Annotated in this window: 55 protein-coding genes and 3 pseudogenes (1 of these 58 cut by a window edge); 36 read left to right on the top strand and 22 right to left on the bottom strand. The window is 56.3% G+C overall.

Annotated features, from left to right (window positions below; genetic code table 11):
- A protein-coding gene (locus tag ACR0EL_RS17450; RefSeq protein WP_480501342.1) for a sensor histidine kinase crosses the window boundary here: on the top strand, positions 1-1,176 show its 3' portion. It extends 96 nt beyond the left edge of the window; 1,176 of the gene's 1,272 nt are visible here — the last part of the coding sequence; its start codon lies off the left edge, out of view; it ends in the stop codon at positions 1,174-1,176.
- A 78-nt stretch (positions 1,177-1,254) separates the two neighbouring features.
- Positions 1,255-1,464, top strand: a complete 210-nt coding sequence (locus tag ACR0EL_RS17445; protein WP_480501341.1) for a hypothetical protein — start codon at positions 1,255-1,257, stop codon at positions 1,462-1,464.
- Positions 1,465-1,605: 141 nt separating this feature from the next.
- On the opposite strand, the gene ACR0EL_RS17440 is transcribed toward ACR0EL_RS17445, so the two are convergent.
- On the bottom strand, positions 1,606-2,076 hold the full coding sequence (locus tag ACR0EL_RS17440) for a Crp/Fnr family transcriptional regulator (protein ID WP_480501340.1): 471 nt from the start codon (positions 2,074-2,076) through the stop codon (positions 1,606-1,608).
- 169 nt (positions 2,077-2,245) lie between these two features.
- On the opposite strand from ACR0EL_RS17440, the gene ACR0EL_RS17435 reads away from it, so the two are divergent.
- The 5 genes from ACR0EL_RS17435 (at position 2,246) to ACR0EL_RS17415 (ending at position 5,464) form a co-directional block, all read left to right on the top strand.
- Positions 2,246-2,842 carry a Spy/CpxP family protein refolding chaperone gene (locus ACR0EL_RS17435; RefSeq protein WP_480501339.1) on the top strand — a complete coding sequence of 199 codons (597 nt, stop codon included), beginning with the start codon at positions 2,246-2,248 and terminating at the stop codon, positions 2,840-2,842.
- Positions 2,843-3,300: 458 nt separating this feature from the next.
- On the top strand, positions 3,301-3,768 hold the full coding sequence (locus tag ACR0EL_RS17430; protein WP_480501338.1) for a DUF411 domain-containing protein: 468 nt from the start codon (positions 3,301-3,303) through the stop codon (positions 3,766-3,768).
- Positions 3,768-4,232, top strand: coding sequence for a c-type cytochrome (locus ACR0EL_RS17425; RefSeq protein WP_480501337.1), 465 nt, complete (start codon positions 3,768-3,770; stop codon positions 4,230-4,232). The genes ACR0EL_RS17430 and ACR0EL_RS17425 overlap by 1 nt, the downstream gene beginning before the upstream one ends.
- A 12-nt stretch (positions 4,233-4,244) precedes the next feature.
- The gene (locus ACR0EL_RS17420; protein ID WP_480501336.1) at positions 4,245-4,589 is read left to right on the top strand and encodes a copper resistance CopC family protein; all 345 of its coding nucleotides are present in this window, start codon (positions 4,245-4,247) and stop codon (positions 4,587-4,589) included.
- Complete coding sequence (locus ACR0EL_RS17415) at positions 4,586-5,464, top strand: CopD family protein (protein ID WP_480501335.1); 879 nt, start codon at positions 4,586-4,588, stop codon at positions 5,462-5,464. Before ACR0EL_RS17420 ends, ACR0EL_RS17415 begins: the two co-directional genes overlap by 4 nt.
- A gap of 230 nt (positions 5,465-5,694) precedes the next feature.
- On the opposite strand, the gene ACR0EL_RS17410 is transcribed toward ACR0EL_RS17415, so the two are convergent.
- From ACR0EL_RS17410 to ACR0EL_RS17370, 9 genes are all read right to left on the bottom strand, one after another.
- Positions 5,695-6,213, bottom strand: a complete 519-nt coding sequence (locus tag ACR0EL_RS17410) for a hypothetical protein (protein WP_480501334.1) — start codon at positions 6,211-6,213, stop codon at positions 5,695-5,697.
- Between the two features lie 10 nt (positions 6,214-6,223).
- On the bottom strand, positions 6,224-6,670 hold the full coding sequence (locus ACR0EL_RS17405; protein WP_480501333.1) for a hypothetical protein: 447 nt from the start codon (positions 6,668-6,670) through the stop codon (positions 6,224-6,226).
- 448 nt (positions 6,671-7,118) lie between these two features.
- Entirely contained in the window at positions 7,119-8,315 is a 1,197-nt protein-coding gene (locus ACR0EL_RS17400) for an NnrS family protein (RefSeq protein WP_480501332.1), read from the bottom strand.
- A 70-nt stretch (positions 8,316-8,385) separates the two neighbouring features.
- On the bottom strand, positions 8,386-8,625 hold the full coding sequence (locus ACR0EL_RS17395; protein WP_353011078.1) for an NnrT protein: 240 nt from the start codon (positions 8,623-8,625) through the stop codon (positions 8,386-8,388).
- Positions 8,622-8,804 carry a protein NnrT gene (locus ACR0EL_RS17390; RefSeq protein WP_480501331.1) on the bottom strand — a complete coding sequence of 61 codons (183 nt, stop codon included), beginning with the start codon at positions 8,802-8,804 and terminating at the stop codon, positions 8,622-8,624. Before ACR0EL_RS17390 ends, ACR0EL_RS17395 begins: the two co-directional genes overlap by 4 nt.
- 1 nt (position 8,805) lies before the next feature.
- On the bottom strand, positions 8,806-10,695 hold the full coding sequence (locus ACR0EL_RS17385) for a nitric oxide reductase activation protein NorD (protein WP_480501330.1): 1,890 nt from the start codon (positions 10,693-10,695) through the stop codon (positions 8,806-8,808).
- 5 nt (positions 10,696-10,700) lie between these two features.
- Positions 10,701-11,495: an AAA family ATPase gene (locus ACR0EL_RS17380; RefSeq protein WP_480501329.1), complete on the bottom strand. Its 795-nt coding sequence runs from the start codon at positions 11,493-11,495 to the stop codon at positions 10,701-10,703.
- 3 nt (positions 11,496-11,498) lie between these two features.
- Positions 11,499-12,848, bottom strand: coding sequence for a cbb3-type cytochrome c oxidase subunit I (locus ACR0EL_RS17375; RefSeq protein WP_480501328.1), 1,350 nt, complete (start codon positions 12,846-12,848; stop codon positions 11,499-11,501).
- Between the two features lie 21 nt (positions 12,849-12,869).
- Positions 12,870-13,322 (bottom strand): c-type cytochrome, encoded by a 453-nt coding sequence (locus ACR0EL_RS17370; protein ID WP_155147961.1) that lies wholly within the window; start codon positions 13,320-13,322, stop codon positions 12,870-12,872.
- A gap of 23 nt (positions 13,323-13,345) precedes the next feature.
- Here ACR0EL_RS17370 and ACR0EL_RS17365 point away from each other — a divergent pair, with 23 nt between their 5' ends.
- Positions 13,346-13,657: a DUF1858 domain-containing protein gene (locus ACR0EL_RS17365; RefSeq protein WP_480501327.1), complete on the top strand. Its 312-nt coding sequence runs from the start codon at positions 13,346-13,348 to the stop codon at positions 13,655-13,657.
- A gap of 8 nt (positions 13,658-13,665) precedes the next feature.
- Here the strand turns inward: ACR0EL_RS17365 and ACR0EL_RS17360 are convergent, their stop codons facing one another.
- Positions 13,666-14,379 (bottom strand): Crp/Fnr family transcriptional regulator, encoded by a 714-nt coding sequence (locus ACR0EL_RS17360; protein ID WP_480501326.1) that lies wholly within the window; start codon positions 14,377-14,379, stop codon positions 13,666-13,668.
- A gap of 153 nt (positions 14,380-14,532) precedes the next feature.
- Between ACR0EL_RS17360 and ACR0EL_RS17355 the strand changes: the two genes are divergently transcribed.
- From ACR0EL_RS17355 to ACR0EL_RS17345, 3 genes are read left to right on the top strand one after another with little or no spacing between them, the layout of a single operon-like run.
- Positions 14,533-14,964: a pseudoazurin gene (locus ACR0EL_RS17355; protein WP_480501325.1), complete on the top strand. Its 432-nt coding sequence runs from the start codon at positions 14,533-14,535 to the stop codon at positions 14,962-14,964.
- 60 nt (positions 14,965-15,024) lie between these two features.
- Positions 15,025-16,242, top strand: coding sequence for a copper-containing nitrite reductase (gene nirK, locus ACR0EL_RS17350; protein ID WP_480501324.1), 1,218 nt, complete (start codon positions 15,025-15,027; stop codon positions 16,240-16,242).
- 16 nt (positions 16,243-16,258) lie between these two features.
- Positions 16,259-17,008: a formylglycine-generating enzyme family protein gene (locus tag ACR0EL_RS17345; protein ID WP_480501323.1), complete on the top strand. Its 750-nt coding sequence runs from the start codon at positions 16,259-16,261 to the stop codon at positions 17,006-17,008.
- Between the two features lie 284 nt (positions 17,009-17,292).
- Here the strand turns inward: ACR0EL_RS17345 and ACR0EL_RS17340 are convergent.
- A pseudogene (locus ACR0EL_RS17340) lies at positions 17,293-17,382 on the bottom strand (IS5/IS1182 family transposase); the annotation flags it as partial.
- A gap of 107 nt (positions 17,383-17,489) precedes the next feature.
- Between ACR0EL_RS17340 and ACR0EL_RS17335 the strand changes: the two are divergent.
- The 4 genes and pseudogenes from ACR0EL_RS17335 to ACR0EL_RS17320 form a co-directional block, all read left to right on the top strand.
- Positions 17,490-18,098, top strand: a complete 609-nt coding sequence (locus ACR0EL_RS17335) for a hypothetical protein (RefSeq protein WP_480501322.1) — start codon at positions 17,490-17,492, stop codon at positions 18,096-18,098.
- A gap of 5 nt (positions 18,099-18,103) precedes the next feature.
- A complete protein-coding gene (locus tag ACR0EL_RS17330; protein WP_480501321.1) occupies positions 18,104-18,616 on the top strand; it encodes an ABC transporter permease in 513 nt (170 codons plus the stop codon).
- A gap of 61 nt (positions 18,617-18,677) precedes the next feature.
- Positions 18,678-18,950, top strand: coding sequence for a hypothetical protein (locus ACR0EL_RS17325; protein ID WP_480501320.1), 273 nt, complete (start codon positions 18,678-18,680; stop codon positions 18,948-18,950).
- 10 nt (positions 18,951-18,960) lie between these two features.
- Positions 18,961-19,266: pseudogene (locus ACR0EL_RS17320) on the top strand (ATP-binding cassette domain-containing protein); the annotation flags it as partial.
- 529 nt (positions 19,267-19,795) lie between these two features.
- Here the strand turns inward: ACR0EL_RS17320 and ACR0EL_RS17315 are convergent.
- Positions 19,796-20,449, bottom strand: a complete 654-nt coding sequence (locus ACR0EL_RS17315; RefSeq protein ID WP_480501319.1) for a GntR family transcriptional regulator — start codon at positions 20,447-20,449, stop codon at positions 19,796-19,798.
- On the opposite strand from ACR0EL_RS17315, the gene ACR0EL_RS17310 reads away from it, so the two are divergent.
- From ACR0EL_RS17310 to ACR0EL_RS17255, 12 genes are all read left to right on the top strand, one after another.
- Entirely contained in the window at positions 20,448-21,758 is a 1,311-nt protein-coding gene (locus ACR0EL_RS17310) for a Gfo/Idh/MocA family protein (RefSeq protein ID WP_480501318.1), read from the top strand. The two genes, ACR0EL_RS17315 and ACR0EL_RS17310, sit on opposite strands and share 2 nt — an antisense overlap.
- Before the next feature lie 76 nt (positions 21,759-21,834).
- The gene (gene dctP / locus ACR0EL_RS17305; protein WP_480501317.1) at positions 21,835-22,845 is read left to right on the top strand and encodes a TRAP transporter substrate-binding protein DctP; all 1,011 of its coding nucleotides are present in this window, start codon (positions 21,835-21,837) and stop codon (positions 22,843-22,845) included.
- Positions 22,846-22,875: 30 nt separating this feature from the next.
- Positions 22,876-23,451, top strand: a complete 576-nt coding sequence (locus tag ACR0EL_RS17300; RefSeq protein WP_480501316.1) for a TRAP transporter small permease — start codon at positions 22,876-22,878, stop codon at positions 23,449-23,451.
- Positions 23,448-24,743, top strand: coding sequence for a TRAP transporter large permease (locus ACR0EL_RS17295; protein ID WP_480501315.1), 1,296 nt, complete (start codon positions 23,448-23,450; stop codon positions 24,741-24,743). Before ACR0EL_RS17300 ends, ACR0EL_RS17295 begins: the two co-directional genes overlap by 4 nt.
- Complete coding sequence (locus ACR0EL_RS17290) at positions 24,743-26,635, top strand: bifunctional sugar phosphate isomerase/epimerase/4-hydroxyphenylpyruvate dioxygenase family protein (protein ID WP_480501314.1); 1,893 nt, start codon at positions 24,743-24,745, stop codon at positions 26,633-26,635. Before ACR0EL_RS17295 ends, ACR0EL_RS17290 begins: the two co-directional genes overlap by 1 nt.
- Complete coding sequence (locus ACR0EL_RS17285; protein ID WP_480501313.1) at positions 26,632-27,459, top strand: citryl-CoA lyase; 828 nt, start codon at positions 26,632-26,634, stop codon at positions 27,457-27,459. Before ACR0EL_RS17290 ends, ACR0EL_RS17285 begins: the two co-directional genes overlap by 4 nt.
- Positions 27,449-28,636 carry a Gfo/Idh/MocA family protein gene (locus ACR0EL_RS17280; protein ID WP_480501312.1) on the top strand — a complete coding sequence of 396 codons (1,188 nt, stop codon included), beginning with the start codon at positions 27,449-27,451 and terminating at the stop codon, positions 28,634-28,636. The genes ACR0EL_RS17285 and ACR0EL_RS17280 overlap by 11 nt, the downstream gene beginning before the upstream one ends.
- Positions 28,626-29,300 carry a hypothetical protein gene (locus ACR0EL_RS17275; RefSeq protein WP_480501311.1) on the top strand — a complete coding sequence of 225 codons (675 nt, stop codon included), beginning with the start codon at positions 28,626-28,628 and terminating at the stop codon, positions 29,298-29,300. Before ACR0EL_RS17280 ends, ACR0EL_RS17275 begins: the two co-directional genes overlap by 11 nt.
- Positions 29,293-30,483 carry a Gfo/Idh/MocA family protein gene (locus ACR0EL_RS17270; RefSeq protein WP_480501310.1) on the top strand — a complete coding sequence of 397 codons (1,191 nt, stop codon included), beginning with the start codon at positions 29,293-29,295 and terminating at the stop codon, positions 30,481-30,483. The genes ACR0EL_RS17275 and ACR0EL_RS17270 overlap by 8 nt, the downstream gene beginning before the upstream one ends.
- Before the next feature lie 154 nt (positions 30,484-30,637).
- Positions 30,638-31,552 (top strand): sugar phosphate isomerase/epimerase family protein, encoded by a 915-nt coding sequence (locus ACR0EL_RS17265; protein ID WP_480501309.1) that lies wholly within the window; start codon positions 30,638-30,640, stop codon positions 31,550-31,552.
- Positions 31,533-32,942, top strand: a complete 1,410-nt coding sequence (locus tag ACR0EL_RS17260) for an aldehyde dehydrogenase family protein (RefSeq protein ID WP_480501308.1) — start codon at positions 31,533-31,535, stop codon at positions 32,940-32,942. Before ACR0EL_RS17265 ends, ACR0EL_RS17260 begins: the two co-directional genes overlap by 20 nt.
- The gene (locus tag ACR0EL_RS17255) at positions 32,942-34,723 is read left to right on the top strand and encodes a thiamine pyrophosphate-binding protein (RefSeq protein ID WP_480501307.1); all 1,782 of its coding nucleotides are present in this window, start codon (positions 32,942-32,944) and stop codon (positions 34,721-34,723) included. Before ACR0EL_RS17260 ends, ACR0EL_RS17255 begins: the two co-directional genes overlap by 1 nt.
- A 271-nt stretch (positions 34,724-34,994) precedes the next feature.
- On the opposite strand, the gene ACR0EL_RS17250 is transcribed toward ACR0EL_RS17255, so the two are convergent.
- The 8 genes from ACR0EL_RS17250 to ACR0EL_RS17215 all read right to left on the bottom strand — a co-directional run bounded on the left by ACR0EL_RS17250 (position 34,995) and on the right by ACR0EL_RS17215 (position 42,952).
- A complete protein-coding gene (locus ACR0EL_RS17250; protein ID WP_480501306.1) occupies positions 34,995-35,948 on the bottom strand; it encodes an ATP-grasp domain-containing protein in 954 nt (317 codons plus the stop codon).
- 38 nt (positions 35,949-35,986) lie between these two features.
- The gene (locus tag ACR0EL_RS17245) at positions 35,987-36,733 is read right to left on the bottom strand and encodes an SDR family oxidoreductase (protein ID WP_480501305.1); all 747 of its coding nucleotides are present in this window, start codon (positions 36,731-36,733) and stop codon (positions 35,987-35,989) included.
- Positions 36,730-37,953, bottom strand: a complete 1,224-nt coding sequence (metX, locus tag ACR0EL_RS17240; protein ID WP_480501304.1) for a homoserine O-acetyltransferase MetX — start codon at positions 37,951-37,953, stop codon at positions 36,730-36,732. Before metX ends, ACR0EL_RS17245 begins: the two co-directional genes overlap by 4 nt.
- A 51-nt stretch (positions 37,954-38,004) precedes the next feature.
- Positions 38,005-38,982: a cysteine synthase A gene (cysK, locus tag ACR0EL_RS17235; protein WP_480501303.1), complete on the bottom strand. Its 978-nt coding sequence runs from the start codon at positions 38,980-38,982 to the stop codon at positions 38,005-38,007.
- On the bottom strand, positions 38,969-39,826 hold the full coding sequence (gene dapF, locus ACR0EL_RS17230) for a diaminopimelate epimerase (protein ID WP_480501302.1): 858 nt from the start codon (positions 39,824-39,826) through the stop codon (positions 38,969-38,971). The genes cysK and dapF overlap by 14 nt, the downstream gene beginning before the upstream one ends.
- Positions 39,823-40,641 carry an arginase family protein gene (locus ACR0EL_RS17225; protein WP_480501301.1) on the bottom strand — a complete coding sequence of 273 codons (819 nt, stop codon included), beginning with the start codon at positions 40,639-40,641 and terminating at the stop codon, positions 39,823-39,825. The genes dapF and ACR0EL_RS17225 overlap by 4 nt, the downstream gene beginning before the upstream one ends.
- Before the next feature lie 60 nt (positions 40,642-40,701).
- Positions 40,702-41,571: a YqcI/YcgG family protein gene (locus ACR0EL_RS17220; protein WP_480501300.1), complete on the bottom strand. Its 870-nt coding sequence runs from the start codon at positions 41,569-41,571 to the stop codon at positions 40,702-40,704.
- Positions 41,572-41,638: 67 nt separating this feature from the next.
- A complete protein-coding gene (locus ACR0EL_RS17215; RefSeq protein WP_480501299.1) occupies positions 41,639-42,952 on the bottom strand; it encodes an MFS transporter in 1,314 nt (437 codons plus the stop codon).
- On the opposite strand from ACR0EL_RS17215, the gene ACR0EL_RS17210 reads away from it, so the two are divergent.
- Entirely contained in the window at positions 42,951-44,267 is a 1,317-nt protein-coding gene (locus tag ACR0EL_RS17210; protein ID WP_480501298.1) for an aminotransferase-like domain-containing protein, read from the top strand. The two genes, ACR0EL_RS17215 and ACR0EL_RS17210, sit on opposite strands and share 2 nt — an antisense overlap.
- Positions 44,268-44,529: 262 nt before the next feature.
- Here the strand turns inward: ACR0EL_RS17210 and ACR0EL_RS17205 are convergent.
- Positions 44,530-44,649 (bottom strand): annotated as a pseudogene (locus ACR0EL_RS17205) (AbrB family transcriptional regulator); the annotation flags it as partial.
- Between the two features lie 199 nt (positions 44,650-44,848).
- Here ACR0EL_RS17205 and ACR0EL_RS17200 point away from each other — a divergent pair.
- The 8 genes from ACR0EL_RS17200 (at position 44,849) to ACR0EL_RS17165 (ending at position 54,887) form a co-directional block, all read left to right on the top strand.
- Positions 44,849-45,202 carry a hypothetical protein gene (locus ACR0EL_RS17200; protein ID WP_480501297.1) on the top strand — a complete coding sequence of 118 codons (354 nt, stop codon included), beginning with the start codon at positions 44,849-44,851 and terminating at the stop codon, positions 45,200-45,202.
- Positions 45,203-45,580: 378 nt separating this feature from the next.
- On the top strand, positions 45,581-46,846 hold the full coding sequence (locus tag ACR0EL_RS17195) for a hydroxymethylglutaryl-CoA reductase (RefSeq protein ID WP_480501296.1): 1,266 nt from the start codon (positions 45,581-45,583) through the stop codon (positions 46,844-46,846).
- Positions 46,843-47,754, top strand: coding sequence for a UbiA family prenyltransferase (locus ACR0EL_RS17190; protein ID WP_480501295.1), 912 nt, complete (start codon positions 46,843-46,845; stop codon positions 47,752-47,754). Before ACR0EL_RS17195 ends, ACR0EL_RS17190 begins: the two co-directional genes overlap by 4 nt.
- Positions 47,751-50,216, top strand: a complete 2,466-nt coding sequence (locus tag ACR0EL_RS17185; RefSeq protein WP_480501294.1) for a PEP/pyruvate-binding domain-containing protein — start codon at positions 47,751-47,753, stop codon at positions 50,214-50,216. The genes ACR0EL_RS17190 and ACR0EL_RS17185 overlap by 4 nt, the downstream gene beginning before the upstream one ends.
- The gene (locus ACR0EL_RS17180) at positions 50,203-51,303 is read left to right on the top strand and encodes a BtaA family protein (RefSeq protein ID WP_480501293.1); all 1,101 of its coding nucleotides are present in this window, start codon (positions 50,203-50,205) and stop codon (positions 51,301-51,303) included. Before ACR0EL_RS17185 ends, ACR0EL_RS17180 begins: the two co-directional genes overlap by 14 nt.
- On the top strand, positions 51,300-52,631 hold the full coding sequence (locus ACR0EL_RS17175; RefSeq protein WP_480501292.1) for a hypothetical protein: 1,332 nt from the start codon (positions 51,300-51,302) through the stop codon (positions 52,629-52,631). The genes ACR0EL_RS17180 and ACR0EL_RS17175 overlap by 4 nt, the downstream gene beginning before the upstream one ends.
- Positions 52,628-53,473 carry a hypothetical protein gene (locus tag ACR0EL_RS17170; protein ID WP_480501291.1) on the top strand — a complete coding sequence of 282 codons (846 nt, stop codon included), beginning with the start codon at positions 52,628-52,630 and terminating at the stop codon, positions 53,471-53,473. Before ACR0EL_RS17175 ends, ACR0EL_RS17170 begins: the two co-directional genes overlap by 4 nt.
- On the top strand, positions 53,466-54,887 hold the full coding sequence (locus ACR0EL_RS17165) for an AMP-binding protein (RefSeq protein WP_480501290.1): 1,422 nt from the start codon (positions 53,466-53,468) through the stop codon (positions 54,885-54,887). The genes ACR0EL_RS17170 and ACR0EL_RS17165 overlap by 8 nt, the downstream gene beginning before the upstream one ends.
- Positions 54,888-55,516 lie beyond the last annotated feature (629 nt).

Raw genomic sequence — 55,516 nt, 5'->3', positions numbered from 1 at the left:
GCTGCCTACATCGCAATTGCGGTTGGGTCGGATATGTTCGAACGGCGTATCGACGCTACGCTGGATGCGCTGGCAAAGACCTCGGCCATTGAGGGTGCGCGGGGGGACGGGTTTGGCGTCATCTTGCGTCACCCAGATGATCTCGAAGGCCTGCCAATTGCTTTTGAGAATGTGGTTGCGCGCGGCGGCGGGACGGTGGAGCTGTCCGATGACTTTCGGGAATCCGAAGCTTGGCGCGTTCTTGTAGGTACTGACAGTCAAGGCGCGCCGGTCATGGCGGCTGTTCCGCTTGATGATGCTGAGGATGCGTTTGAACTCTTAGGCGGTGTTCTCTGGACCACGATGTTGACAATGATTGTTCTGACATTGGTGGTTGGGTTTGCCACCGGGATCATCGCCCAGCGACGTCTCAAGCGGATCAACAGCACGCTTTCGGCGTTGGCCTCTGGCGACCTCAGCGCGCGTACGGGGATCACGCGGAACAAGGATGACCTCGACGACATGGCACGTAGAGTGGATTTAACTGCCGCCGAGTTGGAGCGGCTTGTTGCCCAGACCCGCCATCTCAGCGCGAATTTGGCGCATGATCTGCGCACCCCACTGGCCCGCCTGCGGTCTCGACTCGAAAGCTTGCCCGAAGGACAGGAACGCGGTGCAGCCCTGGAAGAAGCAGAGCGTTTGTCCGGCATTTTCGATACGATCATGCGGGTCGCTCGGATTGAGGCCGCCCAAGGCACAGACGGTTTCGAAAAGGTTGATCTGACGGACTTGATGACCGACCTTTCGGTGACCTTTGGCCCAGTGATTGAGGACGCAGGCAAAGTGCTGCACTTCGATGCGAGTGACGCTGAAACGGTGTTTGCTGATCGTCAGATGCTTGTTCAGGCAGTTGCAAACCTCATACAAAACGCAATGCGCTATGGTGGGAACGAGATCAATCTGGCAGCCCGTGGTCGCACCATCAGTGTCGCCGACAACGGTCCCGGTGTGGCACCAAAGAAATACGCCGAGATCATCAAGCCCATGGTCCGTCTTGACGCAACACGGCAAAGTGAGGGTGCGGGCTTAGGCCTAGCCCTAGTCCGTGCGGTTGCAGATCGCCATGGTGCAGACTTGATCTTATCGCGAACCGATCCTCGCGGGCTGACGGTGACGCTGAAGTTTGCAGAATTGTAAGTTTTAACTCAGGTGGACGTAAAGCCCAAACCACAAATCAGTTTCAACAACACAACAAATGAAACTGGAGACAAAGACATGAAAACCTACATGAACAAAGTGACTTATGGTGCTGCTAGTGCGTGCCTCTTTCTTGTGGCCTGTATCGTAGCGAGCCTCGGACTGTTCTTGATGGTCTTTTTGGCGATGTTTGCGCTGGCTATTATGGGATTAGGCATCTTAGCTACGCCGCTTCTGACCTTGCTTAAATCCTCGGAGCGCAAAGAAGCCGAGGCGGTTGTCGCGTAGTCCAACTGCCTGTAAATGCGATTGCCTTGGAGTACAAGGCACCGTGCACTGTTCATTGTGGCCTTCAGGTTAGGCATGTCCGAATAGGGGGCGAGCGGTGACTTTGGCGCACCTCTGAGAAGGTCAGAACCGAACCGATAATTACGATTTTGCAGCGAGACGGCGACTGTCTTTTTTTGCTCGACGCTTCGCCAGCTCACGATATAGCGCGGGGGACGACACTCCGATCCAATCGGCAACACGCACCCAACCGCCTTCTTCCGGTGGACCGTACAGTTCGAGATAGGCATCCAGCCGATCTTTCACCTTTCGCAGGCGCATGATTTCAATGCGGGTCCGCAAAACCTGTAGTTCTCGCGCTGTTCTTTCAAACGCTCTGATCGAAAGATGGTTTGATGACGCTGCATCCTCTAAGTGCGTCATCAATTCGTCCCTCGGGAGGAATAAGACCGTCGTAGAAAGATCGGTCACAGCGTCGCAGTGGTAGCGGTCTGCGAACAGGGATGCTTCGGCGACCAGATCACCAGCATTGGCAGTGTGTAGCGTCAAAAGCCCGCCATCTTGCAGCGCTCGCCGAAGAAAGATCCGCCCCTTACGGACCAGAAAGCCCATTCCACTCTGTCATCCCGCCGAAACAGAGTTTCGCCTTCTACCAGCGTTCGCTTTGGTACGTTGTCAAAACAATGAAGCCAATGACCCGACATGATTTCTATCATGTTCTATATTGCGTCTTCCATGCAATCCCTTGGTGTCAACGCTATCTCAACCGAGGATTTCAAACATGGCGACCAAGCGTTTCGCAGTTCTTATGATAATCCTGCCCGCTGTGGCCTTTGGTCAGACCCACTCTGGGAGCCACAACACGACACCGTCGGTCTATGCGGGTGAAGAAACTCGGCTCATCAAATCACTGTCGGAACAAGACCTGGAAGAGATCGCGCGTGGTGGTGGATGGGGTCTCGCCCGAGTAGCGGAGCTCAACGGCGTTCCGGGGCCAACGCATCTTCTCGAACTTGCCGATCAAATTGGTCTGACTAAAGAGCAGCGCCACGAAATCGAATTAATCCGCGCCCAGATGCAGGCAGACGCGATACAGGCAGGCGAACACTTTATCGAAATGGAACAGGCGCTTGACTTGGCTTTTCAGCAAGGTGTTCCAACGGCAGAAACTCTTGAACGACTGGTTATGGAAGCGGGCGCGGCGCGAGCAGCCCTGCGCGTCGTCCATCTGAACGCTCACCTGCTGACTTTGACGTTGCTGACTGATGCGCAAGTCAGCCAGTATTCAGTCTTGCGCGGATATTCAGATGATCCATGTTCCACTGTTCCGGACGGACATGATCCAGAGATGTGGCGCACCCATAATGAGTGCAACTAGGATCGTTTGCGTCGACCCACCCTCGTAACTTGCCAAGACCACATACCCACAGTAGGTATTTGGTATGTTCCGCCTGGTCCTGACGATACTTCTAGTTGTTGCATTCTCTGGCGCAACCGTAGCGTCCGTGAAGCATGGCTTGAACCATGGATCGGATCATTCTGGTCATCATGCTCGAATGGCGGGCGATGATCCGTTGGCTGATGCCGAGAAAGCTGCTGCGGATTGTTGTGACGCCACTAGCGGCGTGGGTTCAACATCCTGTTTTGGTGATCTTGTCGCCACGGTGGGGATTTCGCCGATTGCTCCAATGATGATCTCAGTGGGTGGTGTGACGTACGCTAGAGCCGATTTTTCGGGCCTCGCACTGGGTGTCCCTACCGGTCCTCCGAAAGCTTGAACGGCGACGGGCTCTCGCCCGTAATCCGTTCAAATTTCACATCAAAGGACCGACAGACATGATCACACGTCGTCACTTCACCAAACTATCTGCAACTGCGCTCATCGCGACCGCTCTTCCCGTTCGTGCTGGCACCTCAATTCGCGTGTTCAGCTCACCAGGTTGCGGATGCTGTCACGCATGGGCCGACTTGGCTCGCGCGCGTGGCCACGCCGTCACCGTTGAGGAACTGACGGACCCCGAAGCACAGAAGTCAGCTCGGGGTATCCCGCTAAACCTCGCATCCTGTCATACCATTGAAGCCTATGGTTATGTCTTTGAAGGCCATGTGCCGTTTGAAGCACTGGAAGCCGTGTTGAAGGATCGGCCTGACATCACAGGGCTTGCCGTTCCTGGCATGCCAATGGGCTCCCCTGGTATGGGTGACGATCCATCCGCCCGTTACGACGTCATTGCATTTGGGGGAGAGGCTGGGTCCGGAACGGTATTTTACCGCGCGGGCACCGCGCAGCCGTTCGACACCTGATGGTAGGGCGTACAACATTCTTGATCACCGGTGGGCTTGCGCTCGCCGGTTTCGCCCTAGCGTTCGTTCTGGCCCAGCCCTCCGAAGCGGTCGGTCTTCTGGCACCGGATGACACGGAAGTGGTCGCCACTGGCCAGGATATCTATGCGGACCAATGTGCTGACTGCCACGGAGCAAGCTTGGAAGGACAGCCAAACTGGCGGATACGCGGCGAGGATGGTTTGCTACCGGCACCTCCGCACGACGCCACAGGGCATACGTGGCACCACGATGATGAAACACTCTTCACCTTGACCAAATTTGGCCTGGCCGGGCTGATGGAGAATGCGCCCGCAACTGGTATGCCTGCCTATGAAGATGTGCTCAGCGATGACGAAATCATTGCGGTGCTATCCTTTATCAAGTCAACCTGGCCCGATGACCTTCGTGAGTACCACGACGCACTGAATGCCCAATCCGGATAGAGGAAAACTCAGATGATCAAACAAACTCTTTTCGGTTTGACCGTAGCTATGGCGCCAGCGCTTGCGGCTGCGCATTCAAAGTCCGAAGAAACGACACCGGCTGACGGCGCGACTGTCACGGACGTGCCGGAGCTTACCATGCGGTTCGATGATCCGATGCGTATCATCTCGGTCACGCTGACCTCACCCGATGGCGACGTCGAAATTCAACACGAAACGGGTATGGACCCCGCTGTGGAGTTCCGGGCTATACCTTTGGAGGAGCTTGCACCCGGAAGCTATCGCTTCGACTGGCGAGGCATAGCTTCCGACGGTCACCCGATGCAGGGCAGCTTCTCTTTCACGGTCGCTGAGTGATCGGTCTGGCACCCATTGACGGTGTTGTTGTCTTGGCCATTTTGGCGAAGGCACTTGGCTACGGCTCGGCGCTGCTGGCGATGGGTAGCGTCCTGTTCACCGTCCTCTTTGCCACGCGCGCCGAAGCGTCTGTTTTGCGCCTTGCAAGGCACCTCGCGGTCGGTGCAGCGATTGTAGGTCTTGCCGTGCTTGCTCTACGTTTCAGCATCAGAGCGGCGCGGATATCCGGAATGGGCTTTGAGGGCGCAACGGACCCAATGATGCTTGGTTTTGTTTGGGACAGTCCACTTGGCACCGCCGCTATTTGGCGAGGAGTAGGAGAACTCGCGATATTGGCAATCCTGCTCCCCCGAGTAGGGCACTGGATCGCTTTGGCGGGCAGCCTTGCCGTAGCGCTGTCCTTCGCCCAGGTGGGACACTCGCTCGGAGAACCAAGGGTGCCTCTCGCAGTCTTACTGGTTCTTCATCTGCTGGCAGTCGCGTTTTGGGTTGGCGCTCTCCTGCCCTTGCGCAAAGCGGCGCTCACTCCAACCGGGGCCGATCTACTGCACCACTTTGGCAATGTCGCTGCTTACGGAGTTGCCGTTCTGATTTTAGTAGGCGCGGCACTCGCATGGCTGCTTTCGGGCTCAGTGGCCGCCTTATTCGGAACGGCCTATGGATTGGTACTTTTGGTCAAGGTCGTGATCGTTTCTGCCCTTCTTGGCCTCGCGGCATTGAATAAGTTGAGACTTGTTCCGGCTCTCAGGGCTGAGACGCGTGGCGCGGAAATTGCTCTCCGGCGGTCGATTTCGATAGAGATGTTGGCTGTTGTCTTGATCCTGTTTGCAACGGCGACGCTAACCAGTGTCACAACACCTCCCATCAATCTCTGACGGCTTATAGTCCAAGCCGGAATTACAAAGCCTTGTTACCAATGTCCGCTTAGGGCTGCGAGCGCGAGTAGGCCGCTGAAGGGCCAAAGTCAGATTTGTCCGCAGAATGTGAGTTCGCCCGCGTTCAGATTTTGCTCATGCAGCGAATGGCTGGTTCGACGGGCCGCGCCGCAGCATTGCTAGGCATCGGCCAACGGCAGCTAAGGGCCGTATCCGCCGAAAAATTGGTTCTACCCATCTCCGCCGGAGACAAGGGAGAGGCGCGTCGCCGCAACTCCGATTTCTTGGACCCGTATAACCTGACGCAACACCTCAGAGGTGAGATGAAACTGGCCCTCATCGGAGTCCGGAATCGGTTGCGCGGTCGCCGAGTTCGGACTCCTCGACGTATGCCGCGCCAGTAAAGCACGCAGTTGTTCAAGTTCGCTCATGAGTGTGTCTATGACTACGCGGTCGCCAGTCGGAGTAAAGCCTAGCTTGTCTGCCAGATTATCCAGCGCGTTGTCAAACACGGCTTCGTTCCGGATCGACCATCGATCTTTGACCCGTTCAAGAGATCTAAGTTCGGAAATTGCATCGCCCAACTTGCGTTCAGCGTCACCGATGCGCATCTGCGCGTCTGAATTCTCATTCTCTTCGATAAATGCGAACGCTTGGTAAAGGTCGGATAGCGCTCGCATAAAGCTGGCAGCAGGTTTTCTGGATTGGTTTGCAAATTCTCTATTCACGAAATTCAGTGGCAAAGGCATCGAAGTTCCCTCATGATGTTCGCTCAAGTTCACGTAAGAACTTACCAAATGGTGCGTTTAATTGATCCGCGAAAGCGATGTTAGTCTTGATGTATTGCATGCCGACGAAGCCCTTCATCTCCTCCACAGCGGCACTCCAATGTGGCTCGGGGTAATACCCCGCTCGATGATGGGTGTAGACCTCATCATAAAGGCTAAATACCCGGAGCATCAGACCGTGGGCGTCCGGAACTTCCTCAGGAGGTATTTTAAGCTCCCACACATCTGCAACGCCTTCGACCGCATTAATCTCATCGGAAAGGGCAATCGATTTCGCACGAAATTCCGAGACGATCTTAGCCGATTGAAGGCGTCTTCTCACTACAGGAAAAAGCCACGCGGCCAGTCCAACCAATACTGCAAGACAGGCGGCAATAGCGCTAACTGCAGTTCCGTTTGTTTCGAAGAATTCCATCATGCCGGAATGCCGACTACGCCTATCCAAATGCAACGCCAGATTGACTTGCTGACGTGACTATTTCAAGCCCGATGCCAGTATTGATCTCGCGTTGCCGATCTGTATGGGTTCGCGCTGAAGTCGGTTCGGTTGTCCAATTGCATTCTCAGAATAGCCAGGCTTCAGCGACCTTTCGTCATTGTCTCCTTTCGGAATGTTGCGCTGCGGCGATGCCCTGGTCATCAAAGTCTGGTTTGGGCCGGCTCTGAAGGTCGATCATGGGCTGTAGTCAAAGATGCTGCGCTGCCTCCGAGGTCGGCAGCGAGCCCAACCTGTGAATTCAGAATATGAGCGGCATGCGCGCGCAGCGAAGACAATTCTGCGCCAGCGTAAGTCTGAATGCTTCGGTGCAGCATACGATCCAGACATTGGCAAAATAGAGTGACGAGACCAGGTAGCCTTAGTTTCGCTAATTTCCCGATCTGCATGCCTTTGGCCGCAGAAGCATTGGACCATAAACTAGGACAAACCCTCCGAAGGCCAACAGCCAGAACACGCCGGAAAGGGTGCTCAAGCCCAGATTGAGCGGGGTCAGAAACCGCATCAGCGCCGCTGCAAAGGTGCATACAAAGATCGCAACGGTGGCCTTGCCCGCCGTCAATTCGTGGCCCGTGTGCCCCAGTGTGGCTCGGGTCATAACCGCCAGTGTCATCGCACCTATCGCACCTGCCATCCACAGATGCTGTGCCCCCGCCGTGTCCGGATTGCCCAGGATCTGATCCAGGCCAAGCGCGAAGGCACCCAGTGGAATAAACGCATAAGACGCATGCAGGAAAAACACCAAGGGCTCGCTCAGCGTGTGGTGCCCCTGCCACCTGGTCAGCCGCATCAGGTGCAATACTCCGAACACCAGCAGGCAGAGCCCTGTCGTGACTGTGAACGGGGCCAGCGTCCAGATCGCCAGGATCGGCAGGCTGAGCAACAGCGTGAGCTTGTCGAAGAACTGCATCGGTGGGACAGGACGTACGGCATGTTGTTCACTCACCAGCCAGTTGCGGGTAAAGGACGGGGTGATCCGCCCACCGATAACGGCGATCATCATCACAGCTGTCGCCAGGCCCAACCGCAGTCCATAACCCTGCGCCGCGTATTCGCCGACAAGTGCCTCAAAGTGAAACAGCCCATTGGCAAGCGTAAAGACGGCTAGCAGGGCCAGCACGATCAAATTGCGCCAATTCTTGCCTGCAAGGATCTCTCGCAGGATCAGACCGCCAAGCGCGACGGGAAATGAGAGGTCGATTGCGGGAGCGATCAGGGGCGGCAAAACCTGGGAGAATAGGATCGCCCCGCGCCCGGCGCACCATAGCGCAAAGAGCCCCGCCAAGGGCAAGCCGACGATTGGCAATCGTCCGGTCCAGTTGGGAACGGCTGTTAGCAGGAAGCCAGCGAGTACCGCGCCAAGATAGCCGAACAGAAACTCATGGGCGTGCCAAGATCCACGGTCAAGCTGCGTGGGCAGGTCCAGCATTCCCGCCAGTATAGCCAGCCAAAGACTCATGGCTACAATGACCCAGACAGCTCCAAAGAGGAAAAAGGGCCGAAACCCGAAGCTGAACAAAGCGGGCCCCTGCCAACGGCGCATTTGTTCTGCAGATGTCTGAGCCATCATAGAGCTCCCGCTTGCGGTCTGTTGTGCTTTGATACTCTGCCGTCCGCGAGGCGGGTCCGTTGCGGTCTCATACCTCTGCCCTTTTATCCGCGACATCCATCAGATGGCGGATGTGCCGCGCAAAGTACCATGTCGCAGGCACTCCGACGATTGCGCCAGTGAGGACCGACAAGCCGGTGGGCAGTACGGGTCCGCCTATCCAACTGAAGATCAGTGAAGCAAAGAACACATTGACCGCTGCCGCGCCCGCGCCGAACGGGTATAGCGCAACCGCGATTTTGGTTGTGGACCAGCCCTGCCGTGTCATCTGCGCGAGACCAACCATTGCACCGCCACCATGCTCAGAACAAGCGTGATGCAGGCCACGGCGTACCAGAATTCCGCCGTTGCGGATTGCGCCTGTGGAATCGGGCGGTCGAAGCCTTCCGCGATAAGGCGCGATCCTGCCAGAACGAAGATGCCTGTTAGGGAAAAAAAGAGGCGCATGTCAGGGCTCCTGTGTCAGTGTTCTGTAGATGTCGGGAAGCGCGCGCAGCAGGCGTTCCGGGTTCGGCAAAAGGGCAAACCCACCGCGCCCGAAAATGCGCGCGAACCAGTCCTGCCCATCTTCGTCGATCACAACGCCATGAAGGCTCTGGCCCGCCGCGCGGGCCTCGCGCACGGCCATGTGGCTGTCTTCTATACCGTGCTGGCCTTCGTAGTGGTCCAGATCGTTGGGTTTGCCATCGGTCAGCACGATCAGCAGTTTGCGGACGCTCGGTTCCTCGGCCAATTGCGCGCTGACATAGCGGATCGCGGCACCAAGCCGGGTGTAGTGGCCGGGCTTCAATGCGCCAATGTTGGCGGTGATCACCGGTGACATTGGATCTTCGAAGCCCTTGCAACGAGTCAGGAACACTCGATCACGGCGCAGCGATGAAAAGCCCCAGATACCGCAGCGGTCGCCCGCCGCGTCGATCCCGGCGGCCAATGCCGCCATTGTGTCACGGGCCACGTCGATGACGCAAGTATCGCCGATCGCCGCTTCTGTGGACCGCGACGTGTCGATCAGGAAAGCAACCGACACGTCGCGATCCATTTGCCGCGCGGCCAGCCAGATACGATCTGACCCGCGCCCGGTCGCCAAGATGTCGGCACGTGCTGTCAGGACCGCGTCAAGGTCCAGCTCGGCCCCGTCGATCTGGCGCGGCTGCAGTACACGGCGCGGGCGCAGGGCCTCAAATTGGCGGCGGACTTCGCGGACATAGCGCTCGTTTGGTGTATAGGTTTCTCCATCGGCCAAGGCCGGCGCATCCAGCACGCGGCAGTGATCTTCCATGTAACTGCGCGACCGGTGGTTCCATTCAGGGTATGTGTGTTTGACAGCCAGAGCCTCGTGATCAGCATCAGCAGGCGACAGGTCGAGATGCAGACGCAACCGCGTGGCGACCTTGCGATCCTGTTTCGATAGGGTGATCCGGTCCTGATCCTCAGCCGCCTTCTGAGCGTTTTCGTCATCGTCGTCATCGACGCTGCGGTTGATGTTCATGGATTCGACCCATGACAGGATCGATTCAAACCGGTGAATGATGAAGCTGTCCTTGCGGTTCTGCTGATCCTGGTCTTTGCGCTCGCCCAGCTTGCGGTAGCTGAGAGCGGCATTGGGTGTCGGTGCGGCGGGATCGGCTTCGGCAACGTCGGCTGCCTGCCCGCCCGTGCACCGGTGTTCAAAGCGCAGCCATATCGGGACAGGCGCGCATGGCATGTATCTGCGCGCGTCTGCACCTGTGGCATCAAGCTTGGGAGCCTCGCCACACAGCTGATTGCGGATCGCTTGTTCCATTACGGCCTCTTGGGCGGGGCGGTGCATGTCCGACCGGGAGTCCGCACAAAACGCAGACATCGCGAGGTAATGCTTCCGCAGTCCCGGGCAGGCCAGATAGGCCTTGTCCGCAGCCACTGCATTCGCGCGAATATGCGCACAATCCCGTGCGGGGCCGGGCGCGCCCGGATCGAATGCACCGGCCTCGCTCACAGCGGCAAGTGCCGTCAGCCAGAAAAAGGCAGCACGGTTCAGGTCCGGGTCGGGGAAGGCTTCCATGACGGGTGGCAATGCGAGCCGTTCGCCATCGAAACGCGCCACCCATTCGCGATCCCGCTCGGCCCCAAGCTTGCGGCGCATCACCTGCCGATGCTGCACGACACTTGGTGCGACTTCGGCCAGTTCGACCCCCGGTGCCCCGCCGAGCGCGCGGAAGAGAACGGCAAGGCTGGGTCGGACTGAGGCCAGCGTGACGCCCGCTTCGGGGTGTGTGATGCCAGCCCCGATCCCACTGGCCATGTCGTGCCAGAGGTTTCCGACCGTCTCTTCGGGTTCCATGAGGTCGCGCAAGTGCATTACCGTCACCCGTAGATTGTGCTGACCAGATCGCGCAGCGATTGCTGCACCTCCGGCTCGTCGCTCAATGGTTCGATGACTGCCGCCTCAAGCGCCTGGGTCACCCCCATACCTCCAGCCATCAGTGTGGCGGCGTATATCAGAAGGCGGGTTGAGACGCCTTCCTCAAGATCCATCCCGCTAAGGTTGCGGATATGGCCTGCCAGACGGACTAGCGGCGCAACACGTCCCGGCTCCAGCCTGCTTTCCGATGCGACCACTGCAATCTCGGTTTCCGTGTTGGGGAAATCGAAACTGATCGAAAGGAACCTTTGGCGTGTCGAGGGTTTGAGCCGCTTGAGCACGTTCTGGTAGCCGGGGTTGTAGCTGGCCACCAGCATGAACGCCGCAGGTGCCACCAGCTCTTCACCCGTGCGGTCGATCATCAGCGTGCGCCGCGTATCCGTCAGCGGGTGCAGCACCACGGTGACATCCTTGCGCGCCTCGACCACCTCGTCGAGGTAACAGATGCCACCCTCTCGCACCGCCCGGGTCAGGGGGCCATCCGCCCAGACGGTTTCGCCCCCTTTGAGCAGATAACGCCCGATCAGGTCCGCCGCCGACAGATCGTCATGACAGGCGACGGTATAAAGCGGTTTGCCCATTTTGGCCGCCATATGTTCGACAAAGCGCGTCTTGCCACAGCCGGTCGGCCCCTTCAGAAGAAGGGGCAAACCATTGTCATATGCCGTCTCGAACAGCTCGCATTCACGCGCGACGGGCTGATAGAACGGCAGGGTCCGAGGAGTTTGAATGTTCATGGCTTACTCTCCGGGAACCGAGCTGGCCGAGCCGGGCGTGATGATCTCTTGCTTGCGCACGACCAGCATCGAGTAGATGAACAGCAGCGCTCCGATCACCACGGCGGCACCCGCGCCGAACCGCATCAGATAGAAGACCGACAGAGCGTCCTGTACATCCATGTAATAGTCACCGACCACTCTCTGCATATGGGTCTGGATGGTGCCCGCGAAGGTCAGCACGAAGGTCATGAATGCCATACCGCCGGTCATCAGCCAGAACGAGGCCATGTTCAGCACCTGATTGTAGGGTGCGCGGCCCCGCAGCATCGGCATCGCATAGGTGAAGACCGCCAGGTTCAGCGCCACATAGGCGCCATAAAAAGCAAGGTGGCCATGGGCTGCGGTGATCTGCGTGCCGTGGCTGTAGAAGTTGACCCCGTGCAGTGTGTGCAGGAAGCCCCAGACACCGGCACCAAAGAAGGCCACGGTGGACGACCCGAGCGACCACAGAAGCGCAGCCTTGTTGGGGTGGTTCTTGCGGCCCTTCCAGACCATGACAAAAGCAAAGCTCATCATCAGGAAAAAGGGGATCACCTCGAAGGTGGAGAAGATCGAGCCGACCCACTGCCAGTAGCCCGGCAGACCGATCCAGTAGAAATGGTGCCCAGTGCCGAGAATGCCGGAAAACAGCGCAGTGGCGACGATGACATAGAGCCATTTTTCCACCACTTCACGGTCCACGCCTGTCAACTTGAGAAGCAGGAAGGCGAGGATGGCGGCCATTACTAGTTCCCAGGTCGCTTCGACCCACAGGTGCACGACGAACCACCAGTACATCTTGTCGAGGCTCAGGTTGTCTGGGTTGATGAACGCAAACACCCAGAGCAGCGACAGCAGCCACAGACCCATCAGCAGCACATTAGTGATCGCCGTTTTCTTGCCTGCCAGAACGGTCATTGAGACGTTGAACAGAAAGATCAGCGCCGCGACGAGGATGCCGAACTTGACCCACAGGGGTTGTTCAAGAAACTCACGCCCGCCATGGATGCCGACCAGATATGAGCCGACCGCACCCAGCGTCCCAACCAGAAGGATGATGAGTTGCAGATAGGCCAATTTGACCGAGTAGATCTCGCGCTCGGATTCCTCGGGGATGAGGAAGTACGCTGCCCCGAAGAAGCCCAGCAGCAGCCAGACGATCAGCGCATTGGTGTGGATCATGCGGATGATGTTGAACGGCAGAAGTTCGGACAGGAAGTTCGGCGATACATAGACCCAGCCAGCCAGAAGCCCGCCCAGCACCTGAATGCCAAACAGGGCTATTGCAGCCAGAAAATAGTAGTACGCCACTTTTTGAGATTGGTATTTCATGTGATTTCTCCTTCGTGCCGCTTAACCAGCGTCATTGGGCGGCCAGCCTTGTGTGTCGGTCTGATCGGCCCAGCGAAGGAACTCAGCAAGGCCGCGCATCTCTTCTTCGGTCAGATCGAAATAGGGCATCTGGCGGCGGCCCTCGACGCCCGAGGGCTGCGCCTTCATCCAGCCATCAAGGATTTCATAGGCGTCCTCGGGCGAATCCATGACGTCCCAGCGGGTCATCACATTGCCCAGCTCGGGGGCAAAATAAGCGCCTTCACCATGCAGGCTATGGCAGTTGATGCAGGAATGGCGTTCCCAGACATGTTTGCCCAGAACGACCTCTTCGCTGAGTTCCATGCCTGCGGTTGACGTATTAACCACGTAGCGGTGGCTGTGGACGGTCATCGCCACGAAGATCACGACGAAAAAGATCGAGCCCCCGTAGAAAATGTTTCGCGCCCGCGATTTGGTTAAGATTTCAGCCATGCGTCGGCCTCCTTCAGATCGGGATGCCTATTGCTAGCCCGAGCGAAGAAGGCACTGTTTGCGCCAGCGCAACGTTTGGAACTGTTCCAAGCCTAAAGTCGAGGGCGAGAGGAACCCCAATGCCTTGCCCGAACATTGACGATCCAGACCTGACGCTTGCGGATCTTATGACGCAATGGCCGCAGACAATTCGTGTTTTCCTAAAGCATGGAATGTTATGTGTCGGATGCCTAGTGAACCCGTTTCACACCATCTCAGACGCCTGTCTGGAATACGATCTGGATGAAACGGCCTTTTTGGAAGAGTTGAAGAGCGCAATTTCCAACTGTGCCTGACCGGACGGCTAGCCCTGGCCGAGTTCGACCAGCGCGTGGGGATCACATACTTTAATGCGCTTGCGTCTGCTTTCAACGAACCCCTGCTTTTCCCATGCGCTCAGCAATCGGCTAACCGTATGCAGGGTGGTCGCTGTAAGTTCCGAGAGATCCTGTCGGGTGATGGGGAAATCAATCTCAATCCCGTCCTCCACCTTGCGACCGGTCTGATTGATCAGACGCAAGAGCGCGTTAGCCACGCGCTGTTCTACCTGTTGTGTCGCAAGCTCCACAATACGGGTGTTCATTTCTCCTACACGGTGGCCAACCGTCTTGTAGGTTTCAGTGGCGAAGCCGTCATATTCGGTGACGAAAGTATCCCACAGTCTGGTGGGCCAGCTCAGCGCAATGGATTCCGTCGCCGTGACCGCCGTGGCCGGATAAGTCTTGCGCCCGATCGCCTTTGCAATTCCCAAAAGTTGACCTGCAGGGATATGCAATGCGGTGACCTGTTCACCGGTCTGCGTAACCCGCACCACTCGGACATAACCATCCAGCAACATGAAGAAACGATCGGCCGGGTTTTCCTCTTCAAAGATATGCGCGCCCGCTTCATAGCGGCGTGAACTGGCCTGATCCAGAATCGTGCGGATTTGCCGACGATCCAGTTTTGAGAATGGTGGCAAATGCGTCAGCAGGCTTTCATCAAGCCGCGGCAATATTTTCTTGGCTGCTTCCGTCATTGCTTACCTGACTTGGCACAATCACAGCCGCAAAACCAGATCGTAATGGTCAGTGTTTCCCGAAAACGCGGCAAACCTTGTGCCAGCGCAAATTGCAGATCGCGGAAATCGATAGAGTCAGGCCCAAGAGATCATTCAGGAAAGGACAATTCGATGATCCGCACGCTTACAACCGGCGTTGCACTGGCCACCCTGCTGGCTGGTGCCGCCTTCGCGGAAACCTTCGAGGTGCAAATGCTCAACAATGGCAGTGATGGCGAGCGCATGGTTTTCGAACCCACGTTCATCCAGGCTGCTCCGGGCGACACGATCAAATTCATTGCATCGGACAAGGGCCACAACGCCGAAACAGCCAAGGGCATGCTTCCAGATGGTGCCGAGCCCTTCAAGGGCAAGATCAACGAGGAAATCGAAGTCACGCTGGATACCGAAGGTGTCTATGGCGTGATCTGTAAACCCCACTACGCGATGGGCATGGTGATGACCATAGTGGTGGGTGACGTCGAGGTTCCCGAAGATTTTCTGGAAGGTCGCGTTCCCAAAAAAGCGAAGGAGCGTTTCACAGCCCAACTTGAAAATTTCTGATCCCCGATACGGCAGCGAAATGCTTACCCGCTGCACCCATCCGACCTCAAGGAGGATATTATGACCAAGTTCATCAACCCCGGCCTCATGAAAACCAGCCGCCGCAACGTCTTGCGCGGCAGCGTACTCGCCGGTGCCGCTGCAATGACGGGGGCCGGTGCAATGGCTGCATCGCGTACACCCAAACTGCATGGCATAAACACAGTCTCAAACAACATCTATCGGGTGGCGGGCAAAGAAAAGGCCGCAACAATTGCCAAGCCTGCTGATTTGTCGGGCTACACTCGGGTGAAGCAGGAACTCGTACCCCCACCTTTCGCACCAGCGCACGAGCAGGTCGCGACTGGCGGTCCGAAGATTGTTGAGATCACCATGGAAACCGAAGAGCGGCTCATGGTCGTTGACGAAGACAATGGTGCCGAAATCTGGGCGCTGACCTATAACGGGTCTGTCCCGGGTCCGCTGATCATCGTCCATGAGGGCGATATGGTGGAGTTGACACTGCGCAACCCGACTTCCAGCATGATGGAGCACAACATCGACTTCCACGCGTCGACTGGTGCCCTGGGTGGCGGTGGCCTAACCCATGTCTATCCCGGCGAGGAATGCGTACTGCGTTGGAAGGCAACCAAGCCTGGTTGCTTCACGTACCACTGTGCTCCGGGCGGTGACATGATCCCGTATCACGTCACGCATGGCATGAACGGTGCCATCATGGTGCTGCCGCGCGATGGCCTGAAGGACAAGGACGGCAACCCGCTGCGCTATGACAGCATCGCCTATTTCGGTGAGCAGGACTATTACCTGCCCAAGGACGAAAACGGCGACTATCGCACCTACGAGTCTGCAGGCGACGACTATGCCGACAGCCTTGAAGTGATGCGTGGCCTAATCCCGACTCATTCGGTGTTCAACGGTGCCGTCGGTGCTCTGACCGGCGAAGGCGCGATCAAAGCCAAGGTTGGTGAGTCTGTGCTGATGGTCCACAACCAGGCGAACCGGGACTCCCGTCCGCACCTGATCGGCGGGCATGGCAACTATGTCTGGGAAAGCTCGTTCACCGACGCGCCTCTTCAGGACATGGAAACGTGGTTCGTGCGTGGCGGCAGTGCTGTCGCGGCCATGTATACCTTCGAGCAACCGGGCGTCTATGCCTATGTCAACCACAACCTGATCGAAGGTGTGATGCTGGGTGCGACCGCTCACGTGGTGGTCGAAGGCCAGTGGGACAACGCGCTCATGGAGCAGGTCGTCGCACCGCGCAGTTTCGAAACCTAAGAGAGGAGGAGGACCGATGTCGACCGCCGCAAACTCATGGACAAGACTTGGTAAGACGTCCCTTCGTTTCGCCATCTTGGGTCTTGCGGCGGCAAGCATCGCTTGGGTCGCGCTCACGCAGCGCGGCCCGGATCCAGCCTATTTGCCCGCGATGGCCGAGCGGGCCGTCATTTTGCCGGACGGGCGTTCGGTCTACGTGCAAAAGTATGAAGTCACCGTAACCGAATGGAACAGATGCGCGGATGAGCGTGCCTGTGAGCTGACCTTGCGTGCACGACCTGACCAAGACCCCTCCACAACACCGGCAACCGGGCTGAGCTATGTGGACGTTCAGCAATATGTCACCTGGATCAATACGAGGAGTCGTCACACCTTCCGACTGCCCACTGCTGAAGAATGGAATTCTTTGGCCGCCGCTGTTCTTCCCGAGAAACCCGATCCAATCTTTACGGACCCATCGTTAACCTGGGCATCCAGCTATCTCATTGAAGGCCTGGCCCCACGAGCGCTCAAGCCCCAAGGCAGCTTTTCTGCTTCCCCCGAAGGCGTCGTCGATCTCGACGGCAGCGTGTGGGAATGGACGATGGAATGCTACGACGGGATGAATGGTGGCACCCCTCCCGATCGCTGTCCGGCGTTCTTCGTCGGAGGCGAGCATTTGGCAGCGATGTCTTATCTGGTCCGCGATCCCGCGCGTGGAGGATGCGCCGTCGGAACGCCGCCGGCCCACCTTGGGATGCGCCTGATCAGCGACAAAGCGGTTTAAGCATGAGAGGAGCTCTATGCGATCGTCCAATCAAGCTTTGCGCACGAGACGAGAGATTGATCGAACAAAATACTCGAATGACAGCTTCGGGCCGTTCGCAAAGCGGTTTCCTTCTTCCACAGATTGGATTCCACATTGGCTCTGATGACCGCGCTGAATCCAAACATTATGCGCTTTGCGAGTTTGGACATTCCTTACGTTGTAATTCAGTGAACTGAATTCTTGAGAAGATATAGCTTGATCATTGGCCAGCGTTTTTCCTAGGGTCAGGACTCGTTGTTGTTTCATAGCCAGAATATGACAGTGGCGGCGAGAGCGATGGCGGAGAGGAATACCTTTGGGCACCTGTCATAGCGGGTTGCCACACGCCGCCAACCCGCAGCAATAGCGCCACCTCCCCGTCACTTGACGGAAATTAACCTGTCGAGCTGACACGGATGCCCTGCCCGCAGGGCATCCCCTTACTTTCGCGAGAACACACATGAAAAAGACAGTCCTGATATGGCTGGCTATAGGGCTGGTCAGTTTTGTGCTGCTGCCCTGGCACATGACCAAAGACGGCCTCTTTGACCCGATTTGGATAACAGATGGCGTTGCCGCAACCGGCCTCTTCAGCATTCTAGCTGGTCAATGGTGGCTTGCACCGGCGGGCCTTGCCATTTTGGCTGCAATTGTCATTCAGTTTGCCATCGATGAACCGGTCAAGCGAGCGCGCCTTACCCTTGGAACAGCGGTTGCAGGGCTGGCCTTCATCGCTCTGCAAGGTTTGATCATCGTTCGTGCTGGCCCACGGATTTTCGAGACCCTTTTCGTAAGCGATGCAGTTATGGCCGGACAACCCGGCATGGGTGCAGGCGCTGGAATATGTGCACTGGCCCTCCTGTTTGCAGCGACGATTTCACTATCGCAATCGGGCAAAGGCCAAGGTGACGCCTTTGTTGTCAGCACTATCGGACTGATTGTGGCCCTCGTCGCGATCTTCGTCTTCTTCCCTGTCATCCACATTTTGGTACGTGCCTTTGAAGTGGACGGCGGGTATTCCCTGACAGAGTTTTCCCACGCTTCTTCAGTAGCGATATCTGGGACTTGAGTTGCTTGATCAGTAATCGGTCCTGTGGCGTTGGCATAAACTCGCTATTTCTGGCCGTCATGACAGGCGCAGGCACAACGCTACTGGGTTTGTCTTTTGCTCTGATCTTCACCCGCACCGATTTTCGCGCAAAGAAGCTTCTGCGGGTATTAACGGTACTTCCGATTATCACACCGCCCTTTGTGATTGGTCTGGCCGTGATCCTGCTCTTCGGTCGCACAGGTACAATAACTGAGTATTTCGCGGACCTTCTTGGTTGGGAGGCCACGCGCTGGCTCTATGGCTTCTGGGGCATTTATTTCGCACAACTTCTGTCCTTCACGCCTATCGCATTCTTCGTACTGATCGGGGTCGTGCAAGGAGTCAGCCCGAGCATGGAAGAAGCGTCGCAAACCCTGGATGCTGATCGTTGGCAGACATTCCGCTTTGTCTCGTTGCCGCTGATGCGTCCGGGTCTTGCGAATGCGTTCCTGCTGGGCTTCATCGAAAGTCTGGCGGATTTCGGCAAGCCTGGATGAAGCATCCATCACATTAGGAGCCAACAGTTTCACCACCGTACGCCGGGTGATCTTGCCGCTTATGGGGCCCGCGGTTTTGGCTGCTTTGACCTATAGCTTTGTGCGGGCGATCACTTCTGTCAGCGCAGTGATCTTCCTGGTCAGCGCGAAGCACAATATGGCGACATCCTTTATCGTGGGGCGCGTGGAAAACGGCGAGTTCGGTCTCGCGATCGCCTATTCGGCTGTGCTGATCATCACGATGCTCGCGGCCATCCTTCTTCTTCAACTTCTGGTCGGAGCGCGCCGCCTGCGCCGCTCTGACCGCGTTCAACAAGCCGCCAAGGCGGCGTGAGGTAAGACCCATGAAAAATCAAACAGGTTCCGTTCGCTTCGAAGGCGTCGTGAAAAAATATGGCGAGGTTACCGCGCTTAAAAAACTCGACCTTGCCATCGATCCGGGCAAACTGGTCACGCTTTTGGGGCCAAGTGGCTGTGGGAAAACCACAACCTTGCGCCTGATTGCTGGGCTGGAGATGGCCACAGATGGGCAGATCCACGTTGGTGGCGAAGATGTCACGCACTTGACCGCCACCTATCGCAAAGTCTCGATGGTCTTCCAATCCTATGCGCTCTTCCCGCATATGACGGTGCGCGAAAACGTAGCCTATGAGTGTCATCCAACTTATGAATTGTAGATTGTCGAAGTGTGAAACTCCAGTGTCGGCAAAGTCCCACGTCTCGAAGACCTGAGCTGGGAACAGCGAAAGCGCCGTATTGGTTCGGGTCAGTTCAGCACCAATGGAAGACTGCTTCGGCGACATGCGCTGCGTCGCAATAAGGGGTGTGCTGCGACCGCGAAGGCATGCTGCGTCAGCGAAGGTCGAAAATCGAATGACCGCAGAGTCCGCGAGGCAGCCTTTCGTACTTGTTCCTCTGAACGGCCATCAGTCAACCAGAGATCGCTTCACATAAAACCGCTTCGGCGATGTGCGCGGTTTGTTGCGGTGGTGCAAAGCAACCCTTGGTTGCAGAAGCTTGGCGTTCTTGTCCCTGTTCAAACGGCTGCCTGATGCAGCGGGGTTAGGATGTTGAATAATGAGCTTACGAAATTCATCTGGTAAGCACAGAAATTAAACTTGCCTATCAGGCCCCGTGTCGCTGATCCAGGTGATGGTGATAGGCAGCAACAACAGCGAGCTACATAGCCTCAAGCGTATGTGAGAGACCGTTTCGGATGTGATCTTCCAACAGTTTCTTGGCCGTGTCGGCGTCTCTGGCCAGCGCGGCATCGAACATGCCCTTGTGCTCCTTGACGGCCGCTTCGCCGCGATAGGTCAGCACGAGCATCTGATACCGCAGATACTTGTCGTAGATGATCGAGTGCAGAGACAGAAGGTTCTTGGAGTTGCAGGCCTCGATCATCGCTTGATGAAACTCCCAATCATATCGTTTCCAGGCTTCTTTCTCGGACTCGTCACCCTTGAGAAGCTGCTGTTCTATCAGGTGCAGTTTGTGGTGTGCGGCGACGAGGTTGCCTTCCCAATCCGTGTCGCCATTCGCAATGGATAACTCCAAAGCATGGCATTCCAACAGGACTCGCAGTTCTGCAATCTCGGTCAGGTCTTCTCGTGAAACTGGTGTGACCAGGAAACCCCGTTGCTCGGGAGCTTCGACAAATCCATCGCTGGCGAGCCTGTTCAGCGTTTCGCGAAGTGTCGAAAGGCTTGCCGAGTAGCGTTCCTTCAAGGCGTCCAGCTTCAGTTTGGAGCCGGGCTGCAGCTCGCCAAAGATGATGTCCCGCTTGATGCGCTGATAGGTGCTTGCACCTATCGTAGACGGCTGTTTCGCCATGCGTTTCACCCGATATTCTCAGTTTCCTCGTTCAATTAGCATTTTTCAGAGACATCAGCAATCCAAACTGATGTATGGTATAAATAAAAATATCATACATTATTGCGGAATCACAAAAACCCCAATACGGTCGTGGCAAAGTTGGGCAAAGCAGCCCGATCGCAATCATCGGTTTCGGGATTTTCCGGACCCTCCGGAAGGAAGCAAAGTGTCTAAGAACTTTCGCATTGCCATTGTAGGCATTGGTCTTGTTGGACGACGCCACGCAGACGCTATCCGAGCGTTGCGCGATGTTGATCTCGTCGCGGTGGTCGACCCCAGCGATGAAGGTCGTGCTTACGCCGTTGAGCACGGGGTCGCATGTTACGAGACCCTCGAGGAAATGTTTGCAAATCAGACGCCGGACGGAGCTGTGCTTGCGACCCCGACCACGCTTCATGTCGAACAAGGCCTCACGTGTGTTCGACATGGTTGTCCCCTTCTCGTCGAAAAACCGATCGCCGTAGAAGCCACCGCTGCACTTGAGCTTGTTCAAGCAGCGGAGAAGGCCAATGTGCCACTGATGGTCGGACATCATCGTCGACACAATCCTCTGATCAGGTCGGCTAAGGAGGCCATTGTCGATGGGAAGATTGGAGATGTGCGCGCTGTCCATGCGAATTGCTGGTTCTATAAGCCAGACGAGTATTTTGATGCTGCGCCCTGGAGAAAGAAACCTGGTGCGGGGCCTATCTCAGTCAATCTGGTCCACGACGTCGATCTTCTGCGGTACCTGGCCGGAGAAGTCGTGACCGTACAGGCTCAGTCAGCTGCATCGCAGCGGGGTTACGACAACGAAGATGTTGCCGGTGCTCTGTTGACGTTCGAAAGCGGAGCGATAGGGACCATAAGTGTGTCCGACAGCATCGTTGCTCCATGGAGCTGGGAGATGACGTCTCAAGAATATCCAATCTATCCTTCAACCACTGAGAGTAGCTACATGATCGGTGGCTCTCATGGTTCGTTGTCCGTTCCCGATCTTCGATTGTGGAGTTACCAGAGTGTGCAAAGGGATTGGTGGACACCTATTTCATCGACCGCGCTGAAGAAGGGTGCGTCTGACCCTCTGGTCAATCAGCTTAGGCACTTTGTTGAAGTAGCTCGGCACGAAGCTGTGCCGATTGTGTCTGGATGGGAAGGTTTCAGAACGCTTCAAGTTATTGAAGCTATTCAGAATTCTTGCAGAACTGGCGAGACTGTCAGGATAAGAAACCTTCAGGAAACGCAGCAACAGAGATTGCAGGCAATAAAAATATCTGATATTTTATAAAAAATCTTGCAAAATCTCCAAAATAGGTCAAAACTCGGAATCGCCAAAACATCATGATGTCTCAGGGAGGAGCAAAGTGATTATCAAACTTACCCGCCGGGCTGCTGTATCAGCCCTGGTTGCAACCGGTGTTCTGCTCAGCGCAACAAGTGGTGCGCTTGCAGACGACAAAGTGCAACTTCGCCTCGCAACGTCGGGGTCGGAAACCGATCAGCGCTCGGTCGCCATGGCCGAGGTTTTCGCGCCCATGGTCGCTGATTTCGCAAGCTACGAGCCCAGCTATAACGGAACCATCTTCGCCCAAGGCACCGAATTGGACGCCATCAGCCGGGGCAACCTGGAAATGTCGATCACCTCGGCGCAGGAGCTGGCACAGTTCTTCCCCGAGTTTTCGATATTTACCGCAGGTTATGTCCACCAGGACGCCGCGCATCAGGTGGCTGTCTTCAACGATCCCTTGATGGATGCCTTCAAGCAAAAGGCTGAAGAAGAGCTGGGCGTTAAATTGCTGTCTGTCATGTATCTGGGTCGCCGCCAGGTGAACCTGCGCCAGCCCAAGGATGAACTGACGGTTTCGACGCCAGCCGATTTGGAAGGTGTGAACCTGCGGATGCCGGGCACAGATGCGTGGCAGTTCCTTGGCAAAGCGCTGGGTGCTGCCCCGACACCAATGGCGTTCTCAGAGGTTTACACAGCTCTGTCGACCGGTGCCGTTGACGGTCAGGACAACCCATTGCCAACCGTGGTTGATGCCAAGTTCTATGAAGTGACAAACCAGATCGTGCTGACGTCTCATCTGGTTGACCTGAACTATATCGCCATCGGCAAAGAAGTCTGGGACGGGCTGACACCGGAACAGCAGGCCAAGGTTCAGGAAGCAGCCGACGCAGCGGCCGAATCAGGTCGTCAGAAGCAGCTTCAAAAAGAAGAAGATCTGGTCAGCTTCCTGAAAGAGCAGGGGATGGAGATCTACGAACCCGATCTCGCTGCGTTCCGCGATCAGGTACAGTCTATGTATCTCGGCAGCGAGTTCGCTGGCTCATGGCCCGAGGGCGTTCTGGAACAGATCAACGCTCTGGGCAACTGAGCCCAGCAAGACAAGGGAGGGAGAACCATAATGAAAGCCTTTATCAAGGGGTTCTCCCGACTGACCGAAGCGATTGCCGGCGGGATGCTGGCGGCAATCTTCCTGATCTTTCTGCTGCAAATTCTTTTGCGGTACTTCTTTACCCCCGCCGGATGGACGCTGGAACTCATCGGCATTCTGTGGGTCTGGGTGATCTTTTTTAGCTGCGCCTTCATCGTGCGCGAGCGGGATCACGTAAAATTCGACATTATTTATTTGTCTGTACCCCGACGCGTCCGTCAGGTCTTTGCGATGCTGGCGGCTGCGGCAATCGTGGTCGGTATGCTCTACAGCTTCCTTCCGACGTGGGACTACATCGACTGGATGAAAATTCGCAAGACCGCGACCGTTCGCAACCCCTTCTCGGGCGAGAAGATACCGCTGCGAACCGTGTTTTCGATCTATGCCGTGTTCATGCTGGTCGTTGCCGCGCGCTACGCGTGGCTATTCTTCGACGTAATGCGCAATGGCCCACCAAAGACAGAGTTGGAACTGGTCGTTGGGTACAACGTGGTTGACGACCATCCCCGTGTCGACGTCGAAGAGGACGAGGAAGTTAAGAAATGAGTTTTGAACTTCTTTCCTGCCTGCTCGCTCTCTTTCTTCTGGCAGGCATCGGGACACCTATCGGCTATTCCATCCTTTTGGCCTCATTGGTTTATCTGGGCACGGCCGGATTGGACGTCGCCCTCGCGGGCGAGAAGATCCTGCAAGGCTTCTATAAAAGTACGATCCTGCTTGCCGTGCCTTTGTTCATCGTTGCCGCGAATATCATGAACGCTGGGTCGATCACGGACCGTCTGCTGAACTTCTGTGTCGCTGCGGTCGGGCGCTTTAAGGGTGGTCTTGGGCACGTCAACGTGGTGGCGTCTCTGATCTTTTCGGGCATGTCCGGGTCGGCTGTCGCGGATGCTGCGGGGATTGGCAAGATCATCATTGAGATGATGACTAAGGATGGGCGCTATAGCCGAGGTTACGCAGCCGCAATCACGGCGGCGTCGGCGACGATTGGCCCGATCATTCCGCCCTCGATCCCGATGGTCCTTTATGCGCTTGTGTCGAAAGCCTCTATCGGGTCGCTGTTCCTGGCCGGTATTCTGCCGGGCCTGATCATGGGCGTCGTCCTCATGGCGATGAATTACTATCTGGCCGGCAAGCGGAACTTTGTTTTGGAAGTACCTGTTCCGCTGCGCGAGTTGCCGGCTAAAACCGCCAACGCGTTCCCGGCGCTGCTGATGCCGGCGATCCTGCTGTACGGTATATATGGAGGCGTCACCACTCCGACCGAAGCTGCCGCCGTGGCTGCATTCTACGCCCTGCTGTTGGCAGCGTTGTTCTACCGTGCGCTGACCTTCCGTGGCCTTTATCAAGTGTTCGTCGACAGCGCGCGTTCTTCTGCCGCCGTCGGGGTGGTTATTGGTGGTGCGTTTATCCTGAACTTCATCGTTATTCAGGAACAAATTCCACAGTCGATCTCGGCCTTGCTGGAGGGTTCGGATGTCAGCCCGATTGTATTCCTGATCCTCGTAAACCTGCTGATCCTCGCGCTGGGTTGCGTGTTGGACGCGACAACGATCATTCTGGTGATCGTGCCGCTGTTCATTCCAACCTGCGAAGCGCTTGGGATTGATCTGGTACACTTCGGAGTGCTGGTCGTCGTGAACTCGATGATCGGTCTGATCACGCCGCCCTATGGCATTCTGCTCTTTGTGATCAACGCCGTGACGGACATTCCGCTGCGCGAGATTATCTCGGAAATCTGGGCTTTCCTCGCGGTTCTCATCTTCGCCTTGGTGATCATGATGCTGATGCCGGATTTGGTCCTGTGGTTGCCGCGTATGTTTGGATATCAGGGATAATGTGCCTGTCGGTTTCGACAACGTTGATCCCCGGTGATCTGGCCGAAAAACTGAGTGCTATCGCTGACGCGGGATTCAGGGGTGTCGAATTACACGAACCGGATTTGACCGCTTTTGACGGGCCGCCATCGCAAATTCGGAACATTGCATCAGATCTCGGCCTGAAGATTTGCCTGCTACAACCTTTCCATAACCTTGAAGGCCAGGCCGACGCCGGACGGGAGCGCGCCTTTGATCGGCTGAAGCGTAAACTCGACCTGATGAGCGAGTTGGGAACGGAATTACTGCTTATCGGGTCTGCCTTCGAGGTCGATGTCGCCGTGACCGAAGAACAGGTCATCGCAGATCTTGGCGACGCGGCCCAGATCGCTAAAGAAATGGGGATGCGTCTGGCCTATATGGGCTTGCCATGGTCAGATCTTGTTCACTCGGATGAACTGGCGTTACGCGTCGTCGACGCAATCGACAGCCCTCATTTGGGGTTGGCCTTGAATTCCTTCTTCTCGCTCGCCGATGGGTCCAAACCAGCCCGCCTTAGGGACATTCCTGGAGAGCGGCTGTTTCATGTGCAACTGTCCGATGCACCGCGACTTGAGATGGATATTCGCAGGCTCAAACGGCAATTCGGGCTTCTTCCAGGGCTTGGGTCGCTGAACCTTGCGGGCTTCGTGCGGGTGTTGTCCCGCGCCGGATACAAGGGGCCTTGGTCCATCGCACGCGTCAGCGAAGCAGCTCCTCAACCCGGTGGCCGGACACTGGCCCGCGACAGCTACAGGTCGCTGGTGAACCTGTTAGATGAGGTTTCCCGGACCGAACCGGGAACCGATTTCGGCATCCCGGACCTGCCGGAGCGCGTCTATGCGTCAGGCTTTGAGTTCGTCGAATTTACAGCCGATGAAACAAGCGGCGCGCAGCTGGCAGATATGCTGTCGGCAATGTGTTTTCGAATGGAGCGAAAGCACGTCACCAAGTCCGTCGAGCTGTGGCGGCAGGGTGCCATAAACATCGTTGTGAATACCGAAAAGGAAGGGTTTGCCCATTCGGCGTTCCTGGGTCACGGCCCCTCCGTTTGTGATATGGGGTTGCGTGTCAAAGATGCGGATCAAACGGTTCAGCGGGCGACCGCGTTGGGCGCTCCGAATTTCTCGCAGCCAGTGGGAACGGGAGAGCTGGATATCCCGGCCATTCGTGGTGTTGGCGGCAATGTTGTTCATTTCATCGATGAGAGATCCGATCTGCATCGGGTGTGGGACATCGAGTTCGAGCCGGTCGCGAAAACCAAAGCGACCCAGCCTGCCGGTCTGCGCCGTATCGACCATTTGGCCCAGACCATGCGCCACGATGAGATGCAAAGCTGGCTGCTCTACTACATTTCGACCTTTGAGATGGCAAAGTCTCCTATCGTGAACGTCGCCGACCCTTCTGGTGTCGTGCAAAGCCAGGCTATCGAAAGTCCCGAAGGCGAAGTGCGCCTGAACCTGAATGGGGTTGTTGGGCGTAGAACACTGGCAGCGTCATTCCTTGAAGATGGGTTTGGGGCCGGTGTTCAGCACATCGCCTTCCAGTCGGACGATATTTTTGAAACGTCGGATCAGTTGCGCAAAACAGGCTTTCCCAGTTTGACGATCCCAAAGAACTACTACGCCGATCTGCAGGCGACCTTCGGATTGGATGACGATCTGATCACCCAAATGCGCCGGGGCAACATCCTTTACGATCGGGCAGCGGGTTCCGAGTATTTTCAGATATACAGCCGCCCCATCTTTAACGGCTTTTTCTTCGAAATTGTTGAACGCCGCATGGGCTATGCCGGTTACGGTGCGCGTAATGCGCCCATTCGCCTTGCCGCACAAAGCAAAACCCAAGCGGTGAAAGAGGTACACACTCAATGACCGCACAGATGACCAGCGATGAGAAAGCCGTGCGCCAATGGTGGCGCACCTCGATCATCGACATGAAGCCCGGCCAGATCGTGTTTCGCGGCAACGCCATAGAGGACCTGATCGGGAACGTCTCTTTCCCGCAGATGATCTGGTTGATGGTGCGGGGCGATCTGCCCAGCGACGCGCAAGCGCGCCTGTTTGAGGCCGCTTTGGTCGCAGGCGTGGATCATGGCCCGCAGGCCCCCTCGATCGCGGCCGCGCGTATGGCTGCCACCTGCGGGGTAGGTCTCAACAATGCGATGGCAACCGCGGTGAACATGCTGGGCGACGTGCATGGTGGGGCAGGAGAGCAGTGCGCAGAGCTGTACTATGATATCGCAGTCCGCATGGATTCAGGAGCTTCGCTGACTGACGCTGTTCGGGATGGCTTGGACAGTTGGCGCGAGACCTACGGCAAGATCGTATCGGGCTTTGGTCACAGGTTTCACAAACCTGTCGATCCACGCGCACCCCGATTGATGCAACTTGTTAGAGATGCGGCGGCAGAAGGCACAGTTTCTGGCCGGTTTGCCGATATCGGAGAAGAGGTTCAAACCGAACTCGGTCGTCAACGAGGCGGTCTGCCAATTGCCATGAATATTGACGGCGCGACAGCTGTGATCTTCTGCGAACTTGGCTTTCCTGCGCCCTTGTCGCGAGGGCTGTTCTGCCTGTCCCGCTCGGTCGGAATACTCGCCCACGCTTGGGAACAGATGAACCAGGGTGGCCGCAACAAAGGGCCGATGCCCGCTAATTACTTACCCCTCTACGAAGACAGGAATGATGACACGTGAGACATCGAAATCCTTCCGGGTCGGCCTTATCGGCTGTGGTCGTATCAGCGATATTTATCTAAAAACACTATCCAAATTCTCAAACGTTGAGGTCGTGGCTTGCGCAAGCCTTGACCCTTCGGAAAGCCGCACCAAGGCAGATCAATACGGTATCGCCAAGGCCTGTGCGCCAGATGGGGTGTTTGACGATCCGACGATTGACTGCGTTCTGAATCTGACAATTCCGGCGGCGCATGCCGAAATCAGCCTGCGTGCGTTGGAGGCGGGCAAGCACGTCTATTCCGAGAAGCCGCTGGTTATGGATCGAACGGATGGTAAGACGATTCTGCACATGGCCTCTGAAAAGGGGCTACAGGTCGGTTGCGCACCCGACACATTTCTGGGCGGCCGTTGGCAAACCGTTCGGCGCTTGATCGATGAGGGTGCCATTGGCCAACCGACAGGGGTTTTTGCCCATGTCGGTACCCACGGGACGGAACGCCACCATCCCAACCCGGATTTCTACTACCAGGCCGGTGGCGGGCCCTTGCTGGACCTTGGGCCATATTACCTGACCGCCATGGTTTGCTGCCTTGGTCCGGTTGACCGGGTCGCCGGAATGGCTCGGCGCACGTTCGACAAAAGGATGATCGAAAACGGCCCTCGCAACGGTGAATGGATGGATGTCGAGGTCGACACGCATTCCCTAAGCCTGCTGCAGTTCTCTTCCGGGGCTATAGGGTCGATGACCATGAGCTTTGACGTCTGGGATAGCGAAACGCCGCGGTTCGAGATCTACGGTGAAAAAGGCACCATCAGCATCCCAGACTCTGACCCGGTACATGGTGCCAACATCTTTCAGGGGGATGTCTGGCTGAAAACGCGGGAGACCTCGCGCTGGTCTCATCAGCCCCGTCCAACTGGTCGCGAGGACTGGCAGGTGGTCGAAAACAAACATGGATTCAACGAAGACAGTCGCGGGCTCGGCCTTTTGGACCTGGCCTTGGCGGCACAAGAAGGACGCCAAACCCGTGCGAGTGGAGCGCTTGCCTACCATGTATTCGAGGTCATGGACGCAATTGAACGGGCACCGAAATTCGGCGCCTATCAGACTATAGAAAGCCGGTGCGAAGCGCCGATGCCTCTGCCTGTCGATTTCCTGAAAGATGAGAGGAAGGAATTGGTTCATGCCGATTGAGACACTCGACTTTGCTCAGCCATTCTTTCGCGTCCAGCACATAACTGATGAGCGCAGAATTTCTATCGAGGGTCGCGCCATCGTCCTTAACCTTGGGGGGCGAAATCTGTCTGTCGAGGATCAGACCATTGCACCGCTCTCCTCTGTGATCGTGCAAGACAGCACGCTTAGCGGCGTGGAACGTGCAGTAATTGTCCACGATTTCGACGCCCATGCTGATGAAAACGAGTTGTTCGCATGGGTGAAAGTTACATGGCCATCTGCTTTTGATGTTCGCCAAGAGGAGCGTCTGCGCGGTGTCAGCCACTACATGTCGCCAAAGGTCTTCGTGGGTGACGTTGGACTGACCATGTACCATTCCGGTTCGGTCCCTTTGAATGTCGGATTGCACAAGGATCATCCGTTCTGCCCGGTACCAGGGTTTCGCGAAGTGCATACGCAAATCGTAGGCTTTGGCAAAATGCAGCAATGCCGTGAGCGGGATGTTGAAACCCTTTACCTCGAAGAATTCATGGCCCCCGGCACGACGCACAAACCGATGTATGACGCTGAGGGCAACTATCCCTGGCATCAATACGAGACGATTACCCCCAGCATTTTCATGGCGGTGGAAATGCTGCCGGAAGGCGTACGGGTCCCGGAAATGGAGGTTCAGAATGGCTGAGAGACTTTTGCCCGAAAACCTGAAATTTGATGGCCCCTTCCCCCGCTTGTCTCGCCGTTTGCGGCTGGGGGTTGTTGGCGGTGGGCGTATCTCGGTCACGCAGGCAACGGCGGCCCGGATGACGGACCGGTGGGAGGTCGCCGCAGGCGCGCTCAGTTCAGATGCCGCGCGCAGCAAGGCACGTGGGGCTGAGTGGTTCCTGCCAGCAGACAGGTGCTATGCGTCGTTCGACGATATGGCGCAGGCCGAGACGGCGCGCCCGGATGGCGTGGATGCCGTTATGATCACGACCCCGAACCACGTTCATTTCGAAGCGGCCAAAGCGTTTCTTGAGGCGGGCATTGACGTGCTGTGCGACAAGCCGCTGACCAACGAAGTCGCCGAAGCCGAGGGGCTTGAGGAGATCACCGCGCGCACGCGGCAAGTTTTTGCCGTCGGCTATGCGATGTCGTGTTTTCCTGTGATCCGTCAGGCCAGGCAGATCGTTGCAGAAGGCGGCATCGGCAAGATCAACCAAATCCATGTTGAGTTCATGCAAGACTGGATGACACCCGAAGATGTGGCTGATGCGCCGCATGTGAAGTGGCGGTTGGACCCTAAGATATCAGGCCCGACCAGTTGTGTCGGCGATATCGGCACCCATGCCGCGCATCTTGCAAGTTTTGTCTCGGGCCTGCCGATGACCGACCTGAAGGCCGAGTTTCATGTCTGCGGCGCGCCAAAGCCTTTGGAAGACACAGTTTTCATGTTCACCCGTTACCAAAATGAAGTCCCCGGAACCTTGATGGCAACACGCCTTGCCCCTGGAAACCGGGGTGGGTTGCGCCTGCGCATATTCGGGAGCGAAGGAGGTCTCGAGTGGGATTTGGAGAACTCGGAGCAGCTGAAGTTCAATCGGTTTGGTGAGCCGGATCGTATCATCAGCCGAGGTCACGGGCATGGTATCGGACCCCGTGCGGAACGTCTGATCCGTACCGCGCGCGGCTTCCCTGAAGGGATTATCGAAGCCTGGGCCAACCTTTATACGGAATTTGCCATGGCCGTGGCCGCGCACCGGGATGGTGTCACCGTTCCGGCCGATTGGCTTGCGTATCCCGGTGTCGGTCAAGGCGCGGATGGCGTCCGATTCATTGATGCCTCTGTGCGCTCTCACCAGTCCGGAGGCGACTGGGTCGCCATCTAAAGCCCTGCCAACACTAAGGTTAAACACGCCCGGGCCGTTGTCTGGGCATTTCCATTTCCTACTCAGCATTAAAAGTTGATATTTTTAAAAATAACAGATATTTTTTACTACGTGTGATGAATTTGAGATTCGCAGACACGTGGAGCTGTCGTTCATGGTGAAACCCGAAGAGGCTGGCGCAAGCCCCTCTCTCTATTCCTTGGCGCATCTGACGCTGATTGGCTGCACGCCGCCCGAGTTGGTCTATATCGCCGCGCGGGCCGGGTACGATGCAGTCAGCCCTCGGTTCATTCCGATGTATGTGCCCGGTGAATTCACTCAATCTCCAATCGACAAGGCACAGGTGCAGGCCACCAAAACTGCTCTCTCCACCACTGGCTTGAAAGTCCTCGATGTCGAACTTGCGCGCATCACTGAAGATGTCGATCCGCGCAGTTTTGAGCCTTCTCTGGAGATCGGCGGGGAATTGGGCGCCAAGCGCATGATCATGAGCGCATGGACCAACACCCGCGATGATCGTGACTTTCTGATCGACGTCTATTCCGAGACCTGCGAACTGGCGGCGCCCTACGGGCTAACAGTGGACTTGGAATTCCCAAGCTTCTCTCGCTTGCGCACTCTGGATGAGGCCCTGGATATTGTCCGCGCCTCCGATCAACCGAATGGTGGTATTCTGGTTGATACGCTTTATCTGCACCTCAGTCGCGTTGATCTCGGAGAGCTTCTGCACGTCCCCTCGGAGTTGTTTCACTTCCTGCATATCTCCGATTGCCTACCCGGGATCGCCGATACGCGAGAGGGCATGATCCAACTGGCCCGCGATGCGCGGCTATATCCAGGTGAGGGATGGATCGATTTCACTGGTATCATCGAACGGATGCCGCCTGTCGATTACTCCATTGAATTGCCCAACCAAAGCCGCGTTGCCGAGTTGGGATATGAAGAACACGCGCGTCGCTGTCTCAGCCACGCCAAGCGAACATTCGGCGAGGCGCGGTCACAGCGTCGTGTGCCCGATGCTGCAATTCTAAAACACCAAGAGGATCATCATGGGCAAAGAGCTCACTGAAAACGACCGCAACATGGCGGCGGATATGCTGGCGCGCGCGCGCGCTGCCATGGCCGATATCGAGGATTGGGATCAGGACAGGCTGGACCGCCTGTCCCAAGCCATCGCGTGGTATGCGGGAAACGAGAAAACCTTCACGCGTCTGGCCCAGCAAGGCGTGGACGAAAGCGGTATCGGAGATCGCGAAGGGCGTCCTGCAAAGCGGTTCAAGATTCAGATGGTTTTGCGCGATGTCCTGCGCACGCCGTCGACCGGGATCGTCGAAGTCGATGAAGAAAAAGGGCTGGTGAAATACGCCAAACCCGCTGGTGTGATCGCATCCCTGATCCCCATGACCAACCCTGCGATGACGCCACCGGTGACCGGCGTGTCCGCCGCGAACGCCCGGAACGCGGTTATCTTCAGCCCGCACCCGCGAACCGCCCATACCACCTTTGAGATGGTCGAGGTCATGCGCGCAGCCTGCCGTGCCGCCGGTGCCTCCGAAGACCTATTCCAGTCGATCCGCAAACCATCGATCCCGTTAACACAGCACCTCATGGAGATTTGTGACCTGACTCTGGCAACGGGTGGCAAGCCGATGGTCAAAGCGGCCTACAGTTCTGGGCGTCCGGCCTTTGGCGTCGGCGCCGGCAATTCATCCATTGTCATCGATGAGACCGCCGACTTGGACATCGCCGCTCAGAACACTCGCATTTCGAAGACGTCCGACTTTGGGTCGGGATGTTCGGCCGACGGTAACATCATTATCCAGCGCTCGGTTTACGACGATATGGTCAAAGCGCTGAAGGCCGAAGGCGGATACCTGTGTTCGGACGAAGAAAAGGCCATGCTCGAAGCGGCCATGTGGGATGAAAAGGGCAACCGCACGTTCCCGACCATCGCGTGCCCGCCGCAGCAAACGGCCAAGGTCGCCGGTTTTAGCATCCCCGAAGATCGCAAGTTTCTGATGGTTGAAAATCAGGGGCAAATCGGACCGCAGCACAAGTTCTCCAAGGAAAAACTGACCACATTGATGGCGCTTTATCACTACGACACGTTCGATGACGCGCTGGAAACGGTCAGCCTGATCTACAACACGGGGGGCAAGGGCCATTCCTGCGGCATCTACAGCCACAATGACGACCACATCGACCGGCTGGCGCGTCTGGCTCCGGTCAGCCGCATGATGGTTCGACAGCCACAGTCCAAGGCCAATGCAGGCGCCTGGACCAATGGCATGCCCATGACCAGCAGCTTAGGCTGCGGCATCTGGGGCGGTAACATCACCAATGAAAACGTCACCATGAAACACATGATGAACTACACCTGGGTCAGCCGTCCGATCCCTGAGGATCGCCCCTCGGAGCCGGATTTGTTCGGTGAATTCTACGGACAGGAGGTCGCGTGATGGACGCAAGCAAACTGGACGGTAAAACCGTCGCCGAACACATCGTTGATTTCCTGGAACGTCGTGAGGTCAAACATGTGTTCGGCCTGTGCGGCCACACGAACATCGCGGTTCTGGCTGCTTTGGCCGAAAGTCCAATTGATTTCGTCACAGTACGACACGAACAAATCGCCAGCCACGCGGCGGACGCATATGCCCGCGTGACGGGCAAGGCCTCGGTGGTCTTGTCTCACCTCTCCCCAGGTTTGACAAACTGCGCCACCGGGGTCGCCAATGCCGCGCTGGATTGTATCCCCATGGTCGTGATCGCGGGCGATATTCCTACGCACTACTACGGCAAACATCCTCATCAGGAAGTGAACCTGCATGCAGATGCCGCCCAGTGGGAGATCTATCGACCCTTCGTAAAACGCGCCTGGCGGGTGGATCGGGCAGAACTGATGGCCGAAATTCTGGAAAAAGCATTCCATCTCGCCGAAAGTGGTCAGCCCGGACCGGTGCTGGTCAACGTACCCATGGATATCTTCTCTGAGGTGATCCCCGTGGACAGCTTCGACCGTATCCGCGACAACACGCGCGCGCTCAAGAAACCGTCGATTGACGACGAGACAGCGCGAGAGATTGTCGAAGCGTTGGCCAAAGCCGAAAACCCAGTTGCTTATGTCGGAGGCGGTATTCTTCTAGCACAGGCCAGCGAGGAGTTGCGCGAATTCGTTGAACATATGGGGCTGCCAGTCGCGCATTCCCTGATGGGTAAAGGCGCGTTGCGAGATGACCATCCGCTTGTACTGGGAATGACCGGGTTTTGGGGCACCGAATTGGTCAACCAGTCCTGCCTGAATGCCGACTACATCTTTGCCGTGGGCACTCGCTTCAAAGAGGCCGATTGCTCCAGCTGGTATCCCGGCTATACGTTCAACATACCCGGTTCCAACGTCATTCATATCGACATCGAACCGCAGGAGATCGGTCGGAACTATCCCACCAAGATCGGAGTCGTCGCGGACGCCAAGGCCGCGTTGCGCGTTCTCAACCGGGTCGCCCGCGAGATGTATCCGGACGGCTTCAAGCGCCCCGTGCTGGAGCAGAAGATCGCGGAGTTCTGGACGGACTTCAAAGCGCGCAACGTGGAAATGGCGACCTCATCGGCCTTTCCAATGATGCCCGAACGTATTCTGGCAGATACCCGCAAGGCACTGCCGGAGGATGCTATCATCACCACGGACGTGGGATGGAACAAGAACGGCGTCGGGCAGCAATTCGATATTCTAACCCCTGGATCAATCCTGACTCCCGGCGGGTTCGCGACGATGGGCTTTGGCCCTCCGGGCGCGATCGGCGCGAAACTGGCAGCCCCGGATCGCGTGGTGCTTAGCCTCGTTGGCGATGGCGGGTTTGGTCAAAACCCGTCGATGCTCGCGACGGCCGTCGAGCTTGATCTGGGCATCATCTGGCTGGTTATGAACAACAACGCCTTCGGAACGATCGCCGGCCTTCAAAAAGCGCATTACGGTCTGACCTATGGAACCACGTTCCCCGGATCAGCCGCCGCACCCGCTAACGGACCGGGCTATGCCGACATAGCGCGAGCCTACCGCGCGGAAGGGCACAGACTCAGTGCTGCCGACGAACTGTTGCCGGCACTGGAAGCGGCAATCGCCAGTGGCAAGCCAACCGTGCTCGATGTGCCAATGATCAACAACCCGACACCAACAACCGGGCATTGGAATATTCTCGACATCTATTCGCCAGATAGGGATGTTTCGCACGTTGCCACCTAAAGCAATTTAGGGTGTGTGATCCGCCTGTGCATACGGCTTTTGCCCGTAGCTGTTAGGTGAGCAGACTTTGCCGACATTGACGTTTGGCCACTTTGCTGACGCAGCATTCGTTGGTATGCGCTGCAGTCTTTTTGCTGCATTGCAGCCTAACTCACTATAGCTGTCATTGCTGAGAGGAACCGCGGGGTCCCGGGGATGCCATAACCCGCCCGTCGTCAGGCGGGCTAAAAGCAGGATAGGGTGTTACGGTCGGTTGGGTACTGGATTGCTGTCAGCCGGAGCCGACTCCTTGTTTAAGCTGTTGGATATCTGCACCTGCAGTATCGATAGAAATTAGTCTATTCGCGATTGCTTTTGCGAAACGATCCGGACTTCCAGGTGCAAACTGTAAGCTAAGGGAAGGTTCTGATATCTCCAGTTCAAGAATAACAGGAGCACCGTTTTGGTCCTCGACTAAATCAACGCGAGCGTAAAGTAGCGGTGAATCCAATCCGAAGATCTTGGTCACTGCCTTTAGCGCACTAATTCCCACTTCCCGTTCATCTGGAGAAGCTGCCCTCGCTGAGCGCATGTCAGTGCTTGGAACATTTACTGTGCCGTCGGGCATTAAAAGTGCCGCTTTTCGGATGGCATGACTGTAGTGGCCGTCGAAAAAGATCATGTCCGTTTCGCCGAGCTCATCAATCGACGTGAGGTATGGTTGAATGATAACGCTGTGGCCGGTCGCGAAAAGCGTTTCGACATGCCGTATGGCAGCTTCGATATTTTGGCGCGTGAAGCGACCAACGTTCTGGGAATAAGCGCCAACTGTTGGCTTTATGACAAGTTCATTGCATTCCGGGTGATCTTCCAGGAAGGATTGGAGGCGGTCACCGATCTTCGCATTTGGATGCAAGATTTCTGTCGGCACGATAGGGACATCGAGCGCTTCCAGGTCTTTCAAGTACGTTTTGTCCAGACCCCAACTGATTACTGCCAGAGGATTGATGAGATGGGTCTGCGCATCTACGTGAGCGCACCAATCTCGAAACCTCTTGAGATGTTTGGTGTAGCTCCAAGGCGAACGTAGCAGAACGGCATCATACTTTCCCCAGGGAACGCTGGGATCAGTCCATTCAACTATTTCGGGCTGTACTCTTTGAGCAACGCAGGCATCAATCAGCAAGTCCATATCGAAGTCGATTGGCAAACTTTCTGGATCGGTGACGAGAGCAACATGCTTCATTTTTTTAAACCCTATTGACTGAGAATGCGGGGGTGTATTCACCACGGAATAATCCGGTCGAGATGGACGTATGATCCGGAAGGTCCGTCCGATCCAAGCAGCGCCATTTGGACGCTAGTACGGGCTCCTTCGGGTATCTCCAGATCACCTAGCCCATCGTTCATGTCGGTTTTGGTGTAACCGGGGTGAACGGCATTCACTTTGATCGGCGTATCCCGCAACTCGTATGCAAGATGCGCGGTCCAGGAATTGACCCCGCATTTCGACGCACTGTAAGCAGGCAATGACTTGAACATGTCACTGTAGGCATAAGAGCTGCGATCGCTATGGGTTCCAACTGAACCTAATAGGCTAGACACATTGACAATGCGCCCTGCTTCGCTGTTTCGGATCAGCGAGAGCAGAGCTTGTGTAACTTCAACTACGCCGAAGAGGTTAGTTTCGAACGTCTCCCGCCACTTCCACATGGGTTGTCCAGATGGCGCGATACCATAGTCCTCAATTCTTATGGCGGCGTTGTTGACCAATACATCGAGCCGACCAAAGGTGCTGGCAATCCATTCCGCTGCGTGACTAACCGATGCTGGGTCGGTCACGTCCAACTGGATCGGAGTGGCAATCAGGTTTTCATCGCAAAGCATATGAGCCGCAATATTGGCGTGCTCAAAGCTTCTACCGGACAGCAGAACGTGAGCACCTGATTGTGCGATCTGACGCGCAATTTCAAATCCTATTCCACGGTTAGCTCCGGTCACCAGAGCGACCTTTCCAGCATCTTTTTTCATAGGACGAATTCCTCCCTTGCTGCCACTAATGGTGCTGCGCGAACGACCGGAGACTTCCGTCTGAGATCGGAAAGGAAGCTGGCGATAGGTGCACCGAACGACGGTATATCGACGAGGAAGGCGTCGTGGCCCTGATGGCTGTCCAATTCAGTAAACTGGGTTCTTGCGCCAGAGGCGCGTAAGCCATCGGCGATCTGGCGTTGTTGATACAAAGGAAATAGAATATCTGTATCCGTGCCCAGGACTAAAGCGCGTTCGAGCGTGACTTGTGACAAAGCTCTGTCTGCACACCCGTTCGCGTGGTCTGCAAGATCAAACAGATCAATGCACTGGCTCAAGTACAGGTAGGAATTCGGATCAAACCCCCGCAGGAATCTCCTGGTATGGAATTCGAGATAACTCTCGACGGCGAACTCTGGGCGACATAACACTCCGCCTCGTTGGCTGGCCGAACCGCTTGCGGCTAGACTTCGGCCAAAGCGCGCTTGCCACTCAGTCGCTGACCGATAGGTAATGAGCCCAAGTTTTCGAGCGATAGACATGCCCGCAAGCGGGTAACTCTCGTTGCTGTACTGTCCAGACCGCCAGTTTGGATCGTCTTGGATAGCCTGTCTCTGAAGCGAGCGCACGGCTAATGCGAACGGAGTTGCATGCGCGGCGCTCGAAACACTAATATGAGTGCGGGCGAGACCCGGATGACGAGAAATCAGAGATAGTGCGCTCATGCCGCCCATCGAACAACCAATCACACATGCCAAGGTCTCGATTTCAAGGGCGCGCACGGCAAACGCTGCCGCATCTGCAATGTCCTCGATGCTGAGTTGAGGGAAATCAAGTCTGTACGTGCGAGTATTGTCGGGAACAAGAGATGCCGGACCGGTAGAGCCCTTACAGCTTCCCAACGAGTTGACACAGATTACAAACCATGTGTCGGTGTCGATGGCTTTGCCAGGACCAACCATACTTTCCCACCAGCCGGCTTCCCGGTTCATGGGCGAAGAGGCGGCGTGCGCATCCGGTGACAATCCGGTCAGAATGAGAATTGCGTTGTCGCGCCCCCGCGAAAGTGTCCCCCAAGTTTCAAAGGCCAGGATACCTCTCTTGAGACACCCTCCGCGACGCATGGGAAAATCCTCTGGCAATGAAAAGAAGCGACTTCCAGGCGGGATAAATTCACGACTGGAAGGGGTGGGTAGCTTGGTCAACGGCTGTTCCAGCATTGCATATGTCCTCCTTCTCTGACGAGAACGTAAAGGCGTGAGGTGTATGGATCAGGCAGTTTCCAGCTCACGGTCCAGTGAATCGAGCCACTCGTCATCCGATCCTTCGCTCACGTCTTCCATGAGGAATGTAGATAGATAGCGTTCACCTGTATCCGGCAGCATGGCCAATAATACAGAACCGCGCGGAGCGGTATGGGCGACCTCAAGAGCCGTCGCGAGCGTTGCCCCAGCTGAAATACCAACAAAGATGCCTTCTTCAGCAGCCAGCCGGCGAGCTGTGTCGCGTCCGATGGTTTCGTTTATGGGTTGAAGGTGGTCGATGACGGTCTGGTCCATGACGCTTGGTACGAAGTTTGGCGCCCACCCTTGAATCTCATGCAGATTCCACGACTTTCCAGCCAGAACCGCTGCGTTTTCTGGTTCCGCGCAGACCACTTGCACATCTGGTCGAGCACGTTTCATCATTTGACCAACACCGGTCAATGTTCCGCTGGTGCCAAAGCCAGTCACGAAATAGTCGAGACGTTTTCCTGCGAAATCGCTCAGAATTTCGGTTGCAGTTGTTTCACGATGGTAGGCTGGGTTTGCGGGGTTATCGAATTGCCGTGCCCGGAACCAGCCGTGCTTGTCCGCCAGGTCATCTGCAATCTTGTTGCCTCCACTGCTGCCCAACTCACCAGGAAAAAGCAGCACCTTGCCGCCGTATGCTCTGATCAGCTTGCGTCTTTCGAGTGAATAAGTGTTCGACATTACAGCGACGAATTTGTAGCCGCGAGCCGCCGCGACCATAGCCAGCGCTATGCCCACGTTGCCAGACGTGCATTCGACGATTGTGTCGCCTGGCTTCAGTTGTCCTTTTGCTTCAGCGTCAAGGACTACGGCGAGCGCAAGCCGATCTTTCACCGAACCGCCTGGATTGAAAGATTCCACCTTGACGTAGATGTCCACATGCTCTGGTGGGATCCGGTGCAGCTTTACAATCGGCGTCCGGCCAATGGTATCTAGAATGCTATCATATAGTGGCATAAGCGAACTCTCCTTCAAAAACAAAGGCTGCAGGACCTGTCATTGTGATTGGTGCCTGATAATTGTCAGGCCAAGATATCTGAAGCGTCCCACCAGGCATCGAAACTGAGACATCTCGACTGACCCGGCCTTGCTGCATCAGGTAAGACGCAGCAGCACAGGCACCGCTCCCACATGCGAGGGTTTCTCCTGCGCCAAACTCGAAGACACGCAACCGCAAGTGATCTGGACCAACAATTTCAACGAAGCCGACGCAAATGGTATCTGGCAGCTCAGGTGCGTTCTGAAGCAGCCGTCCGACTGTTTTGACGGGTGCACACTTTAGATCCTGAACCTCGATCACGGCATGTGGATTCCCCATGGACACTGTTCCAAAGCGAATGACATTGCCCTCAGGTGTTTCGAGTGAATAGGGAGGGCTTTGTTTCTTAAAGCCGTGAAGGGGTAGTGCGGCCAGATCGAAAGACGGCGGTGCCAACTTGACAGAATATGTATCCCGACCGAGCGACATGACTTCGATTGGCCCGGACGGGCTATCAAGTTCGAAAGCGTCAGAAGCGGCGAGCCCGGTTCTTTGAGCCCATGCAGCGATGCATCTGGCACCATTTCCGCATTGCTGTGAAGTTTGCCCGTCAGAGGTCCAGATACGGAACGAGACCAATGCGCGAGGTGAACGTGGCGGCTCAATCCCAAGCACGAGGTCGCACCCGATCCCGGTGTTTCGATCGGACATTGCCGCACATAATTCGGGTGTTGGCTCCGAACGTCCCCTCAGATCAACAACGACAAAGTCGTTGCCGGCACCGTGCATCTTGGTGAAGGGGATGTTCTCAAGCCCGGTCAAACTACTGCCTCTGGCTCAAGCAATGGATCGATTATACTCAGGATATGCTTCAACGGCGCGCGACTCTCGGATTCCGAAAGCGGTGCGTGGAACTCTGCAAGTTCCAAGCCGACAAGTCGTCCAGAGGGAATCGCCTGGAAAATCTCGCGCAATTGTTTCGGCAGAAACCCGTGCGGTACACTGTAATCCGCAGGTATGTGGCCTGGCTCCATTACATCCCAATCAACATGAATCCAGACTGGTGCTTTTCCCACGGCCTCGCGTACGGCGCTAGGCGTTGCCTCTTCTGGCGGCAAAATTCGGACACCGGACCTACGCAGCTGCGCCAGCTCTTCGGGGTCGATGTCGCGTGCGCCGACCAAAATCACCTGATCAGGGCGTAGCCCTTTTCCGTGGCCACTGTCCCAAAGACCACAAGCCCCGGCCAGCACCATACCACCCAAATATCCGGAGCCTGTCGTATCCGGCGTGTTGAAATCGCCGTGTGCATCGACCCAAAGCAGTATGGCTTCCGGATATCGCTCAGCAAGGGTCGGCAACGAAGCAAGACTGGCTGAGCAAGTATTGGCGACCATGATAGGTGTTCGGCTTGCTTCGATGCTGTCCGCAATGGCGGCTTGCAGGCAGACCAAAGTCTGTTCTGCTTCTGGAAGGCTGAGCGTCCAGTCGTCAGTTTTCGCAGGCTCAGGCGTTCCGAAATACTTCCCTTTGAGTCCAAGGGCTTCTTCCAGCATTCTCGCGGTCTGCAATGCGCCCTCGATTGTGCGATCTTTGCGATCTGCTATTCGTCCTTGGGAAACTATGAGTTCGAACATATTTACTGTGTCCTTCTGGGATTACGCTGGAATTTCTGAATCAGGCGGATTCAATTGACGTTAGGTTGTCTCAGTTCCTTTCTCTCCGGCACGTCTGGAGGCCGAATGGTTACCGGCATGTGGAAATCTCTGGGTGGTGCTGAGCGATCGGTCCGATTTGAAGGGGCATCTACCTGTACGGATCTCGTTTTTGTCGGTGAGGCTGTATTGCCACCACTCAAGGCTATCTTCCCCATAGGACCCAAGTTGAGGGCAGTGTGGCTGACCATCGTAAGTAAGAATTCGTTCACGGATGTTCGCCCGAGCTCTGCGACCGGCAGGGGTATCGCCTGCAACTTTGTCAAATCGCTCACGCGGATTAATGACCAATTTGAAATGTTTCCCTAGATTTCGACTCGCTCGGCTCTGGTGGGCCGGGTTGCTCATATTGCAGAAAATCGGCATACCGCCGAAACACATCGACCAAGCTGTCGAGTTAGGATCATACGGCACATCCGCAGGCCAGGGATGATTGTCCAGTGCATGAAGGCGTTGGAGCGTTCGCCATCCAAAGGTGTGATAATCTTCCACGCGGCGGGCCGAGATCGCATTTTCTGAGAATGCAACGACCAACGGATAGGCGGTGTTTAGATCGCCGTTCCAATCTGAACTCACCTCGACAAAGGCCATGAGCCCCCTCGCCAAACGTTTCATATCGTCCAGATCATTTCCTTCGACAAAGATAAACTTCAGCAAGCCCTTACGGATCGCGTTCTTTGAGAACACACACGGAAATCCGTTTTCGTTGGCCAGGCGGTCGTGAACGTCGTCGTAGGCTTCCCTGTGCCATCCCTGCGCAGTTGCCGCAACGTAAGGTTGCGATTGCAATACTGTGACACTCGTTGTGACACGCTGTTCAGTGCTCAATAAATCATTAACATCTGTTGTCATGGCTTCAAATTTTCCCTTGATGAAATGGGTGCGATTTACCCTGCCCTGCGACAACGCATTCGCGGCTTTAGCCTGATTTGACCGCCTGTGCCGACTCACTGCGGAATGTTGGCTCTTCGGTTTGGTTTGCGGGTTCGGTACGGCCGGTCGATCTGCCCAACCATCCAACCGCAATTGTTATGGCGACGAGCAGCGCGGCAAAAACTGACATTGCTGTGAGAAGGCCAAACTTATCAGCCATTGCGCCACTTGCGATTGTTGGCAGCGAAAACCCAACATACGCATAGACAAATAACCCGGCAGCGGCGCGTGCGCGGTTTTCCGGCGCGCGGATTGCAAACTCCGATAGGCTCGATAGATATGTAAATCCATAGCTAGCCGAACTTGTGATCGCCGTTCCTGCAAGAACCAGCCAGATTTCCTGGAGCCAGACGCCAACCAACACCGTGAGAAAGCCGAGCGGCACGAAAACAAATCCAACTCGCAATGCGCTTATGTTCGTCAACCTGCGGGCCAGCGGCTGCGACAGGAACCCAACGAAGATGGCCAGGAATATGACCAACCCAGTATATGCCCCGAGTCCCTGCGCATGAAGTTGCAGCGGAACAACTGCAATGGTCATACCGGTGGTAGACCAGGCAAGCGCCAGCGCCATTCCGTATTGCCATGTTCTTTCAGGAAATACAGGCAAACGCAGCATGGCCACTCTCTGCGGGTTGTCTGCTTTGGGTAGAGCAAGCACTACCAGCGCCAAAATTGGGGCAACGAGGAATAGAGCGACAAAGCTGACAGGCATAATGCTTGGCCCCCACTGGGCCAGACTGAGACCGGTTGCCAGCGCGCCTCCCCCAAAGCCCAATGAGGTGGCGGACGTTACCAGCAATGTGGCTTGTCTCGTACGATCCTGACTGAATAGCTCAGCCATGTACGCCGTCCCGGCCGTGGTAGCAAACCCTGTGGAAACGCCCAGCACAAAACGGGCAAACACCAATGAAGGCCACGTTGGAGCGACAACCAACAGGGCTGTTCCGCCGACACCCAAGGCCAGAGCGATCGCCACTGGTAGCCTGCGACCAATTCGGTCTGACATACCGCCAAGCAAGATGAGCGTGGGCATCAAACCTGCTACATAGGCGGCAAAGCCAATCGTGATCGCTGTTGCCCCAACACCACTGTTGTCTGCGTATACAGAATACAGCGGTGCCTGCAGATTTACTGCATAGGTTGTGGTGAACAGCGCGAACGCGAGAATCGCGTGGCTAGTGGTCTCTCGCATGGGTGGCATCCTTTGGCGAACTAAACCTAAGGTTGACACGCGAATATTGTTATCACAATTACTGTATTGTACTAAGGACAGCGGAAAAGCGCTGAGGCCAATCATGGTTTATCTGGACCTAGCGGAAAAATTGGTAGTGCAGATCAAATCCGGTGAGATCCCCCCTGGAACGCGCTTGCCAACACACAGGGCCTTTGCCGAGCAAAACGGTGTGGCTTTAGCAACAGCAACGCGTGCGTACAAAACACTGAAGCAAAGGGGCTTCATAGTAGGGGAAGGCGGACGCGGCATGTTCGTCAGAAACCCGGAATTACCGCTCACCCTTGGAATCGAACAGTTTGAGGATGCGCCGCCAATTGACCTGGTCTTCAACATGCCGGCCGATCCAGGTGACGGGGAAATCCTGCGCTCCGGTTTGCGTTGGCTCGCCAGACGCGGAGACCTAAATTCTGTTTTGCGCTATCAACCGCATGGCGGGGTGTTGAGTGAGCGGAGGATCATCGCTGCTTATCTCTCAAGCAGAGTTGGAAAGATCAATGCAGAGAACCTTTTCATCACATCTGGCGCCCAACACGGACTTTCGATTGCCGCCCTGGGTCTCCTAAAGCGAGGTGACATAGTCGCAACTGACCAGCTGACATATCCAGGATTTCGCGCAGTGGTCGGTTTGCGCGACCTTTTGCTACACTCAGTTGCTGAGAGAGAAGGAAGCATGAACCCGGAATCCTTGCTTCGTCTTTGCAAAACCAAATCTGTCCGTGCCGTCTATCTCACCCCTACCGTTCACAATCCACTAGGATCGGTTATGGACGAGAAAACGCGCCGGGAAATTGTAGCTGTCGCCCGGCACTTTGACTTACTGATAATAGAAGACGGAGCCTACGATTTTCTTGAAACGGACCCGCCACCAAGTTTTCTCCAGCTTGCGCCGGAGCGGTCCGTTTACATCGGAGGTGTGTCCAAGGTTTTGGCAACGGGCCTGCGACTCGGATATATAGTTGTGCCGCCCGATTTGGCTGGAGCTGTGACGATGGCGATCCGCGCAACAACCTGGAACACGCCAGCTGTTATTACCGCATTGGTTACGCACTGGATCGAAGATGGCTCAATCTTGGAATTCGAGAACAGGCGCAGGGAGGCCGGTGCCAGAGGGCAGCGGCTTTGCCATGAGTATTTGAATGGATACGATATCTGCTCACATCGAAACGCTAGCTTCACTTGGGTGCGCTTACCGAAGCGAAAGCGGGCTGATCCAATCGTATCTATGCTGGCGGAAAGGGGTGTCGCAGTTTCCTCGGCAGAGCCATATGCAGTGCCACCCGGCACGGATAATGCACTACGTCTAGCCTTTGGGGGAATCAGCGAGGAAGGTCTAACGCTAAGTTTAGAGAGTATCTGCAGAGTTGTAGACATGGCTTAGTTCCATAATGAACTTTGGCTCAGTCGGGTAACAATTGAACATCACAACATCAAACCTTCCACCTGCCGCTCGGTCGCCCAATAATCGGCGTTGGCGCGACAGTGGTAATTGTTCACTAAGTTGCGCGCTTCGTAAGTTGACCCCTCCACATTATGCTGCGCGATGCGCGATTGGCTCAAAACCACGCCGTGTTGTGGAAATTCGTGCTTGTGCAGAGCATTTGGCGCTGAGAGCGCGCGCAGCATGAGATCGAGAGGTCCGGTACGCCCAGTATAGTGCGGGCGGCAACCGAGACCTGTCCAAAGCCTTCCATCGGTGAGTGAGCAAGAGCTGCAATCAAACATGCGCTCATTGGCCCGAACAGAAAGGGTAGTGGCAGGTTTTGAGTCGATAACGAATTCCCGCTGAGCAGATGTGGAAAACGACTCTAAGTCAGAGTTGTGCCGATGTTCGCATTGACATGTTTTGGTTGTTGAGAAGAACTGCATTAAATCGATCAGCAGCGTGGTGACGGGTAGGCCGCTGTCAGTTTTCCCCAAAGGTCAACTTCAAGCAATTGTTAAACTGCGAGGTGAAGAGACATGACTGATGGTCGAAATGATCTCTTTGAACGGCTCAATCCAATTTGGGAGGCCGTGGTTAAGTTGGGCGAGAACGCCCCCGAACTCAGTAAGAAGGCCTATCTCAATGAAATGAGGGGTGAAGTGGACAAAGCACGGACCGCTTCATTTGGGACTGAAAACAGTGCGGATCGGTGTGACGAAATAGTAGCGGAGAATCCTGAAGCTCAGTTCAAGATGATTGCAGTCGCCTATGCCACCGGAGACATGGATGAGGTAGATCAGGTGATAAACTACCTTGCTTTTATAAGTCGTATGAAAAAACAGAGCATTTATGAATTGGGGCACTGGAGTGATGAGGACTCAGATGGGTGACGATACAGCCCGAGATCGCTTCACACAACACCCATACTGCGACGTTCGTAGTTTGTTACGATGCCGCCAAACATCCAATGGTAGCGGAAATACTCGAGTCGAGAAGCTTGGCAGGTGGTATCAACACACCGCATTTCTCGGCCGCATAGCATCCTAACTTGCCATAACTTTGTTACAATCTCTTCCCGCTTGAGCCGCTTGAAACCCCATTTGATCCTCCGTTTCGCAACTATAAGGGTGGACCAAGTCAAAAGGGTAGGGTCACTTACAGCCTACAACTGGATGTATTCACTGGATATCGTTTGCTTTCTTGTTAGGGTGCAGCCAGCGCAGAATTAAGTCTGCAGTCGTTTGTACAGCGTTTATCGGAGCCGACTTTTGATCATTCCATTTCATGTGCGGGAAATGCTGCGGCGTATAAAAGTGCGATATGATGCTGAACGCACACCACAGCAGATGGCCCCAAGCGACGAAGAATTTTCGTCTTTGCGCCCTTCTCGCAAGGCTGACAGTAAGACGGTTGCGCGGTTCTGGGATCACCTAAAGCCCAGGCCAAGCGATGCAGATCAGGCATTGATCGCTGATGCTGCGACAGTTGCAGCTTCTGAAACCTACAGCGCCAATATTGAGAACTTCATTGGAACTGTGAAAGTGCCAGTTGGCATCGTCGGGCCATTGCGCTTGAACGGTATGAACGCCAACGGGGATTTTTATGTGCCTCTGGCGACGACTGAGGCCGCGCTTGTTGCCTCTTATGCGCGAGGGGCTTTTGCAACTGGCCGTTCTGGAGGGGTTAGCACGGCCGTCTTGTACGAAGGTGTCCTGCGCACGCCCGCCTTTGTGTTCGAAGGCCTTTTGCAAGCCGGTCAGTTTGTCGATTGGGTGGTCAGCAATATCGACGATCTTCGCGCCGCAGCCGAAGCCACGACCCGGCATGGCAAGCTTGTCTCGGTCGAGCCGTTTATCGACACCAATATCGTTTTTCTGATTTGCCGTTACACGACAGGGGATGCCGCGGGCCAGAATATGGTGACCATTGCTACGGATGCGCTGTGCCGGGCGATCGTCAATCATTGCCCGATACCCATGGAAAACTGGTATATTGAGGGGAATTTTTCAGGCGACAAAAAAGCCTCGGCGCTTGGGTTGGTCACAGGGCGTGGTCGCAAGGTCAGCGCGTCGGTCACCTTGCCTGCGGAAGTCGTCGAAAAAACGCTTGGAACGACCGTGGACGCCATGTTGGCCTATGGGCGGGTCGCCAATCTTGGCGCGCACCTGTCGGGTCAGCTGGGGGCGCAGGCCCATTATGCCAACGGGCTTGCTGCTTTTTACATCGCAACCGGGCAGGATGCGGCCTGTGTCGCCGAAAGCGCGATGGGCGTGACGCGGATGGAGCCCAAAGGGGACGATCTTTTCTGCTCGGTCACGCTCCCGAATATCCTTGTAGGGTCTGTGGGCGGCGGCACCGGTCTGCCCAGCCAAAGTGCGGCGCTGAACATTCTGGGACTGAAGGGCGCGGGCCATGGCACGGCGCTGGCCGAAGTGGCCGCAGCCATCTGTCTGTGCGGAGAGATTTCGATTGTAGCAGCAATCGCTGCGGGCCATTTCACCCGCGCCCATGAAAGCTTGGCCCGCCAAAGATGACTTTGCTGGAGCGATTGTGGACCTATCAGGCCGAACGGTTTCCGTTGAAGAAGACCGTTCCGCTGTTGCTGGTGTTTTCGGCGGCCAGCATCTGCGTCTCGGCCCGGCTTGCGGATCGCCCGTTACCTGAATGGCCCGGTTTTGTGGTTGGATTTGTGCTCGCAATGGCGCTGTTTTTCCAGATGCGCGTTTGCGACGAGTTCAAGGATGCCGAGGATGACCGCCGCTACCGGCCCGAACGTCCCATTCCACGAGGGCTGGTGTCACCCGCCGAAGTTCTGGTGCTGGGCCTGCTGACCCTGCCGGTGGCTGTTGCCGCTGCATGGCTATGGTCCCCGTTGGTTTTGTGGTGCCTTTTGGGGGTTTGGGTGTGGCTGGCGGCAATGACTGCTGAATTCGGCGCATCAGCCTGGCTAAAGGCGCGGCCGGTTCTCTATCTGGTCAGTCATATGGCAATCATGCCGCTGATCGACCTGTTGCTGACCAGCATCGAATGGCTTCCGGCCGGAGGAGCGGCGCCACAGCTTTGGTTGTTTCTGGTGCTGTCCTTTATCAATGGCTGCGTTCTTGAGATCGGGCGCAAGCTCTGGTCGCCCGAAAATGAGATTGACGGGGTCGATACCTATTCGGGCCTGTGGGGGTATCGCCGTGCCACCATGATTTGGCTGTGCTGTGTCGTTCTATCCTTTGTTTTTCTGGTGGGTACAGGGTTTGCAACGGGCGTGGGCTGGTTCACGGTCGGGGTTGGGGCTCTTGCGTTGGTGCCCTGCGGTCTGGCCGCGCGCAGCTATGTCATGGCACCGACCCCCGTTGCGCAGGATAGAATGGACACAATTGCCGGGCTTTGGGTGTTCTTTTGCTACGCCACAGCGGGTTTTTTGCCGTTTCTGATTGGAGCTTTCAGATGAGTTTTATCGTCAGCCAATCCGAAGCCACGGATCCGAGCCAGGTCGGAGGCAAAGCCGCCGCGCTGTCGAATCTAGCCTGCCACGGGTTCAACCCGCCTGCGTTTTTTGTCATCACCGACGCCGCGTTTCGCAAAGGCAAGACGGGGCCGGTCGCAGCACGCGGGTTGAAAGGCGCGCTGGATGTTGCGTTGGATGTGCTGGGTCCGGGGCCATATGCAGTGCGCAGTTCCGGTCGGGCCGAAGACGGAGCAGACCACAGCCACGCCGGTCAGTTCGATACGGTTCTGAACGTCACAAACAGCAACGTGTTGGGGGCGGCGAAACAGGTTTGGCAATCCGGGTTTGCAGAGACAATCGCCATCTATCGCGCCGTCAAAACCGGGGGCGGGGCAGAGGCCCCGGCGATCATCGTCCAACGCATGATTGATGCAATGGCGGCAGGTGTCGCGTTTTCTGCCGATCCCGTGACAGGGCGAAGAAACGTCGTCGTTGTGTCCGCCGTCAAAGGTCTGGGCGACGCGCTGGTGGCAGGTGAAGTTGATGGTGAGGATTGGACCATTGACCAAAACGGGCACCCCGAATGCGCCCAAGCGGCACCTCAGGTCCTGACCCCGGATCAGGCGCTTCGGGTCGCAGCGCTTACACGGCAAGCAGAAGAGGCTTTTGGCGCTCCGCAAGACATCGAATGGGCGTTCGATGCCGATGGTGCGCTGCATATCCTTCAGGCGCGGCCAATCACAACTGCATTGCGACCAGCGGCTCTGCCGGATGAGGCGCTGACCATTTTCGACAATTCCAACATCGTCGAAAGCTATCCGGGCATGGTCAGCCCGTTGACCTATTCCTTTGCTGTGCACGTCTACTCGCGGGTTTATCGCGCTTTTGTTCGGCTTCTGGGCGTATCGAACAGAAACGTCGCGCAGAACGCGGCCCTTTTCGACAACTTCCTTGGGCGCATTGATGGGCGGGTTTACTACAATCTGGTCAATTGGTACCGCGCGCTGGCGCTGTTGCCGGGGTTTTCGCTGAATCGCGATTACATGGAAACGATGATGGGTGTGTCCGAACCCATGCCGTCTGAAATCACCGACCAGATCGGGCCTCCGCCCGCCAAAGGTGTGCGCAAGATATGGGAATACGCAAAACTGGCTGGGGTTGCGTGCGGCCTGACATGGCAGGCCCTGCATTTGCCACGCACCCGGCGCAATTTCTACGACAGGCTGAATGATGTTCTGGATCGTGATCTGGACATCGAAACTGCCAATGCGACCGAACTGGCCGCTGAATATCGCGATATCGAAAGCAGCCTGCTGGATCGCTGGGACGCCCCGTTGGTCAACGATTTCCTGTGCATGATCGCCTTTGGCGCATCGCGCAACTTGCTGCACAAGTGGCTGCGTGAAGATGGGCTAGTGCTGCACAACGATGTCATGATTGGTCAAGGTGACATCGTCTCGGCGGAACCGGTGCAGCGTATTGCCCGGATGGCGCATATGGTCCGCGAAGCAGGGATAGCGGATCATCTCAGCGCGGACTGCCGGTTGGAAACCCTGGATCCTTACCCCCGAATCAAGGACGAGGTTCAATTATATCTGAAAAAATTCGGCGACCGATGTACCGAAGAACTGAAGCTGGAAAGCATTCCGCTGCGCGAGGACCCCTCCAGCCTGTTGATGGCGGTCGCGGCCAGTGCTGCCCGACCGGAAGGCAAACGACATACAGGCCGTGAGCCGGACTGGAAATCCCTGTTCCCCGCCAATCCTTTGAAACGCTACTTGTCCAAATGGATCGTGGGCTGGGCCAAGGCGCGCGTCCGGGATCGAGAGAACCTGCGGTTTGAACGCACCCGGATATTCGGCCATGCCCGGCGTGTTTTCCTGGGGATCGGGCGCGAGCTTGCGGCAAGGGGGCTTCTTGCCGAACCCCGTGACGTGTTTCACCTGACAACACACGAGGTTCTGGGGGCCATTGAAGGATTCAGCCTGTCCCCGGATCTGAAAGCCATCGTCGCGCAACGCCAACGCGAAGATCGTGCATCGTCTGAACGCCCCGACCCGCCGGAGCGCATAGAAATCCGGGGGCCCGCAATTGCGCCGATCTGGGTGGATGCCGAAGTACCTGAACGCGATGGGGAATGCGTGAAAACCGGCACGGGCTGTTCGGCTGGGCAGGTTACCGCAAAGGCCCGCGTGATCCGTGACCCGCGCACCGAGGCGCTGCAACCCGGTGACATCCTTGTGGCGCGGCACACAGACCCGGGCTGGATCGCCGTGTTTTCGAATGCCTCGGCGATCGTTGTCGAACGGGGGTCCCTGCTGTCCCATTCCGCCATCGTGGCGCGAGAGCTGGGCATACCCTGCGTCGTCGGCCTGAAAGGCGCGACGCAGTGGATCCGGGACGGAGAAACGCTTTCGGTTGACGGGGCAAGCGGCAAAGTGGAACGGTACGATGGGGCAGAGTGAAATCGAAAGCAAGGCGGATTTCGACCACATCCGATACGCGCAATTGTGGGAGGATGCCGATGTTCTGACCGCCGCGCTGGGCGATTGCGCTGGGGGCACGCTGGTGTCCATCTGTTCAGCCGGGGATAACGCGCTGGCGATGCTGACGCTGGACCCGGCCAAAGTTGTGGTTGTAGATTTGTCCCCGGCGCAAATTGCTTGCCTGAAGCTGAGGATAGGCGCGTACCTGACCCTGACGCATCCTGAATTTCTGGAACTGACCGGCTCGCGCCCCAGCGACAGGCGCGCTGATCTGCTGTCACGCGCGCTGGGGGAAACCGACCCGGAAACGCGCGCCTTTTGGACCGCGCTTTCCCCCGAGGTCGTGCGCTTCGGGATCGGCGGCGTTGGCAAGTTCGAGCGGTATTTCCGCATCTTCCGCACCCGGCTTTTGCCGTTTGTGCATTCCAGAAAAACGATTGATGACGTCTTTGTATCCCGCCCCTCCGAAGCGCGGGCAGTATTCTTTGACACGCGCTTTGATACCTTCCGGTGGCGCTTGTTGTTGAACCTGTTCTTTTCCCGTCTAGTCATGGGCCGCATGGGACGCGACAAGGCGTTTTTCGATCACGTTGAAGGCAGCCCGGCCCAGCATGTGGCGCGCCGTATTCGCCATGCAGGCGTTGATACTGATCCGTCGCAAAACCCTTATCTACACTGGATATTGAAGGGCACGCATGGCGATGCTCTACCGATGGCCTGGCGACCCGAGCATTTTGACACGATCCGCGCCCGCCTGGATCGTCTGGATATCCGCCCGGGGTCGTTAGAGGCTTTTGTTTCGACCGGTGAGAAGGCCACCGGGTTCAACCTGTCCGACATCTTCGAGTATATGTCGCCTGACATGTTTGAAACGGTCTATGGCTCCATCTTGTCAGCCGCGGCCCCGAACGCGCGTTTGGTGTATTGGAACATGATGGCACCCCGCCGTGTGCCGGCCCGCTACCAGAGCAAAGTTGAAACTCTTCAGGCGGTTGAGGATCAGTTGAAAGCCCGCGACATGGCCTTTTTCTACTCGGACTTTGTAGTGGAACAGGTGCGTTCATGAGTGTTGTGGCCCAGATCCTGTTGGCTGTGATGTCTGTTTTTACCTTGTTGGGGCTGATGGCGGTGGTCCGGCGGCTGGCACATAAGGTCGGGCTTAGCGGGGAAGTGCAACGTAAACTGATGCACGTTGGCACCGGGCTTTTTGCCATGCTTCTGCCGTGGATTTTCCCGGATCGCTGGCCGGTTTACATGCTGATCGGGGCCACGATGATCGTGATGCTGATCTTGCGTTTGCCCCGCTTCTCAAAAGGTCTGGGGGCCGCCATCCATAGCGTCGAGCGTACTTCGTACGGGGATTTCCTGTTGGCGCTTTCGGTCGGGCTTTGTTTCTTGCTGGCCGGTGAAAACACGCTGTACTACTTGCTTCCGATCGCTGTTCTGACACTGGCTGATGCCGCCGCCGCGCTTGCTGGGACCACCTATGGAACCAAACGTTATGTGGTCGAAGATGGCGACAAAAGCCTGGAAGGATCGGTGGTGTTTTTTGTCGTAACCCTGTTGGTTGCGATCATCTGTTTCCTGTTTTTGTCAAAGCTGCCGCCGTCCAACATCATGATGCTATGCCTGATGGTTGCCGGTTTCGGCACCCTGGTCGAGGCGCAAAGCTGGCGCGGCTTTGACAACCTATTCCTGCCGCTCGGCTTGTTGATTTTCCTGAAAACGCACTATCACAGTTCGTTGGCAGAACTGGCGATGCTTGCAATCTTGTTCTTTGCCGCGCTGGTCAGTTTTGGCGTGGTGGGAACTCGGCTAGGCCTTAGCAAACATACGACCCGCGTTTATGTCGTTGCGGTTTTTCTGATGCTGGCCGCCGCCAAGATGCAGAATACAGTCTTGCCGATCCTGGTTCTTGCCGCACATGGCTGGGCGCGCACCGCATCTCCATGTGACAGCAAGTATCCTGATCTGGATATCGTGGCCGCACTGGGGATTTTGGGTTTTGGTTGGCTTGCTCTTGGCAATGCAACGGGCTGGGATGCGATATCCTTTTTCGGCCTCAGCGCCATGGGTTTGGCCATGGGGCTTTGCGCTGTGATGTTAAGGGCCATACCTGTTGCGATACCGATTGCTGCCGCTGTTCTGTTTCTGATCCGTATCTGGGCGGTTTCGCTAAACTCTGACAATTCCAACTGGGCCGAGCCTTTGACCGCGTTGTCACTTGTCACGCTCGCAGTGACCGCGATCATGCCTTGGGCGCTTCCGGATGTTTTTCAAAAGAACCGTGTTTCGCGGCTCACGCTCTTGGCGCTGCTACTGCCACTTACGTATTACATCTGGTCCATAGTAGGGGATATCAGCGCCCGGATCGCTGGCGGAGTTATATCATGACGAAGGAAAGCATTCGAACCGACGGTGCCAAACTGTCCATATATCTGCAGGGCCCTGAATGGGATGGCGCGCCTGCGGCAACCATCGGTGACTTCTCATGCAAGACGCCAGAGGCCGGTTTGCAAGCTCTGCATCAGGCTATCGAACGGATCCGCAGCGCCGGGGTCGACCGGATTATCGGTCCGATGTCCGGGGATACCTGGCACAGCTATCGGTTTGTCTCGGAAAGCGACGGTTCAGCCCCGTTTTTGATGGAACCGGCGAACAAGCCACATGACCCCGACGTGTTCAAGGCGGCAGGTTTTGCACCCATCAGCAGCTATTTCTCGGCGCGCGTTCCCTTGGCGCAAACGACCAGGTCGTCTTTGACCGCAACCGATGCGTTCACGGTCGAACCTTGGGATGGAACCAATCCCGAGGGCCTGTTCCAACAGGTCTACCACCTATCAGTCGAGGCGTTCGCACGCAATGCGTTCTACAAACCTATCTCTGAACGTGATTTCCTGGCGATGTACATGCCTGTCGTTCCGATGTTGAAACGCGAGCTAATCTTTTTTGCCCGCCGCTTGGACGGCTCATTGGTGGGATTTTTGTTTGGCATTCCAAACTATGCAGAAGGCCCAAAGCCCAAAGCGGCGATCCTGAAAACCTATGCCAGCCTGGAACGGGGCGCAGGACGCCACTTGGCCAGTCATTTCCACAAGTCCGCCCTGGAACAGGGCTTTGACACAGCGATCCACGCGTTGATCCACGATGACAACCAATCCGCCGAGCGCAGTGGTGTCGAAGGGGCCAATGTGTTCCGGCGGTACGCCTTGTTTGGGCTGCGTCTGGATGCCTAACCTGCTGGACCATTTTGCCGATGCGGTCGCGCGACAGCCGGACCGGATCGCCATTGTAGAAGGCACCGGTCACCAGGTCACATTCCGCGCCTTGCACGGACGCGCGCAGCAATTGGCCAGCAAGTGGGAGCGCAAGGGTCTTCGCCATGGAGACCGTGTTCTGTTGGCAATGCCCGTCAATGCGGATCTCTATGCCAGCCTCGCAGCCTTGTGGTCGTTGGGGGTAACGGTCGTTCTGCCTGAGCCCGCGATGGGTCTTGCGGGGTTGCGTTACGCGGCAAGAACAACCCGGCCCAAGGCGTTCTGCGCATCGGGTTACTTTGCGCTGCTCAGCTTTGTTGTGCCAGAGCTTGTGGGGCTGCCTCTTCTACGACCGGGCCAAGGGCAGGGCGAGCCAAGTATTGTGGATGTTCAAGACAACGATGTGGCGCTTGTTTCCTTTACATCCGGAACCACGGGTCCGGCCAAGGCCATCCCACGCAGCCACGCGTTTCTGATGGCCCAGCATGACGCAATCGCACCGCTTCTGGATAGTGCCATGGCCGAGCGGGATCTGGTCGCGTTTCCGGTCTTCACTCTGATCAACCTGGCGGCCGGACGCACGACGATTCTGCCAAACTGGAAGATGGCCAAGCTGGATCGTCTATCGCCCGAGCAACTGGCGGGCTGGATAACGAAACAACAGGTCACGCGGCTTTTGATCCCGCCGTCCCTGTGTGAAAAACTTGCGCAGTGCAAAGATACCGGCCAGTTGCACACCGTCTTTACCGGCGGCGGCCCGGTCTTTCCCGACCTGACCCAAGGTTTGCTCGAACAATCCAGCCTGGATGTGGTCTGCGTTTACGGCTCCACCGAGGCGGAACCGATTGCGCATCTTGATGCGCGCGACATCTCGGACATTGATTATCGCGATATGGCAGCGGGTAGGGGGCTTTTGGTCGGACGCCCCGTTTCGCACATCAATCTCCGAATTCGGGACGACGAAGTTCAGGTGGCAGGAGATCACGTAAATGATGGCTATCTTGATCCCGCGCACTCCACAGAAAACAAAATCAAAGACGGTACCACGATCTGGCATCGAACAGGCGATGCCGGCCGGTTGGATGAGCAGGGCCGTTTGTGGCTGTGGGGTAGACTGAGGAGCGAGGTGACAACCCCGACTGGCCGCATCTTTCCGTTCGCGATCGAAATAGCTGCCCGGCAATGGCCGAGCGTGACTAACAGTGCCCTAATGAGCCTTAACGGAAAGCCAACCCTATGTATTGAGGGTGACAAGGATCAGTTGTCAAACTGGAATAGCCTAGCGCTGGAATTCGGGGTTGCCAAAGTGATCCACGTGAAAAAAATCCCAATGGACAAACGCCACAGATCCAAAATTGACCGAGTAGAGCTTACTCATCTCTTGGGTCATTGATCTACAGCACTTTTCCCTTCAGTGTTCTCACGGAAAACTGCAATCGAGCACGGTTTTGTATTTGCCCGGTGGCTAAGCAGCGGAAAAGTCCAGCAACTTGTGAAGAGCAACTGCTATCATGGCTACACGCCCCATGAACGACCATTTCTCCCGCTGCTAGCTGGCAATCTAAGCTGCGAGAAAATCCAAGGGCCGTTTGAGCTCGTCAAAGTTTTTTTGCGCCGCGTGGATGAGAGGCTGATCGTTCTGAGTCAAAAATGCCTGATGTTTGGATCAGGATTGAATGACGCGGTTCTTTCATTTGTTGAGATTTTGACGGCCGATTGAGTCAAATATCAGTGACGTCCCACAGTGCTGAAAACATTGAAGAAATTCCGATCAACGTTTTCCTGCCCCTGATCTGTCACTAAAATCAAATCGCTTGCCTGCGCATCTATCCAATCCGCACTTGACTCGGAATGTCGCGCCCCCCCCCGGCCTCACCCGGACGCCGCCCGCTTTTGTTTGTACCCCACGTAAACCAAGCGCCGGGTATCTGGACTCATTGATTTACAGCCGGAACAAGACGGTAGCTGCGAGTGCAATGGCTGAGAGGAAGACCTTCGGGCATCTATCATAGCGAGTAGCCA

This window comes from Ruegeria sp. AH12 (assembly GCF_056541465.1).
Note: the sequence above shows the minus strand (reverse complement) of the source record. Positions and strands in the feature narration are given on the sequence as shown.

What these genes read in the sequence shown, in the direction of transcription:
- ACR0EL_RS17245 (WP_480501305.1), bottom strand. Translation starts at nt 36,733, where the DNA reads ATGAAAAAAGATGCTGGAAAGGTCGCTCTGGTGACCGGAGCTAACCGT.
- ACR0EL_RS17360 (WP_480501326.1), bottom strand. Translation starts at nt 14,379, where the DNA reads ATGACGGAAGCAGCCAAGAAAATATTGCCGCGGCTTGATGAAAGCCTG.
- ACR0EL_RS17425 (WP_480501337.1), top strand. Translation starts at nt 3,768, where the DNA reads ATGGTAGGGCGTACAACATTCTTGATCACCGGTGGGCTTGCGCTCGCC.
- ACR0EL_RS17355 (WP_480501325.1), top strand. Translation starts at nt 14,533, where the DNA reads ATGATCCGCACGCTTACAACCGGCGTTGCACTGGCCACCCTGCTGGCT.
- ACR0EL_RS17365 (WP_480501327.1), top strand. Translation starts at nt 13,346, where the DNA reads ATGCCTATTGCTAGCCCGAGCGAAGAAGGCACTGTTTGCGCCAGCGCA.
- ACR0EL_RS17310 (WP_480501318.1), top strand. Translation starts at nt 20,448, where the DNA reads ATGCGTTTCACCCGATATTCTCAGTTTCCTCGTTCAATTAGCATTTTT.
- ACR0EL_RS17400 (WP_480501332.1), bottom strand. Translation starts at nt 8,315, where the DNA reads ATGGCTCAGACATCTGCAGAACAAATGCGCCGTTGGCAGGGGCCCGCT.
- ACR0EL_RS17280 (WP_480501312.1), top strand. Translation starts at nt 27,449, where the DNA reads ATGACACGTGAGACATCGAAATCCTTCCGGGTCGGCCTTATCGGCTGT.
- ACR0EL_RS17265 (WP_480501309.1), top strand. Translation starts at nt 30,638, where the DNA reads ATGGTGAAACCCGAAGAGGCTGGCGCAAGCCCCTCTCTCTATTCCTTG.
- ACR0EL_RS17395 (WP_353011078.1), bottom strand. Translation starts at nt 8,625, where the DNA reads ATGACACGGCAGGGCTGGTCCACAACCAAAATCGCGGTTGCGCTATAC.
- cysK (WP_480501303.1), bottom strand. Translation starts at nt 38,982, where the DNA reads ATGCCACTATATGATAGCATTCTAGATACCATTGGCCGGACGCCGATT.
- ACR0EL_RS17210 (WP_480501298.1), top strand. Translation starts at nt 42,951, where the DNA reads ATGGTTTATCTGGACCTAGCGGAAAAATTGGTAGTGCAGATCAAATCC.
- ACR0EL_RS17180 (WP_480501293.1), top strand. Translation starts at nt 50,203, where the DNA reads ATGGGGCAGAGTGAAATCGAAAGCAAGGCGGATTTCGACCACATCCGA.
- ACR0EL_RS17260 (WP_480501308.1), top strand. Translation starts at nt 31,533, where the DNA reads ATGGGCAAAGAGCTCACTGAAAACGACCGCAACATGGCGGCGGATATG.
- nirK (WP_480501324.1), top strand. Translation starts at nt 15,025, where the DNA reads ATGACCAAGTTCATCAACCCCGGCCTCATGAAAACCAGCCGCCGCAAC.
- ACR0EL_RS17315 (WP_480501319.1), bottom strand. Translation starts at nt 20,449, where the DNA reads ATGGCGAAACAGCCGTCTACGATAGGTGCAAGCACCTATCAGCGCATC.
- ACR0EL_RS17250 (WP_480501306.1), bottom strand. Translation starts at nt 35,948, where the DNA reads ATGAAGCATGTTGCTCTCGTCACCGATCCAGAAAGTTTGCCAATCGAC.
- ACR0EL_RS17385 (WP_480501330.1), bottom strand. Translation starts at nt 10,695, where the DNA reads ATGCACTTGCGCGACCTCATGGAACCCGAAGAGACGGTCGGAAACCTC.
- ACR0EL_RS17200 (WP_480501297.1), top strand. Translation starts at nt 44,849, where the DNA reads ATGACTGATGGTCGAAATGATCTCTTTGAACGGCTCAATCCAATTTGG.
- ACR0EL_RS17300 (WP_480501316.1), top strand. Translation starts at nt 22,876, where the DNA reads ATGAAAGCCTTTATCAAGGGGTTCTCCCGACTGACCGAAGCGATTGCC.
- ACR0EL_RS17445 (WP_480501341.1), top strand. Translation starts at nt 1,255, where the DNA reads ATGAAAACCTACATGAACAAAGTGACTTATGGTGCTGCTAGTGCGTGC.
- ACR0EL_RS17405 (WP_480501333.1), bottom strand. Translation starts at nt 6,670, where the DNA reads ATGATGGAATTCTTCGAAACAAACGGAACTGCAGTTAGCGCTATTGCC.
- ACR0EL_RS17295 (WP_480501315.1), top strand. Translation starts at nt 23,448, where the DNA reads ATGAGTTTTGAACTTCTTTCCTGCCTGCTCGCTCTCTTTCTTCTGGCA.
- metX (WP_480501304.1), bottom strand. Translation starts at nt 37,953, where the DNA reads ATGCTGGAACAGCCGTTGACCAAGCTACCCACCCCTTCCAGTCGTGAA.
- ACR0EL_RS17420 (WP_480501336.1), top strand. Translation starts at nt 4,245, where the DNA reads ATGATCAAACAAACTCTTTTCGGTTTGACCGTAGCTATGGCGCCAGCG.
- ACR0EL_RS17185 (WP_480501294.1), top strand. Translation starts at nt 47,751, where the DNA reads ATGAGTTTTATCGTCAGCCAATCCGAAGCCACGGATCCGAGCCAGGTC.
- ACR0EL_RS17370 (WP_155147961.1), bottom strand. Translation starts at nt 13,322, where the DNA reads ATGGCTGAAATCTTAACCAAATCGCGGGCGCGAAACATTTTCTACGGG.
- ACR0EL_RS17290 (WP_480501314.1), top strand. Translation starts at nt 24,743, where the DNA reads ATGTGCCTGTCGGTTTCGACAACGTTGATCCCCGGTGATCTGGCCGAA.
- ACR0EL_RS17165 (WP_480501290.1), top strand. Translation starts at nt 53,466, where the DNA reads ATGCCTAACCTGCTGGACCATTTTGCCGATGCGGTCGCGCGACAGCCG.
- ACR0EL_RS17380 (WP_480501329.1), bottom strand. Translation starts at nt 11,495, where the DNA reads ATGAACATTCAAACTCCTCGGACCCTGCCGTTCTATCAGCCCGTCGCG.
- ACR0EL_RS17335 (WP_480501322.1), top strand. Translation starts at nt 17,490, where the DNA reads ATGAAAAAGACAGTCCTGATATGGCTGGCTATAGGGCTGGTCAGTTTT.
- ACR0EL_RS17435 (WP_480501339.1), top strand. Translation starts at nt 2,246, where the DNA reads ATGGCGACCAAGCGTTTCGCAGTTCTTATGATAATCCTGCCCGCTGTG.
- ACR0EL_RS17430 (WP_480501338.1), top strand. Translation starts at nt 3,301, where the DNA reads ATGATCACACGTCGTCACTTCACCAAACTATCTGCAACTGCGCTCATC.
- ACR0EL_RS17275 (WP_480501311.1), top strand. Translation starts at nt 28,626, where the DNA reads ATGCCGATTGAGACACTCGACTTTGCTCAGCCATTCTTTCGCGTCCAG.
- ACR0EL_RS17190 (WP_480501295.1), top strand. Translation starts at nt 46,843, where the DNA reads ATGACTTTGCTGGAGCGATTGTGGACCTATCAGGCCGAACGGTTTCCG.
- ACR0EL_RS17285 (WP_480501313.1), top strand. Translation starts at nt 26,632, where the DNA reads ATGACCGCACAGATGACCAGCGATGAGAAAGCCGTGCGCCAATGGTGG.
- ACR0EL_RS17390 (WP_480501331.1), bottom strand. Translation starts at nt 8,804, where the DNA reads ATGCGCCTCTTTTTTTCCCTAACAGGCATCTTCGTTCTGGCAGGATCG.
- ACR0EL_RS17225 (WP_480501301.1), bottom strand. Translation starts at nt 40,641, where the DNA reads ATGTTCGAACTCATAGTTTCCCAAGGACGAATAGCAGATCGCAAAGAT.
- ACR0EL_RS17440 (WP_480501340.1), bottom strand. Translation starts at nt 2,076, where the DNA reads ATGGGCTTTCTGGTCCGTAAGGGGCGGATCTTTCTTCGGCGAGCGCTG.
- ACR0EL_RS17175 (WP_480501292.1), top strand. Translation starts at nt 51,300, where the DNA reads ATGAGTGTTGTGGCCCAGATCCTGTTGGCTGTGATGTCTGTTTTTACC.
- ACR0EL_RS17220 (WP_480501300.1), bottom strand. Translation starts at nt 41,571, where the DNA reads ATGACAACAGATGTTAATGATTTATTGAGCACTGAACAGCGTGTCACA.
- ACR0EL_RS17255 (WP_480501307.1), top strand. Translation starts at nt 32,942, where the DNA reads ATGGACGCAAGCAAACTGGACGGTAAAACCGTCGCCGAACACATCGTT.
- ACR0EL_RS17170 (WP_480501291.1), top strand. Translation starts at nt 52,628, where the DNA reads ATGACGAAGGAAAGCATTCGAACCGACGGTGCCAAACTGTCCATATAT.
- ACR0EL_RS17345 (WP_480501323.1), top strand. Translation starts at nt 16,259, where the DNA reads ATGTCGACCGCCGCAAACTCATGGACAAGACTTGGTAAGACGTCCCTT.
- ACR0EL_RS17215 (WP_480501299.1), bottom strand. Translation starts at nt 42,952, where the DNA reads ATGATTGGCCTCAGCGCTTTTCCGCTGTCCTTAGTACAATACAGTAAT.
- ACR0EL_RS17375 (WP_480501328.1), bottom strand. Translation starts at nt 12,848, where the DNA reads ATGAAATACCAATCTCAAAAAGTGGCGTACTACTATTTTCTGGCTGCA.
- ACR0EL_RS17410 (WP_480501334.1), bottom strand. Translation starts at nt 6,213, where the DNA reads ATGCCTTTGCCACTGAATTTCGTGAATAGAGAATTTGCAAACCAATCC.
- ACR0EL_RS17270 (WP_480501310.1), top strand. Translation starts at nt 29,293, where the DNA reads ATGGCTGAGAGACTTTTGCCCGAAAACCTGAAATTTGATGGCCCCTTC.
- ACR0EL_RS17325 (WP_480501320.1), top strand. Translation starts at nt 18,678, where the DNA reads ATGGGGCCCGCGGTTTTGGCTGCTTTGACCTATAGCTTTGTGCGGGCG.